We start from the raw sequence: 55216 nt of genomic DNA, 5'->3' as shown, positions 1-55216 counted from the left end.
GATCACCTCAACATCATCAGCAACGCCTCGCTGCTGCCACAGAAGGTCGCGGCCCTGCACCAGCGCTGCGCCGAGGCCGACCGCGACCCGGCCACCCTGGAGACCAGCTTCCTCGCCTTCGTCATCGCCGACGAAGACGGCGACCGCGCCCGTAAACTCCAGTCCGACATGCTCGCCCGTGCCGGCATCGACCTGTCCGCCCTGTCCCCGGCGGAAATCCGCAACTCCCCCGCCGACCGTCAGTTCGTCGGCACTCCCGACGAGGTCGCCGAGCAGATCCAGACCCGCGTCCTCGACCACGGCATCGACGGCGTCATCGTCAACATGATCACCAACGGACACGAGCCGGGTGTCATCGAGGCGGCGGGGCGGGCGCTCAAGCCCCTGGTCGGCTGACCACCTCTTTTCTCGTTCGGAAGCATGAGCCCGCCCCGCGGCGCCGACAGCGGCACCGCGGGGCGGCTATGTTGGCAGACCGGAACACGCGTTCGTCGCACTCCGAAATCCGGGGGAACCGAATCGACAGTTCGTGCGTCCAACAAACAGAACGAGAGAATCGGGGAGGGTAGATGACTGGAATTCTCCAGGTCGACATCGATGTCCTTGGCAAAACCGTCCAGTTGCTGCGCGGAACGGAGCAGGTGCTCACCGACGCCATGAACGCGCTGTCCAAGGACGGGAATTCCGACATCGGCACCGCCAAGCTGAACGACGCCGCCGACAACTTCCAGAGCAAGTGGAAGTACGGCATCGAACGGATCTGTGAGTCCACGACCGTCACCGCCGACGGCATCGCGCAGTGCCACACCGCCTATCAGCAACTCGATGCGGCGGTCGCGCAGGCGCTCGCCCAGGCGGGCGCGCAGACCGATCCACAGGCGGTCGCTCCGGGGACCACGCAGTGACCGACAACCCCTACCCGAATCTCGGTTTCAACCCCACCCCGGGCGACGCAGGCGAGGTCGCCACCCTCGGTACGAAGCTCAAGACCGCGGCCGACGCCGTCACCGAGACCAACACGCTGCTCACCAGCATTCGCAACAGCAACGACCAGGTGTGGAAAGGCGAGGCGGGCGACGCCTTCCGCGCCAGCTTCGACGCCACGCTCGCCCAGGACCTCGGTCTCGCCCAAACCTCACTGCAGCAGGCCAACACCGCGATCGCCGCGTGGCACACCGATCTCGTGGCCTTCCAGGACACCGCGAAAGGTCTGGAGACCGAGGCCGCCACCGCCAGGGCCAACCACGCCCAGGCGGTCACCGCGCTCCAGCAGGCCAAGGCGGATCCCGACCTCGGCCTGGCAGGCAAGACCTTCTCCGACGCGTCCGAACTGGCCGATGCCCAGTCCCGCCTGAACGCCGCCAACGCCAAGGTGACCTCGGCGTCGACCGCGGTCGACAACTGCCAGGGCGCGATCGACGCGATCATCGCCCGCGCGAAAGACCTCGAGATCGCGCACAACGCCAAGGCCACCACGACAGCGAGCGAGCTGGAGGCCGCGGCGAACTTCGCGCCGAGCGAGCCGGACAAGAGCTGGTGGGAGAGTTTCACCGACTGGATCGATGAGAACCGCGACGCGATCCACGAGGTGCTGTCGACCGTCTCCGCGATCGGCGGCATTCTGGCGCTGGTCACCCCACCCCCGATCAGCGCTATCGCGTTGGGTATCTCGCTGGCCGCCGGCGCGGGCGCGCTGGCCCTGACCACCACCGACGCCGAATGGCGCGACGACCTGGTCAACGGCAGCTGGACCGAGAAGCTCAGTGCCGCCGGGACTCTCGGCGGTGACGTGCTGAGCGTGGTTCCCGGCGCCTCCGGCGTGTTCAAGGCGGGCAAGGTGGGCCTCTTGGGTGGCGGCGCCGACGATCTCGGCCGGTTCGGAATGATGGCCCAGACCTGGGGTCAGGCGGCGCACGATCCGGGTCTGGTCGCCCGGGTATTCACCGACAAGAACACGTTCGGTATCTCCGACAAACTCACCTCCTCCGGCGCGACCACCGGTGTGCATTCGCTGCTGCAGCTCACCGGAGCCGGGGGCAAGGAATTCATGCAGGAGAGCCCGGCCACCGCGCTGGCGGTGTTGCAGCGGATGACCGGTGCCTCCTACAAATCGATCGATCTGACCCAGGGAGTTGGAGATTGACCGCGCACACCACATCCAACGGGTCGACGACCTCGCTGTCGGTCCTCCTGCCGCGCGGCTATTACGAATTGCCGCTGGACTCGATTCACGAAGCGGTCGAGTCGGCCGGAAGCATCGTCGAGTTCCTGCCCGCCGAGGTCGCCGGTGATTTTCCCGAGGTCGCGGCAGCCATCGCCGATCTGCTGACCGCCCTGCGCGCCAACAACGCCTGCTACTGCGCGATCGGTCAACACGCGTCCGCGGACGGCACCCCGGTGACCTCGTGGCTGACCCTCTCGCAGCTCGATCGCGGCCGCGCCCAGAACCCCCGGGTGACCATCGCCGAACTGGCCGAGGAGAAGGCGAGCGACGGCCGCGGCGCGCACATCGAAACGGTCGAACTCGGTGGGCGCACGGTCCTGTTCGTCGAATCGTCGACAACCTATGCGGTCGTGGATGATTCGGCACCGGAGCCGCCGGGCCGCGCCGTCCATCAGATCGAGGCGATCGTCGTCTCCGACGACGGCGCCCGGATCGCCGTCGCCGTGCTGTCGACCGCCGATGTGGCGCACGGGTCCGACTTCGGGGCGATGATGGTGCTGCTGGCCCGCTCGATCACCTTCGAGACCGTCGTCCATCCACAATTCACGCTCGCGCTGTGAACGGAACGGACACCCGCGCGTGGAGCACACCACGGACCTGCTGGACTCTCCTCTGGACCACCCTGCGCGCGCTGGTCGTGCTCGGGCTCGGCGTGGGGTGCGCGGTGGCGTTCCTCCACTTCGTCGACGTGTCGCAGACGAAGACGGGCCGGACGGCGGAGGATGCCGACCGGATGGCCCTGCTGTGTTTCTTCGCGGTCTTACCGCTCACCGTGACGGGAATCGTCATGACCCGGACCGCGATTCGGCGATGGCTGTCGGCGCGGCATCGGTGGCAGGTGTGGCATATCGAGACGCTTCGAACCGGAATTCAGGAATGGGTCCATCTGATAGATGACCGGGGAACCATCGCAGGCACCCTGGTGCTGCGGAAGTGGACCTCGCGCACGTTCAGCGACGACGACCGGCTGGTGTGGTTCGCCGGAGTGCCGAACAAGGCGGGCCTCATCGCGAAACCGGGCGGAGCCGGCCCACAGCTGGCCTACCGTTCGCTCTTCTCCACGCCGCCGCGCTTCGGCACCTCGCTGTTCGTCGAGAACCAGCCGTCTGCTCCGGCTCCGCAGCCGGACCGCGCTGCTCCGGCGACAACCCCCGAACCACCCGGCAAGCACGGCGGATTGGACGATGCCGCGTTCCCCTCACCACGAAAGCTCCGTCGAGCACTGGCCTACCCGCTCGATGTCGCCCTGCATCTGGCGATCGGGTTCGGTGTCGTGTTCTGCACCGACGAGGCGACGCGGCTTGCTGTGACGCACCAGGATTGGAACAGTCCCCAGATCAAGTGGTGGACGATGGTCGGATACTTCCTGCTCGCGTCGTTCGTCGACCGGGTCGTTCTCCAGTCCGTGACGAGGACAACGCTCGGCAAAGCCGTGTTCGGGCTGGTCGTCATCGACCGCGACACGGGCCGCTATCCCCGTGCGCGTCGGCTGCTCGCGGCCTGGCTGATCGGGGTGATCATGCCGCTGTTGGTCCTCGGGGACAGCTCCGTCCCGGAACGCCCCGAGCGCTACCTGCTCCCGGCGGTGCGGCGCACCGATGCGCGCCAGGTGATCCGGCAGACTGGCTGAGACGACGAAAGGCCCTCGCCTGCTGGATGATTCAGCGGGGCGAGGGCCTTCGGTGAGATGTCGGCTCAGCCGAGCAGGCGCCAGTCCTCCAGGCCCTGGTAGAGCGGGACGCTCTGGGCCAGCTTGGCGACGCGGGCGCGCAGCGACTCGGTGTCGGAGGTGCCCGCCAGGGCGGCGGCGATGATGTCGGCGACCTCGGTGAACTCGGCGTCGCCGAAGCCACGGGTGGCCAGGGCGGCGGTGCCGATGCGCAGGCCGGAGGTGACCATCGGCGGGCGCGGGTCGAACGGGACCGCGTTGCGGTTGACCGTGATGCCGACCTCGTGCAGGAGGTCCTCGGCCTGCTGGCCGTCGAGCTCGGAGTTGCGCAGGTCGACCAGGACCAGGTGCACATCGGTGCCGCCGGTCAGCACCGAGACGCCCTTGTCCTTGACGTCGGCGCCGGTCAGGCGCTCGGCGAGGATGCGCGAACCCGAGAGGGTGCGCACCTGACGGTCCTTGAACTCCTCGGTCGCGGCGATCTTGAACGCGGCGGCCTTGGCGGCGATGACGTGCATCAGCGGGCCACCCTGCTGACCCGGGAACACCGCCGAGTTCAGCTTCTTGGCGAATTCCTGCTTGGCCAGGATCAGGCCGGAGCGGGGGCCGCCGAGGGTCTTGTGCACGGTGGAGGACACCACGTCGGCATACGGCACCGGGGAGGGGTGCAGGCCTGCGGCGACCAGACCCGCGAAGTGCGCCATGTCGACCCACAGGTAGGCGCCGACCTCGTCGGCGATCTCGCGGAACTTCGCGAAGTCCTGGTGGCGCGGGTAGGCCGACCAGCCTGCGACGATCACCTTCGGCTTCGAGGCCTTGGCGATGTCACGCACCTCGTCCATGTCGATGCGGTGGTCTTCCTTCGACACACCGTAGGAGTGGACGTCGTAGAGCTTGCCGGAGAAGTTCAGGCGCATGCCGTGGGTGAGGTGACCGCCGTGCGCCAGGTCCAGGCCCAGCAGGGTCTCGCCCGGGTTCATCAGCGCCATCAGCACGGCGGCGTTGGCCTGCGCGCCCGAGTGGGGCTGCACGTTGGCGAACTCGGCGCCGAAGAGCTCCTTGGCGCGGTCGCGCGCCAGGGTCTCCACCACGTCGACGGCCTCGCAGCCACCGTAGTAGCGGCGGCCCGGGTAGCCCTCGGCGTACTTGTTGGTGAGCACGGAGCCCTGCGCCTGCAGGACCGCGCGCGGCACGAAGTTCTCCGAGGCGATCATCTCGAGGGTGTCGCGCTCGCGGGCGAGCTCGCCCGCCATCGCGGCGGCCAACTCGGGATCGAGCTCACCGAGAGACTGGGTATTCACCGAAGCGGTCGTCTGCGTCACGACCCTCAGTCTATGGGCCGCGCGCGGACGCCCGAGCACGGGGATAGCGCAACCGGGCCGCGGCCGCCACCCGGGAGACCCAGGTCACAGGCCTACGGCCGGACCGTCGACCGGCCCGACAGGGCGAAACGCGGTAACGGCGGCGGACGCGGTGACCGATGACACAGGTATGAACCCCCTACCCGTGACCCCGGCCATCGCGCCGGCCAACCCGATCGAGGCGCTGCTGATGCAGCTGAGCTATCTCGTCTGCTCGCTGTTCAGCCCCGGCGGTTGCGCCGTCGTCCTGTAGCTCAGACCGGCATCCGCCGGATCGCGCCCGGCGTGAGCGGCTCGTCGAGCAGACGGCCGAATCGCTCGACCCGGTCCTGCGCGTCGACGGCGTTGTCCAGCCAGCCGCCGAGCAGGCGGTAGCCCTCCACGTAGGTGCTGATGTAGGCCCGCCACAGCGGCGAGGACAGGAATCGCAGCGACTGCCGCGCCCGCTCCGGCGTGGCCAGGCTCCACCGCTGCAGGAACGCCGCGACCTCGTCTTCGCCCCGATGCTGGTCGTGCAGCAGCAGCGCCGCGTCCTGACGCACGCTCAGCAGTTTCGCCGACGCGGTCGAGAAGCGCTCGGCCCGCTCACCGTCGAACCGCAGCCCGAGATCGGCGTAGATCTCCTGCGCCCACAGCCCCCAGCCCGGCCCGACGATCGACTGCAGCGCCAGGTCGGCCAGTCCCTCGGCCATCAGGCACTGCGGGGTGTTGACCAGGAACAGCGTCTGCTCGTCCTCGCCCGCGGCGACCAGCCCGGCCTCCTTGCGGCAGTGCTCGGTGTGGTGACCCGGGTAGGCCTCGTGCGCGATGAGCGCGGGCAGGTGCGCCATGTGCTGCTTGAGGTCGGAGTTGATCGCGACCTTGGAGTGGAAATTGCCCAGGTAGTAGTTGAATCCGGACCACGGCTTGTCGCCGACCACCTCGTAGGTGACGGTCTCGTGGTCGGGCAGCGGGTAGCGCTCGCGGACCCGCTCGCGCAGCGCGCTGGAGAAGGCCTCGACGCAGGTCGCGAGCTTGTCCGGCGGGATCTCGTCGCCGCGCCGGTAGGCGGCGGCCCGCTCGGCCAGCGGGCCGTCCCCGCCGAGCACCTCGTCCATCCGGCGGTGCGCCTCGCGGTAGTCGTCGGGGTCGCCGGGCGCGATGTCGACGTCGAAGTAGGCGCGGACCTCGTCGACGAACCCGATGTCCTCCCCGGCGAACTTGCGCGCCGAGCATTCCATCGCCACCAGGTGGGCGTCGAGGAATTCGGTGCGCCGCGCCGAGAGCCCGGCGTCGGCCAGGGCCGCGCGCAGGTCGACGGCCCGGTGCACCAGCTCCGCCGGGTCGGGGACCGGCGCGTTCTCGCTGTCGCGGCGCAGCTGCGGGTCGCCGGTGTAGGCGTCGACGAAGCCTTCTTCGAGCCGGTCGAAAGCCAGTCCGAGCCGCAGGTATTCAGTGACGAGTGGATGAGACCCCATGCCGCCCGACCTTACGGGGTAATTCGGAAAAGCGGGCCCTACCTCGGTGTTGTTGCTCGTTACCGACGGGTAGCCAAACCCCCTGTTGCGCGCGGATGGCCGGGACGGAGCACAATCGCGACATGCGGTCAGAGTTATCCCGGATCTCACTGGACGGGCAGCCCAGCTGTGCGTGTGCGCCCGAACGGAGCGTCGGGTAGGTGGCACGGATGAGCGAGCCCAGCCCGTATGTGGAGTTCGACCGGAAGCAGTGGCGCACCCTGCGCAAGTCGACTCCGCTGGTCCTGACCGAGGAGGAACTGACCGGCCTCCGTGGTCTCGGCGAGCAGATCGATCTCGAGGAAGTCGCCGAGGTCTACCTGCCGCTCGCCCGTCTCATCCACCTGCAGGTCGCGGCCCGCCAGCGGCTGTTCGCCGCCACCGCGACCTTCCTCGGGGAGAAGCATCCCGACAAGCAGGTGCCGTTCGTGATCGGCGTCGCGGGCAGTGTCGCGGTCGGCAAGTCGACCACCGCGCGCGTGCTGCAGGCGCTGCTGGCCCGCTGGGATCACCATCCCCGGGTCGACCTGGTGACCACCGACGGATTCCTCTACCCCACCGCCGAACTCACCCGCCGCGGCATCATGCACCGCAAGGGATTCCCGGAGAGCTACGACCGGCGCAAGCTGCTGCGCTTCGTCACCGAGGTGAAGTCGGGCGCCGAAGAGGTGTGCGCGCCGGTCTACTCGCACATCTCCTACGACATCGTGCCCGACGAGAAGCACTGCGTGCGCCAGCCCGACATCCTCATCGTCGAGGGCCTGAACGTGCTGCAGACCGGGCCGCGGCTGATGGTCTCGGACCTGTTCGACTTCTCCATCTACGTCGACGCCAGGATCGAGGACATCGAGAACTGGTACGTGCAGCGCTTTCTCGCGCTGCGCAAGACCGGCTTCGCCGACCCCGACGCGCACTTCCACCATTACTCCGCGCTGAACGACGAGCAGGCCACCGCGGCCGCGCGCGACATCTGGAACTCCACCAACCGGCCCAATCTGGTGGAGAACATCCTGCCGACCCGCCCGCGCGCGACCCTGGTGCTGCGCAAGGACTCCGACCACACCATCAACCGGCTGCGGCTGCGCAAGCTCTGATCAGCGGTGCGTGGCCCGCACCTCGATCACGTTGCGCAGCACCGGCTTCCCGTCGACGACCAGGTCACCGTCGATGGTGCCGAACGGGGAAGCCGCGCCGGTGTGCCGGAGTTCGACGGCGATCGGGTCGGTGAGGACGCGCACGGCGGGGTCGGCGCCGACCTGGGTCCAGCCGTCGCGGTAGCGCCAGACCGTCGAGGACACCAGCCGCTTCGGTTCGTCGCGGTCCCAGACCAGGCGGGTCAGCACGACATCGCTGCCGTCACCGCGGATGTCGGCGATCGAGCTGCACGACGGGAACGGCGGGCCGACGGAATCGACTGTCCCGGTGACGAGATCGAGCCGGTGCGCCGAGGCGGTGCCGCAGGCGACATTGTCTCGACTGTAGCCCGCAACGACGACCGACCGGCCGCCGGGAGCGATCGCCGCCTGCCGGAAGGGCATGTTCACGTCGGCGATGCGACCGAACTGTTGCACCGCACCGGAATTCAGATCGACCACGTAGAGGTGGTTGATGCCCCAGATCGCGCCGGGGATGGTCTCGATGCGGGTGAGCACGGCCCGGTCGCGGTCGAGGGCGATCAGCTCGGTGCCGGTGAGGGCTGCCCCATCGCCCAGCGGATCACGGGGTGCGGGCAGCGAAATCGACCGCAGCACCGTGGGATCGGGCGTGCGCAGGTCGGCCTGCATGATCACGCCGTCGCGCCACCAGCCGACCACCGCGTCGCGCAGCGGGAACACCCGGGTGCAGTGGCAGTCGATGCGGCCCGAGGCGACGAGCAGCTCGGCGACCTCCATCGCGGTCACCACGCCCGCGCCGTCGACCGTGTAGGCCAGCGAATTGTCCTGGCTGAACCCGATATCGCGATAGTCGCCGACCCGGTCGCCGCGCATCCCCGAGGCGTCGGCCACCCCCATCCCGGTCGTCGTGCGCACCGCGAACAGCGGCGCCGACTGCGGCGCCGTCGTCACGATCTGCGGTCCCTGCGGCGTGGCGGTCGCACAGCCCGCCCCCAGCATCGCGACGGCCGCCGCGGCGACCGCCATCCGTAATCCACTGATCCGCATCGGTACCTCCGGCGCTCCCCCGCCTCGGCGTCGCCCGTGCGGCGCCGATCGGCCGGGCACTGTGCCCGGCGCGCGGGTATACGGACTCGGCACCGGATCGGTTCGATGGGCCGAACTCGCCCCCCGGTGGCGCACCGCTTCGTGGCCCGCTCGCCGCCAGGACCGTGCGAATCACCGGACGCGCGTGGGCGGGCCCGGGACGTGCTGCGGTCGATCGTCGCGCCGGCGCGGGCACACGGCGGGCGCCGACCCCGCTACCGCTGCACGGCGGACGGCGCGCCCAGCGAGACGACCTGGGTGGCGAGTTCGGTTCGCGTACCGCCCTTCTCGACGACCAGCACCCCGCGCGGAGTGTCGCGCGCGGCCGTCGGATCACCGGCGACCACCTGGATCACCGACTCCTGCGGGCGCGGCAGCAGCATGTCGACCACCGGCTGCTCGCCGACCGGTGCCCAGCCCTGGGCCGCCGACTGCAACCGGTCGACGGTGCTCGGCGCGCCCGCCACGTCGGCCCACTTCCTGGTGGCGACGGTGATCGTGCCGTCACCGCCCCAGCGTGGGCGGTAGGCCGACGAGCACTCGCCCGGCAGCTCGGGCAGTTCCTGCACCGCGTTGGAGCGGGCGTCGATGGTCGCCACGTGGCCGGTGCCGCAGGACGCGCTGCGGGCGGTCGTGCCCGCCAGCACGAAGGTGTGGCCGTCGGGTCCGGCGGCGGCCGACAGGTCGGCGTCGATGCCGGGCACCCGGCCCAGCGGCAGGATCGCCTCGGTGCCGATCGCGTACAGGTGGTTCTTCTCCCACCACAGTCCGCGCGACTCGACCCTGGCCAGCAGCAGGAACTCGTCGGTCGCCGCGACCAGCCTGGCCCCGTCCCAGGTGCCACCGGAGAGCGGGCTCGGCGAATCCGGCAGTGTCACATCCTGTTCCGGCGCCGCGGGCGCGGTGCCCGACAGATCCATGGTCATGATCTGGCCCGGCTCCCGCCACCAGGCCAGCACCGACCCGCGCAGGGCCACCGCGTCGGTGCAGTCGCACTCGATCCGCGATACCGCACCGTCGGCGACCCGCAACGCCACCAGTGTCTTCGACCCCGACTCCACCGCGAACGCGAACTTGCCGTCCCTGGTGAAATTCACCGCGGCCGACGAATACCCGAAGCTCCCCGGCGCGCGCAGGGTGTCGGCCCCGCGCACCACCGCCAGCTCCCCCTCGGTGCGATAGGCGAACACCGCGCCCGCCGCCTGCGGCTGATCCTCGGGCGTGATCCGGGGCGGCGCCGGCTGATCGGCGCCGCAGCCCGCGACCAGCAGCACGGCACTCGACACCGCACCGAGCGCCGCGATCCGCGCGCGCCGACTCGGTCCTGGCTTGGTCACAACTCCCACAACTCACCCCTGCATGTGTCGTCGGGCCTGGTCTCGCGCAGCAGCGTAGCCCGCGCCCGCCCGGGATCGGGGCGACTCTCCTACAACTTCCAGGCCGCGTCGAGCCTGGTCGCCACGTCGATATTGCGGACCGCCGCGATCTCCGGCTTCCGGATCTCCTGGGCCACATACCGGGCGACGAACCGGCGGATCTCGTGATCGACACTGGCCAGCACCCGCAGCAACTCCCCCCGCTTGGTCGCGCTCGCCACGTTCACCCGCACATCACTGGCCCGCGGCTCCGCGATGTCGATGACCACCCGCAGCGGGTCGGCGGTGCGCGCCGTCAGATGCAGATGCACCGTGCCGTCCACCCGGAACCGCGACCGATCCACCGCCAGATCGACGACCAGATCCACATGCAGCGGAATGGTGAGTTCGAAGGAGATGTAGGCGTCGATGTAGCGCAGGATGCGCGGCCGCCCCAGCTCGACCTGCGCCGTCACCTTCGCCAGGCGACCCGGCCCCACCCCGATCGGCCCGAAATCGAAAGCCGCGCCGGTGAGTTCACCGAACGCCGCGGCGATTCGCTGCTCGGAGACGGCGTATTCCAGGAAACGCCTGCCGAATTCCTCATAGCTGATGTAGGAAGACTGTTCGGGGTCCACTGCCCGCAGAGTACGCGAGCCGAGTCATCTCACACGCCGAAACGGCGGTGCCGCGCGGCGTAATCCCGCAGCGCGCGCAAGAAGTCGACCCGCCGGAACTCCGGCCAGTACGCCTCGGTGAACCAGATCTCCGAATAGGCGCTCTGCCACAGCAGGAAACCCGAAAGCCGCTGCTCACCAGAGGTTCTGATGACCAGATCCGGATCCGGCTGACCCGAGGTGTAGAGATGCTGGCCGATCGCGTCGACCGTGATCGACTGCACCAGATCCTCGCCCGACTCACCCGCGGCGATCTCCTGGCGCACCAGCGAACGCACCGCGTCGGTGATCTCCTGGCGCCCGCCGTACCCCACCGCCACATTCACATGCACACCGTCGCGGCCGCTCGTGCGCTCCGCCGCCACCCGCAGCCGCTTCGCGATCAGCTCCGGGAAACCCGCCAGCGAGCCGACGATCCGCACGCTCCAGTTCTGCTCCGGCGCCGACAGCTCCTCCACCACGTCGGTGATGACCTCGAACAGCGTCTCCAGCTCGTCCGGATCGCGGCGCAGGTTCTCCGTCGACAGCAGATAGACGGTCACCATCTCGATGCCCTCGTCGGAACACCAGCCGACCAGCTCGGCGATCTTCAGCGCACCGACCCGATGACCGTGGCTGACATCGGTGAACCCGTTCTCGCGCGCCCAGCGGCGATTGCCGTCGCACATCACGGCGACATGGCGAGGATGCTGCTTGTCGGCCAGCTGCTTGGACAGTCTGGCTTCGTAGATGCGGTACGGCAGACCACGCACCCGACCGAGAAACTCCACGCCCGCACCCTACGCTCCCCCGCCTCCCCGCGTTTTTTGCCGGTCGTGGGGAGGGCACGGCGGTGTGGGGGTGGGCACGTTTGTGGTGGTGGAGGTGGGTGCTGACGTACCGTTGGCGGTAACCTACGGTACCGTAGGTTTGGACTTGGGAGGATTCGTGGAGGCTGTGCGGGCCGAGGTGCCGGAGCCGGTGGTGCTCGGCAAGCCGCTGCTGCGGGGGTGGATTCATACCTGGGCGGTGGGGGTCGCCGCGGTCGCGGTGGCGGTGCTCGTGGTGTTCGGGTTCCGGGAGTCGGCGACCGCCGGGTGGTCGACGCTGCTCTACGGGGTCTCGGTGATCGCGCTGTTCGGGATCAGCGCGGTGTATCACCGGGTGACCTGGCGCAGCGCGCGGGCCCGGGTGCGGATGAAGCGGGCCGATCATTCGATGATCTTCCTGTTCATCGCGGGCAGCTACACGCCGTTCGCGTTGCTCGGGCTGCCGGGGACGACCGGGCGGACATTGCTGATCGTCGTCTGGGCGGGCGCGCTCGCCGGGGTGGCGTTGAAGCTGTGGTGGCCGACCGCGCCGCGCTGGGTGGGGGTGCCGCTGTATCTGCTGCTCGGCTGGGCGATCGTGCCGGTGGCGCCCGAACTGCTGCACAACGTGGGCGTCTGGCCGCTGGTGCTGCTCGCGGTCGGCGGCGTGATCTACAGCGTCGGCGCGATCCTCTACGCGACGAAATGGCCGAACCCGTGGCCGACGCACTTCGGGCACCACGAGTTCTTCCACGCCGCGACCGTGGTCGCCGCGCTGTGCCACTACATCGCGATCTGGCTGGTCGTCCTCGGCTGATCGGCGCGTGCGCGTCGTGGGCGCGACCGGGCCTTCTATGCTCGATATTCGTGTCATCCGTCAGCGCAGCTCGTGACCGCCGGGCGCCTCGGCGCGCCGGACCCGGGCGTGCGCGATGAACCGGCTGGTCCGCTGGGCGCTGCGCAGCTACTGGGGCCTGGCGCTGGTCGTCATCACCGCCAATATCGTCGGCCTCGCGGCCATCTTCCTCATCGCCTGGGCGGACGGCGTCTTCAGCCGCGTCGGGCCGAACTGGCGGGAAGCGGCCTGGCTGCTGGCCATCTATCCCGTCTTCGCGGTGGCCGTCGGCATCGCGATGGCCATCTACGACCGGCGCCGCTATCTGCGCTGGCTCGACGACGGCCGCAAGCCGACACCGGAGGAAGCGCGGCGGCTGATCGCGCTGCCCGCCGCGATCACGGTGCGCGCGGTGGTGCTGTGGATCCCTGGCATCGCGCTGACGGTCTGGCTGGTCGACCGGTTCACCGACTACGACAACAAAGCGGTCGTGATCGCCGGCTTCACGCTCGGCGCCCTGGAATCGGCGGGCGCGACCTACCTGATCCTCGACCGGCTGATCCGGCCCGCGGTCCCGATCATCACCTCGGTGCTCGGACCCACCGTGCACCCGAGCGCCACCGTGCTCGTGCGCGTGCTCGTCACCTGGGCGGTGTCGAGCGCGCTGCCCGGGCTGATCATCATCACGGTGCTCAACGATCCGGCCACCCCGGCCGAGGACCGGGTGCGCGCGGCCTGGATCTTCACCCTCGTCGCCCTCGCCGTCGGCGCCCTGGCCACCGCGCTGCTGGCCCGTTCGGTCGCCACCCCGATGCGCACGATGTACCGGGCGCTGGACCGGATCACCCGCGGCGAACTCGACGTGCGGGTGCCGGTGGGCAGCGCCAGTGAGATCGGGCGGCTGGAACACTCCGTCAACGAACTGGCCTCGACGCTGCAGGATCAGCAGCACACCGAGGACGTGTTCGGCAGGCACGTGGGCTCGACCGTCGCCGAACGCGCGCTCTCCGGCAGCACCGACCTGACCGGTGACGTGCGGATCGTGTCGGCGCTGTTCGTCGACGTCACCGGATCGGTGCAGCTGTCGGCCGAGATGGCGCCGGAACAGTTCGTGCACAAGCTCAACCGGCTGCTGGCCACCGTCGTGGCCGCCACCGAGGACAACGGCGGCCTGGTCAACAAGTTCGCCGGCGACGCCGCCCTGTGCATCTTCGGCGCCCCCTCCGCCCTCGACGACAACGCCACCCCCGCGCTGCGCGCCGCCCGCCGCATCCGCGACGAGGTGGTCGCCACCGGCGAACTCGACGTCGGCATCGGCGTCGCCCGCGGCCAGGTCTTCGCCGGTGACGTCGGCGCCGACACCCGCCTCGAATTCACCGTCATCGGCGACGCGGTCAACGAAGCCGCCCGCCTCACCGCCATGGCCAAGGAGGTCGACCGCCGCGTCCTCGTCAGCGACGCCGTCCTCCAGGCCGCGACCGCCACCGAACGCGCCCACTGGAAGCGCTACAAGGACCTGCGCCTCCGCGGCATCCCCGGCCGCACCCGCACCTGGACCGACATCCCACCGGGACGCGGGTGAACCGCGCTAGGCGCGCAGCGCGGTGGTGAGGGCGGCCGGGTCGGTGACCGGGAGGTCGCAGACCGAGCCGCGGCAGACGTAGGCGGCGGGGGCGTCGTCGACCAGGGGGCGGTCGGCCAGGAGTGGGGCGGAGTCGGGTGGGCCCGCGAGGACGACCGCGCCGCCGGGGGCCCAGGTGCGGGCGGCGGCGAGGAGTTCGGTGGCGGCCGAGGACTTCTCGGTGGCGGTGACGGCCACCTGGAGGGGGCCGCGCAGCGACGCTTCGGCGACCGACAGCCAGTGGCCCGCGGTGCGGGGGGCGCGGGCCAGCAGGACCGCGCCGCGCGCCAGGGTGTGGTCGGCGAGTTCGCGGTAGCGCACGGCGCGTTCGGGGTCGGTGACGGCGGACGCGGTCAGCAGGGCTTCGGCGAGGGCGGAGGAGCCCGCCGGGGTGGCGCCGTCGACCGGGTCGCGTGGGCGGGCGACGAGGGTCTCGGCGTCGTCGGCGGTGTCGAACCAGCTGCCGGGGCGGTCGGGATCGGCGAAGTGGTCGATCGCGCTGTCCAGCAACACCTGTGCGGCGGCGAGCCAGTCGGGTTCGCCGGTGGCCTGGTAGAGGGCCAGCAGGCCGGTGGTGAGCCAGGCGTAGTCCTCGAGGACACCGGGCGGGGTCCCGACGACGCCGTCGAGCGAGGCGCGACGCAGCCTGCCGTCGACCAGGTGGACGTCGAGCAGGAAGCGCGCGCAACGGACAGCGGCCGCCACCCACGACGGTTCCTCCAGTGCCGCACCGGCTTCGGCGAGAGCGGTGATCACCATGCCGTTCCAGGCGGTGACCACCTTGTCGTCGCGGTCGGGCTGCGGGCGTTCGGCGCGCAGTTCCAGCAGCCGGGCGCGCAGCCGGTCGAAACGGGCCGACTGCTCGGCGTCGACGGGATCGCTGCGCCGGGTGAGCACCGAGGTGCCCTGTTCGAAGTTGCCCGCCGTGCTGACGCCGAAAGCCTCCGCGGCCCAGACGCCGTCGAGCGGGCCCAGGTCGCCGATCAGTTCCGACGGCGTCCACACATAGGTGGCACCCTCGACCCCGGGACCACCCGGTTCCAGGTGGGTGTCGGCGTCGAGCGCGGAGGCGAACGCGCCCTCGGCGGTGCCGAGGTCGGCGAGCAGGAATTCGACGGTCTCGCGAGTCACCCGGTGCGGCAACGACTCCAGCGGGGTCGCGGGCGCGCGGCGGGCGAGATGGGCGTAGGCGCGCAGCAGCAGGGCGTTGTCGTAGAGCATCTTCTCGAAGTGCGGGATGAGCCAGCCCGCGTCGACCGAGTAGCGGGAGAAGCCACCGCGCAGCTGGTCGTAGATGCCGCCGCGCGCCATCGCCTCGGCGGTCCGCTCGACGAGGTCGAACACGGCCTGGTCGCCGGTGCGTTCCCAGTGCCGCAGCAGACCTTCCAGCAGCGCCGACGGCGGAAACTTCGGCGCCCCACCGAAACCGCCGCGCTCGCGGTCCTCGTCGGCGGCGATCGCGAGCACCGCCTTGTCGAGCAGGTCGGGGACGACGGCGAATTCGGCATCGGGCAACCCGGTCGCCTGCGCGCGCAGCGCGTCGGTGACCTGCTCGGCCGCCTTGTCGACATCCTCGCGACGGTTGCGCCAGGTGTCGGTGATGGCGCTGAGCAACTGGGTGAACGACGGCATCCCGCCGCGCGGCGCCTTCGGGTAGTAGGTGCCGCAGTAGAACGGCGCGCCGTCGGGTGTCAGGAAGCAGGTCATCGGCCACCCGCCCTGCCCGGTCATGGCGACGGTCGCGTTCATGTACACCGCGTCCAGGTCGGGCCGTTCCTCCCGGTCCACCTTCACACACACGAACCCGGCGTTCATCTGCTCGGCGGTGGCCGCGTCCTCGAACGACTCGTGCGCCATCACATGGCACCAGTGACACGACGCGTACCCGATCGACAACAGGATCGGCACGTCCCGCTCGGCCGCCTCGGCGAGCGCGTCGGCGTCCCACTCCCGCCAATGCACCGGATTGTCGGCGTGCTGACGCAGATACGGCGAAGTCGCGTTACCCAACCGGTTCACAGTGCCAGCCTCCCAGATCGGTGTGACCTCAGCCTAGTGCGCGGCCGTTTCCCGGCGAGTGACCCATGCCACGCGGAGCCGCTGTCAGGAAATCCGGGGCTGCCTCGTTCAAGGAGCACGCGAAGCAGACAGGAGCCAATCATGAAGCACCGCATCGTCGTCCTCGGCGCCGGATACGCCGGGGCCTTCACCGCCGGATATCTGGCCCGCCGACTCCACGCCGACGACATCGAGATCACCGTCGTCAACGCCGCGCCCGATTTCGTCGAACGGTTGCGCCTGCACCAGCTCGCCGCCGGGCACGAACTCCCGCACCGGCCGCTGACCGAGATCTTCGCCGGCACCGGCATCCGGCTCCGCGTGGCCAGGGTGACCGGCCTCGACGTCGACGGCAGGACGGTGACGGTCAGCGACGACAACGGCACCGACCAGCTCGGTTACGACACCCTGCTCTACACGCTCGGCAGCACCGCCGCCGACCACGGCGTTCCCGGCGTCGCCGAGCACGCCTTCCATGTCGCGGAGCGGTCGTCCGCGCTGCGCCTGCGGGCCCGCCTGGACGAGCTGGCCGAGGGTGGGCGGGTGCTGGTGGTCGGCGGCAACCTGACCGCGATCGAGACCGCCACCGAGATCGCCGAAGCCCATCCGGGGCTGCGCGTCAGTCTGGCCACCGGCGGTGAGCTGGGCGGCTGGCTGGGCCCGAAGGCGCGCGCGCACCTCCTGCGCGCCTTCGACCGCTTCGGCATCACGGTGCACGAGCACAGCGAGATCGAGCGGGTCGAGCGGACCGGTGCCGTCGTCGTCGACGGGACCGTCCTCGCCGCCGACGTGACCGTGTGGGCCGCCGGGTTCGCCGTCCCGCCGATCGCCGCCGCCAGTGCGCTCGCGGTGGAACCCGACGGCCGGATCACCGTCGACCGGCAGATGCGGTCGATCTCGCATCCCGAGGTGTACGTGGCCGGGGACAGCGTTTACGTGCTCGGCGAGAACGGTCTGCCGCTGCCGATGTCGTGCGCGTCGGCGGGGTTCACCGGCTCGCAGGCGGCAGCGGCGATCATCGGGGACCTGACCGGGCGCGCGATCAAGACGACGGCGCTGTCGTATGTCGGCAACCACATCAGCCTGGGTCGCAAGGACGGGCTGTTCCAGCTGGTCGACCGCCGCGCGCGGGCCAGGGCCGGTGCCCTGCGCGGGCGACCGGCGGCGCGGGTCAAGGCGGCGATCGTGGCGACCAGCGCCTGGGCGATCAGCCGCCCGACCTTCGGGCAGCGCAACCGCCGATACCGCCTGGCCACCGCTCGCGCGGTCTCGTCCCGGGTGGTTCCCGCCTAGGGTCGTGCGCATGGACCTCGCCGCTGTGGCGCACTTCGAGGCCAGCCGGAACCGGCTGGCCTCGCTGGCGTATCGCCTGCTCGGTTCGGCCGCCGACGCCGAGGACACGGTGCAGGACGCGTTCCTGCGGTGGCACGCCGCCGACCGGGAGTACGTCGAGGTGCCGGAGGCCTGGTTGACCAAGATCGTCACCAACCTGGCGATCGACCGCCTCCGTTCGGCGCAGGTCCGCCGCGAACGCGCGGTCGGCGCGTGGCTGCCCGAGCCGCTGCTCGACGGCGATCCCCTGCTCGGCCCGGCCGAGACCGCCGTGCAGCGCGAATCGGTGACGCTGGCGGTGCTGTTGCTGATGGAGCGGCTCTCCCCGGTCGAACGGGCCGTCTACGTACTGCGCGAAGCCTTTTCGCACAGCCATGCCGAGATCGCCGAGATGCTCGGCATCACCGAATCGGCGAGTCAGCAGCACGCGCACCGGGCCCGGCGCCGAATCGCCGCCGCGGGCACCGAGACCCGCACCGACGAGGTGTCCGCGCGGCGGATCGTCGAGGCGTTCGTCGCGGCCGCGACGTCGGGCCGGACCGAGCGCCTGGTCGCCCTGCTGACCGACGACGCGACCGGCGTCTCCGACGGCGCACTCGGCCTGGCCACCACCCTGATCCGGTACGCGACCCCGGCGCAGCTCGCCACGGCGGTGCGGGTCGGCTTCACGCCGACACCCGCCAAGCGCAAGCTCGTCGGCGGCTCGCCCGCGATCCACGCGGCCGTCGTCAACGGCTGCCCGGCCATGCTGTTCACCCTCGACGATCGTGTCCTCGGTGTGTCGATCCTGGCGATCCGGGACGGCAGGATCGCGAGCATCGGCAGTGTCTCCGCCCCGGCCCGGCTCGGTCGCCTCACCGAGTCGTGGCGACAGCGCGCCCACGATGCCCCGCTGGTCGAATCCTGGTGAGCCCGCCCGCCGACCGATCACCCGATGGCGTCGGCGCGTGATTCCTTGTCGCCCACCGCGACACCGGCGGCGAGAGCACCGACGACCAGGCTGAACGGCGAATACACCGCCAGGTCCCAGCGGGTGAACAGGCTGCGCTTGCTCACGAATCCCGAATAGACCAGGCCCAGCGCCCCGCGCAGCAGGAGCCCACCGGCGACGGTGGCGACGGCCGCGCGGCCGAGCCGGGCGGGGAGTGCGCGCGGCGCCAGTCCCGCCTGCGCCGACACCGTGTAGGCGGCCGCGGCGAACGTCGCGGCGGCCGCGGCGGTGGCGACGGGGCCGGGCGCGTCGTCGACGGAGTCACCGCTGGTCGCGCCGGCGAATACCGCGCGATCGGCGAACGGCCACGGGGAGAAGACCCAGACGACGTGCATGGCCGCGGCGATGCCGAGACCGGTCGTGGCGAGCCTCGCGGCCGGCTTCCTGAACCTCATGATCGCTTGTCCTTTGTCCAGCTCGAATTACGAAACCATTGGTATCGAAACCAACCGCTCGAATAGTGCCACGCGAGCCGGGACGCGGCAAGGGTCAACCGACCGGCGCCGCCCGCAGGCCGGGCCTGCGCCCGATGGTGATCCAGCGCAACAGCCATTCGGCGGGCCCATACCGGTACCGGCGCAACCAGATCGCGCTCACCCACAGCTGGAGCGCGAAGATCGCCAGCGCCAGCGTCATCGTCGCAGGCGGCGACAACCGGCCTGCCAGGCCGAACCCGACACCGGTGAAGAGGATCAGCCCGATCGCGGACTGGCCGAGGTAGTTGGTCAGGGCGATCCGCCCCGCCGGTGCCAGCGCCGAGCGGATCCACGTGGTGCGCGGGGCGTGCATCAGCCGCAGCAGCGTCGCGACATAGGCGGCGGCGAGCAGCGGCGCGGTGGCGACGCTCGCGGCGACGGCGAGCGTGTGCCCATTGCCCCCGCCGAAGGCGTACAGCAGCCCACCGGCCACGCCCACTGGAAAGCCGATCCACTGGATGCGCCGCAGGATCGGCTCGTCGCCGCGCACCCGCGCGAGCAGTTGCCTGCGACCGGCGACCAGGCCGAGCAGGAACATCGCGAGCGCGGTCGGGCCCTGCATGGTGAGGGCCTGCAGGATCAGCAGCGGCAGGCCGTCGAGATGGTGGCCGATGATGTCACCCCAGCCACCCAGCATGGCCGCGGTCGATCGCTCCGCGTTCACGCGAGCCTCCTCGGCCGACGGCAGCACGGTCGACGCGTCGAGGAACAGCCCGCTCGCCACCAGGCTCACCAGCACCACGCCGTACAGCGCGGCGGCGACCCGCAGCGCCGTCCGGTCCGCGCACCGCCGCATCCAGAACAGGACCAGGCAGGCCACCGCGTAGGTCGTCAGCACGTCACCGCCGTACAGGAACACGATGTGCAGGACGCCGAGGACGAACAGCCCCGCGATCCGGCGCAGCATGCGCGGCTCGAAGGCGGCCCCGGCGGCGGCCGCCGAATCCATCTGGAGGGTGAAGCTGTAGCCGAACAGGAACGAGAACAGCACGTAGAACTTCATGTCGACGAACACCGACGACACCCCGCGCACGACCTCGTCGAGGGTCGAGGTGAACTGCGGGTCGACGACCAGGTTTCCCGGATACCCCGAGGCCATGAAGGTGATGTTGACGATGAAGATCCCCAGCAGCGCGAAGCCGCGCAGCGCGTCGACATCGTGCACCCGGGATCCGGGAACAACCAGCTGATCGGTCATGCGATCGCCCACTCTCGCCGAGCTCCTGAATAATTTCCCTGGGATACTATCCTATAGATACTAAGTCGGGCGATAGTATTCGGGAGCGGCCGCGCCGACGCCGCCGAACTCCGAGGAGGTAGTTGCCGTGACGCCCGACGAGGCGATGCCCGCCGACCTGGGCAGGCTCTGGCGACTGCCCGCCCCGGCGCGACTCGGACGACCGGCCGAACTCGACGTCGACACGGTCGTGCGCACGGCGGTCGACCTGGCCGACCGCGGCGGCCTGGACGAGGTGACGCTGGCGAAAGTCGCGTCCGCCCTCGGCTTCACGAAGATGGCGCTCTATCGCCACGTAGGTTCGAAGGACGAGTTGTTCGAGCTGATGTCCGACCACGCGCTCGGCCCCGCACCGGACCCGACGGCCGCGCCCGGCCGATGGCGCGACGGCCTGCGGCAGTGGGCGCACGCCCTGCTCGCGGCCTACGCCGCGCACCCGTGGGTGCCGCAACTGCCGATCGCCGGACCGCCCCGTGGCCCCAACGCGGTCGGCTGGCTCGACGCCGCGCTGCGCCCCCTCGCCGCGACCGGGCTCGACTGGGGGACCAAGGTGGGCATCGTGATGCTGGTGAGCATGCACGTCCGGCAGGCGAGCCTGCTCACCCAGCAATTGTCCGACGGCAGAGCGGGAACGGGCCTGAGCGAGGCGCAGGTCAATCAGAACTACGGCAGCGCGCTCGCCCGCCTGGTCGACGCGCAACGGTACCCGGAGGCGGCGCGACTGTTCGCCGCACCGCTGTTCCGGTCGCCGCCGAACGCACCGGACGACAGCGACTTCACCTTCGGTCTCGAACTCATCCTCAACGGCGTTGCCGCGGAGATCGCCGCGCCGCAAGCCGATCGGTGAGGAACTCGGTCATCTGGGCCAGCGCGGTCTTCGCCTGCGGGACCAGGCCGGGCAGGGCGATGAAGGCGTGTGGTGCGCCGGGGTGCTCGAAAAGCCGGACCGGCGTACCGGATTCGCGCAGCCGCTCGGCGTAGCGGCGGCCGTGATCGGCGATCGGGTCGACGGTCGGGACCAGGATCAGGGCCGGTGCCAGGTCGTGCAGGTCGGCGTGGATCGGCGAGACGGCGCCCGCGTCCGCGCCCGCCAGCCGCTGGAAGAAACGCAGGCGCGCGACCGGCAGCATCGGGCTGTCGCCCGGGTCGGTCATCGAGGGGTAGTCGAGCATCGTGGCCGTCGGGTCGACGGCCGGGTTGACCAGGACCTGCGCCTGCACCGGGAGATCGGCGTCGCGGGCCCGGATCGCGGCCATGGCCGCGATGAGGCCACCGCAGCTCTCCCCGGCGACGGCGACGCGAGCCGGGTCGATCCCCCAGTCGGCGGCCTCGGCCACCACGTGCCGCAGCACGTCCCACCCGTCGTCGACCGCCGCCGCCAGCGGCGTGCCGGGCGCCAGCAGCCGGTGCTCGACCGAGACGACGACGGCGGGCAGCCGGGCGGCGAGACGACTGTTGGCCCAATCGCATTGGGCCGCGGTTCCGACATAGGCACCGCCGTGGATGTGCACGACGAGCGGCAGGGCCGCCGCCGTCGTGCGCGTCGGCCGGTAGACCCGGACCGGGATCACCCGATCCGGCAGCGACACGTCCTGCCAGGTGATCGCGGCGCCCCGGTCCGGGAATCCGGTGATCACCCGGGAGAACCGCGACGACGCCGTGCGATTCGCCGCGTCACGGACGGTGATCAATTCCGCCGGCGTCAGCGACTCCCACTCCGGTTCCTTGCGCAGCGCGTGCAGCAACCGAACGCGGTAGGACACCTGGGCCCTCCGGGTCGCGTCGTTCATGGTCGTTCCTCCTCGATCACACCGCGCCGGATGTCGCCGGTCTCGCGGTAGCGGACACGACACTCAGCATCGGCCGCCGACGAATCGAGGTATTGGACAAATGTTCCCGTCGCGGATCACCGGCGCGGGTCACTCCCGGCGGACCGGGCGCGACCCACCCCGATGCGCCGTCAGGATCCGCTGGTGAGCAGGCACCACGCGGTCAGCAGCGGGTGGGCGGTGCACGGGCTCGGCGGGACGGGCGACGGGCCGATGGGAGCGGGGTCGGCCAGGGCGGTGCCGCCGCCGGCCAGGGTCGCGGTGCCGATCACGGCGGCGACGACGATGCCACGCAGTGTGTTCATGGTGAAACCTTTGCTGTCGAGGGGGTGCCGGGTCAGAGGGCGACGCAGGCGGATCCGAGATCGATGCCGGTGCCGACGTCGACGACCTGCCTGGTCTCGGGCCACGCGTCGGGCTGGACGGCGTAGATGTAGGTGATGCCCGGCTTGGACGGGGTCCAGGTCGTCTCGGCCACGCCATCGACCGGCATCGCGTCGGCGAAACCGCTGGGGCCCTGGCCTTCTTCGAAGAAGTAGACGCGCTTGGTGTTGTCGTCGACGGTCACGCTCACGTCGTAGGTGCAGGTCGTGCCGTAGCGGTGGGCGCCGAGGGTGACCGAGGGCGCGATGCCGATGCTGGTCACGGTCGCCGAGGCGGCAGGCGCGAGCACGGCGGTCACGCCCGCGACGACGCCGACCGCGACCGTCGCGGTGGCGCCGCGAATCAGGGTGGGTAAGTGGCTATTTCGAGCCATAGGACGATCCTCCAGCGGCTTGTTGCGATCGGATGACGGCTCAGAGTTTTGCATATTTGACTGATCGGTCGCAATAAGTGACCGGAGGTGAAAATTGCTGTAACACAATGCTCTTCGACCTCGATATCGCCACGTAGGACCATTCTTGTCCCGCTGGAACGACCGGTCTGGAATATCGCTGTGCGCGAGTCAGACGACGGTCGCGTAGGGCCGACCGGCCCACGCCACCTCGTCGACGGACAACCACGGCGCGCTCGCCAGCCCAGCGGGCGTCAGCCCGGCGAAAGTCGCTGCCGCGCGGCTCAGGTGGGACTGGTCGACGTACCCGCTCTCCGCCGACACCAGCGCCACGCTGTCCCCGGCGGCCAGCCGGTGCGCGGCGTAGTCGAAGCGCACCAGCTGCGCCGCCTGCTTCGGCGTCACCCCGAGCTGCGCCCGGAACCGCGCCCACAGCCGCTTCCGGCTCCACCCGAGCTCGTCCGCCAGCGCCGCGACCCGAATCCGGCCCCGGGACACCACGATCCGGTGCCACGCGGCGGCGACCTCGGGATCCACCCGGCTGCCCGACGCGACGCGCCTGCCGAGCTCCGCGCGCACGATCGCGAACCGCTCGTCCCACCCGGCGGCGTCGCGCATCCGCTCACGCAGGCGCTCGGCCGCCCGGCCCCACACCTCGTCGAGCGCGACCACCGGCGCCCCCGTCATCGGCCCGAGGACCGCGTGCGCCACCACCGGTGACAACCGCACCTGCATCAGCTCCACTTCGCGGGCCCGCCCGCGCACCCGCGCGGCCCCGAGCCCAACCACCGCGCTCCCCCGCTGCCCCGCCCCGCCGCCCGCGTCGACCAGCAGGCCGTCCCCGAAGTCGAGAAAGACCGTCAAGGCCGGATACGGCACCACCCGCAACTCGACGTCCGCCGGAGCCCGCCCGGCGAACCCCGCCATACCCACCCCCGCCATCGACCACCCCGGGACCGCGACGTCCACCTCGGCCCCGGCGATCCGAACCGGCTCGACAGGCACACCGCCATGGTACGAGCGGCCCGCGACCACGGCCGCACAGCGTGACGACCGCGTGCAGGCCGGCCGAACGCTGGATGCCCGCCGCGTTCCCGGTGCACAGCAGGTGGTCCGCATCCCCGGCAACGACCGCGGCGCGCCCCGAAACCGCTGCTCAGTGCCAGATACTGAGGCATGATGAGGGGTGACCGACCCGATTCGCGATCGCACAGGAAGACGCCGATGGCCTCGCAGCTGACACTCTCGGCGCAGCGCGCTGCGCTGGAACGAGAGTGGGAGCAGTGGGTGCCCGCGGGCGGGTCCGCGCCGGGAACGGGGAGTTCGGCGGTGCGGACAGAGGTCGCGCAGTCGTGGTTGCGGTCGCTGCGGACGGTGGATCCGGGGCGCGACTGCGCGCCGGAGAGCGAGCTCGACGACATCGGGCCGCGGTGGGCGGAGTCGCCGCTGCGGGGGCCGGTCACCGAGTTGAGCGAGCAACTGCGCGGCGCCGCCGAGGCCGGATTCGTGGCCGCGGTCACCGACGCCTCGGGCACCATCCTGTGGACCGACGGTGGACCGGTCATGCGCAGACGGGCCGAACAGGTGAATTTCGCGCCCGGCGGGCGCTGGGACGAGGCGCACATGGGCACCAACGCCCTCTCGCTCGCGCTGCGCACCGATCAGCCGCACACCGTGTTCTCCGCCGAACATCTCGTCGCCGCCCTGCACGGCTGGGTCTGCTACTGCGCGCCGATCCGGGGCGCCGACGGCACCCTGCTCGGCGTGCTCGACCTGTCGACCACCTGGAAGCGCTCGCACCCGCTGGCCATGGCGACCGTGCGCACCATGACCAGCGCGATCGAGTCGAAACTGCACGCCGCCACGCCCGCGCCCGCCGGGATGCGGCTCACCTGCCTCGGCACCGGTCGGCTGCTCCGCGATGGCACCCCGATCCGGCTGCGCCCGCGCCAGCTCGAGATCCTCACCCTGCTCGCCCTCGACGACGACGGCTACAGCCACGAACGCCTGCACTACGCCGTCTACGGCGATCGCGCGGTCGGGGCGAGCACCCTGAAATCGGAGATGTCCTACCTGCGCCGCGCCACCGGCGGCGACATCACCAGCCGCGTCTACCGCTTCACCACGGCCCTGTCCTGCGACGCCGTCGACGTACTGCGCGCGCTGGAATCCGGCGACCTCGACAGCGCCGTCCGGCTGTATCACGGTCCGCTGCTGCCGGATTCGGACACCCCGGGCATCAGCGAATGGCGCGACTACCTCGCGGTCGCCATGCGCAACGCCGTGCTGGCCAGCCCCGACGCCGACCACGCGCTGACCTACGGTGAGGCCGCCCCCGACGACATCGCCGTCCACGAACACGCGCTGGCCCTGCTGCCCCCGCGCGACGCGCGACGCGCGGTCGCCGCGGCCCGCCTGCACAGCGCTCTTCGCGCCTGATCGGTCCGGCTTCAACGTTTCATCAACCCTCGCGGCGGATAGTGATGGGCGTCACGCTTCACCGGAATCAGCGAGGAGCCTCCGCACATGATCTACGCCAAGCCGGGCACCGAGGGCAGTATCGTCAGCTACGCGCCGCGGTACGACAATTTCATCGACGGCAAGTGGGTTCCGCCCGTCGAGGGCCGGTACTTCGAGAACACCTCGCCGGTGGACGGCCAGCCGTTCTGCGAGATCGCCCGCTCCACCGCCGCCGACATCGAGCTGGCGCTGGACGCCGCGCACCGGGCCGCCGACGCCTGGGGTGAGACCTCCGCGGCCGAGCGCGCCAACATCCTGAACAAGATCGCCGACCGGATCGAGGCCAACCTCGAGGCCCTCGCCGTCGCCGAGACCTGGGACAACGGCAAGCCGGTCCGCGAGACCCTGGCCGCCGACCTGCCGCTGGCGGTCGACCACTTCCGCTACTTCGCCGGTGTGCTGCGCGCGCAGGAGGGCGGGATCAGCGAGGTCGACAAGGACACCATCGCCTACCACTTCCACGAGCCGCTCGGCGTCGTCGCGCAGATCATCCCGTGGAACTTCCCCATCCTGATGGCCACCTGGAAGCTGGCGCCCGCGCTCGCGGCCGGTAACGCCGTGGTGCTCAAGCCCGCCGAGCAGACGCCCGCCTCGATCATGAAGGTGGTCGAGCTGGTCGCGGATCTGCTGCCGCCGGGTGTGCTCAACGTCGTCAACGGTTTCGGCGTCGAGGCGGGCAAGCCGCTGGCGTCGAGCCCGCGCGTGGCCAAGGTCGCCTTCACCGGCGAGACCACCACCGGCAGGCTGATCATGCAGTACGCCAGCGAGAACATCATCCCGGTGACGCTGGAACTGGGCGGCAAGAGCCCCAACATCTTCCTGCCCGACGTGATGGCCGCCGACGACGATTTCCTGGACAAGGCGATCGAGGGCTTCGTGATGTTCGCGCTCAACCAGGGCGAGGTCTGCACCTGTCCCTCGCGCGCGCTGATCGCGTCCTCGATCTACGACGAGTTCATGGCCCGCTGCGTGGAGCGCACCAAGGCGATCGTCAGCGGTAACCCGCTCGACGAGGCCACCATGATCGGCGCGCAGGCCAGCAACGATCAGTTCGAGAAGATCCTGTCCTACATCGACATCGGCAAGAAGGAAGGCGCCGAGGTGCTCACCGGCGGCGCGGTCCGCGCGGTCGACGGGCTGGCGGACGGCTTCTACATCGAGCCGACGATCTTCAAGGGCAGCAACGACATGCGCGTGTTCCAGGAGGAGATCTTCGGCCCGGTCGTCGCGGTGACCACCTTCGACTCCACCGACGAGGCGCTGAAGATCGCCAACGACACCCTCTACGGCCTCGGCGCCGGCGTGTGGACGCGCGACATGAACACCGCCTACCGGCTCGGCCGCGGCATCAAGGCGGGCCGGGTGTGGACCAACTGCTACCACGCCTACCCGGCGCACGCGGCCTTCGGCGGCTACAAGAAGTCCGGCATCGGCCGCGAGAACCACAAGATGATGCTCGAGCACTACCAGCAGACCAAGAACCTGCTGGTCAGCTACTCGCCGCAGAAGCTCGGCTTCTTCTGATGGTGCGGCGCGTCGACCTCACCGAACAGGCGGCGACGCTGCTGCGGGAACTGACCGGGCAGCACGGCCCGGTCATGTTCCACCAATCCGGCGGTTGCTGCGACGGCAGCTCCCCGATGTGCTACCCACGCGGTGAATTCCGCGTCGGCGCCTCGGACGTGCTGCTGGGATATCTGCCGGGCGACACCCCGTTCTGGATGAGTGCCGACCAGTTCGAGTACTGGAAGCACACCCATCTCACCGTCGACGTGGTGCCCGGCCGGGGCAGCGGTTTCTCGCTGGAGGCCCCCGAGGGCGTGCGGTTCCTGATCCGCTCGCGCCTGCTCACCGACGCCGAGGTGGCCGAGCTGGACGCCCAGCCGCCGCCACCCACCGGTGACACCGTTCCACAGTGATGTGAAACACGCGTTGTCACATCGTTTCCGCAGGTCGGCGGCGCTCGATACGCGCCGCTGACCTGTGGGATCCACGGCCGTAACAGTCGTCAACCATTCTTCAACCCTCGACGATCACCGTTGCCGTCGCTACGCGCTTGTTTGTTGATGAGGAGCTTTCCTGTGAGTACCGACGCGATTCCCGGCACGGGTGCGGAGACGCCCGCCGACGACTATCTCGCCAAACGCACCCTGCGCTCCGGCTCGGCCGGCTGGGTGCTGCTGGCCGGTCTCGGCGTGAGCTACGTGATCTCCGGTGACTACTCCGGCTGGAACTTCGGCCTCGCCGAGGGCGGTTTCGGTGGTCTGCTGATCGCCGCGATCGTCATCGCCGCCATGTATCTGGCCATGGTGCTCGGCATGGCCGAGCTGTCCTCGGCCCTGCCCGCGGCGGGCGGTGGCTACACCTTCGCCCGGCGCGCCCTCGGCCCGTGGGGCGGATTCGCCACCGGCACCGCGGTGCTCATCGAGTACGCGATCGCGCCCGCCGCCATCGCCACCTTCATCGGCGCCTACGTGGAATCGCTGAACCTGTTCGGGATCACCGACGGCTGGTGGGTGTATCTGGCGGTGTACGCGCTGTTCATCGGCATCCACCTGGGTGGCGCGGGTGAAGCGCTCAAGGCGATGTTCGTGATCACCGCGATCGCGCTGGTCGGCCTGGTGATCTTCGCGGTGGCGGCGCTCGGCGAGTTCGACGTGGCCAACCTGACGAATATCGCGCCCGACCCCGACGCCACCGGTTCCTCGTCCTTCCTGCCGTTCGGCTACCTGGGCATCTGGGCCGCGATCCCGTTCGCCATCTGGTTCTTCCTGGCCGTCGAGGGCGTGCCGCTGGCGGCCGAGGAGGCCACCGAGCCGGAGAAGAACGTGCCCAAGGGCATCATCGTCGCGATGCTGCTGCTGGTCGTCACCGGCGCGGTGGTGCTGGTCCTGGTGACCGGCGCGCTCGGCGCGCAGGGCGCGTCGACCTCGGGCAACCCGCTGGTGGAGGCGCTCGGTGACGGCGCGGCGGCCAAGGTGGTCAACTACATCGGCCTGGCCGGTCTGATCGCCAGCTTCTTCTCCATCGTCTACGCCTACTCCCGGCAGACCTTCGCGCTCTCGCGGGCCGGCTACCTGCCCACCAGCCTGTCGGTGACCAACTCCCGCAAGGCGCCGGTGCTCGCGCTGATCGTGCCCGGCCTGATCGGCTTCGCCCTCTCGCTCACCGGCGAGGGCGCGATGCTGCTGAACATGGCCGTGTTCGGCGCCGCGGTGAGCTACGTGCTGATGATGGTGAGCCACATCGTGCTGCGGGTCCGCGAGCCGAACATGCCGCGCCCCTACCGCACCCCGGGCGGCATCGCGACCACCGCGTTCGCGCTGGTCATCGCGGCGGCCTCGGTGGCGGCGACCTTCCTGGTCGACCCGAAGGCGGCGCTGTTCACCCTCGGTGTGTTCTGCGCCTTCATGGCCTACTTCGGCCTCTACAGTCGCAAACACCTGGTCGCCAAGTCCCCCGACGAGGAATTCGCGGCATTGGCCAAGGCCGAACAAGAACTCGAGTAACCCGCACCACGAACCCCGCGAAAGGAGGCGGCACCCGATGACCGTGTACCGCAGCTCTGTCGGCGTCACGACCTACACGTTCGACGGCCTGGTCGATCTCCTCGCCAAGGCGACGCCCGAACGCAGCGGCGACCAGCTGGCCGGTTGCGCCGCCGCGACCGATGCCGAACGGGCGGCCGCGCAGTGGGCCCTGGCCGACGTGCCGCTGACCACCTTCCTCGACGAGGTGGTCGTGCCGTACGAGACCGACGAGGTCACCCGGCTGATCATCGACAGCCACGACCGGACCGCGTTCGGCCCGATCGCGCATCTCACCGTCGGCGGGCTGCGGGACTGGCTGCTCGCGGTCGCCGCCACCGACGACGCGGCGGCCACCCTGGCCGCGGTCGCGCCGGGACTGACGCCGGAGATGGTGGCGGCGGTCAGCAAGATCATGCGCAATCAGGATCTGATCGCCGTCGCCAAGGCGACCGTGGTGACCGCGGGCTTCCGCACCACCATCGGTCTGCCGGGGCGGTTGAGCACCCGCCTGCAGCCCAACCATCCGACCGACGACCCGCGCGGGATCGCCGCCGCCACCCTCGACGGGCTGCTGCTCGGCTGCGGCGACGCGGTGATCGGCATCAACCCGGCCACCGACTCGCCCCAGGCCACCGCCGACCTGCTGCACCTGCTCGACGAGGTCCGGCTGCGCTTCGACATCCCGACCCAGTCGTGCGTGCTCTCCCACGTCACCACGACCATCGGCCTGATCGAGGCCGGTGCGCCGGTGGATCTGGTGTTCCAGTCGGTGGCGGGCACCGAGGGCGCCAATGCCGGTTTCGGCGTGAACCTGGCGCTGCTGCGCGAGGGCAACGAGGCCGGGCGCTCGCTCGGGCGCGGCACCGTCGGCGACAACGTGATGTATCTGGAGACCGGACAGGGGTCGGCGCTGAGCGCGAACGCCCATCTGGGCGTGGGTGATCGGCCGGTGGACCAGCAGACCCTGGAGGCGCGCGCCTACGCCGTCGCCAGGGAGCTGCGACCGCTGCTGGTGAACACCGTCGTCGGGTTCATCGGGCCCGAGTATCTCTACGACGGCAAACAGATCATCCGGGCCGGGCTGGAGGACCACTTCTGCGGCAAGCTGCTCGGCCTGCCGATGGGCGTCGACGTCTGCTACACCAACCACGCCGAGGCCGACCAGGACGACATGGACACCCTGCTCACCCTGCTGGGCGCGGCCGGATGTGCCTTCGTCATCGCGGTGCCGGGCGCCGACGACGTGATGCTCGGCTACCAGAGCCTGAGCTTCCACGACGCGCTCTACGCGCGGCAGGTGCTGAACCTGCGCCCCGCACCGGAATTCGAGGCGTGGCTGTCCGGGCTCGGCATGCTCGACGCCAACGGCCGGATCCGTCAGGTGGCGCCGCTGTCGTCGCCGCTGCGCGCCCTGGCGGCGAACCGATGAAACCCACTGCGACGAAACCAGTTCTGCGCATCGTGCGATCGAACACCGAGCCGAGAGGACACGTCGTGGGCGAGCCGACACCGGACGAACGGGCCGAAGCCGCGGTGGCCCAGGAGTTCTGGCGCGATCTGCGGCGCAACACCCAGGCCAGGATCGGTCTCGGCCGCACCGGCGACGCCCTGCCCACCACCGAGGTCCTGACCCTGCGGGCCGCGCACGCCGCCGCCCGCGACGCGGTGCACGTCCCGCTCGACGTGGACATCTTCACCGAGCAGATCGCGAGCATGGGCCTGGGCGACCCGGTGACCGTGACCAGCAAGGCCGCCGACCGCTCGGAATACCTGCGCCGCCCCGACCTCGGCAGGCTGCCCGCCGACCTGTCCGGCCTCGGCGACCACGGGGCCGACATCGGTTTCGTGCTCGCCGACGGGCTGTCCCCGCGCGCGCTCACCGACCACGGCGCGGGCCTGCTCGCGGCACTGGCCGACGAACTCGCCGACCGCTACACCCTCGCCCCGCCGGTGATCGCCACCCAGGCGCGCGTCGCCCTGGGCGACCACATCGCCGAGGCCATGGGCGTGCGGACGGTGCTGGTGATCATCGGGGAACGCCCCGGCCTCTCGGTCGCCGACAGCCTGGGCATCTATCTCACCCATGCCCCGCGCCCTGGTCGCGCCGACGCCGAACGCAACTGCATCTCCAACATCCATCCGCCCGACGGCCTCACCTACGCCGACGCCGCCCGCGTCGTGGCGGGCCTGGTGGCGGGCGCGCGCGAGCTAGGCCGCTCGGGCGTCGACCTCAAGGACACCTCGCGCACCGGCGCGCTCACCGCCTCCGACCCGCTGACCATCGACGGGGCTTGACTCTCCCCACGCGGGAGAGTCCACGCTGGGTGCCATGAAATTGGACCTGGCCAAGACCGACCGCCCCTACTACACCGCCCCGGCCGACCCTGTCCTGCGCACCTTCCCGACCTACTCCTACCTCACCGCGCCCGGCCGGGGCGCCCCCGGCGGAGCCGCCTACAGCGCGGCCGTCGAATCGCTGTACCGCGCCGCCTACGGCGCGAAGAAGCAGGCCAAGGCCGCTGGCACCGATTTCGTCGTGCCCAAGCTGGAGGGCCTGTGGTGGGTGGAATCGGACCTGCCGCCGCTCACCGTCCCGCGCGACGAATGGCACTGGAAGCTGCTGATCCGCATGCCCGAGCCGGTCACCGCGGACATGGTCGACGGTGTCGGATTCGAGCAGCTCACCGAGGGCGAGGCGATCCAGGTGCTGCACGTGGGACCGTTCGCCGACGAGCCGGCGACCCTGGCCCGGATGGACGCGTACATGGCCGAGCACGACCTGACGATGAACGGCCTGCACCACGAGATCTACCTGTCCGACCTGCGCCGCACCCCACCGGAAGCGACACGGACGATCCTGCGCCACCCGGTTCGCCGCGAGCGGGAGCCGATCGCTCCCTAGAGTGATCTCCATGATCCGCACCGCCGCCCTCGCCCATGTCCGCGACCGCAGGCTGATCCAGACGCGCCCGGAGGGCAAGGACGTCTTCTACATGGCGGGCGGCAAGATCGATCCGGGCGAAACCCCCTTAGAGGCGCTACATCGCGAAATCGAGGAAGAACTCGGCGTCGGGCTGTCCGGCGTCGCCGAACTCGGCATCTTCGAGGCCGAGGCCTTCGGCCACGGCCGCAACACCGGCCTGCACATGACCTGTTTCCTCGCCGACTTCACCGGCGAACCCCACGCCACCGGCGAGATCGCCGAATTCCGCTACTTCACCGTCAGCGAATACGCCGCCATGGACCACGTGGCCCCCGGCTCCATGATGGTCTTCCGCCGCCTCCACGAACTCGACCTCATCGATTGGTGACCACCCGAGCGGTGCGCTGGCTAGATTCGACCCCGGCGGAGGAGGAATGGCGATGCGGATCCGGCATGTGAAGCTGCCAGTGAGCGACTTGCGGCGCAGCGCCGCCTGGTACCGGGAGCTGCTCGGGCTCTCGCTCGCGGGAGAATTCGCGGAGGCGGGCGTGGTGCGCGGCGTGCAGCTGATGCACCCGTCCGGATTCGGGATCGCGCTGCGGGAGCGAGCCTTCTGCGCGGGCACGCCGGATCTGGGTGGATTCGATGTGTTCGCGCTCGAGGTCGATACGGTCGACGAGCTGCATCGGATCGCCGCGGTGGCCACCGGGATGGGCGCCGAGATCTCCGGAGTGGGTGACCGCGGCGAGTACGGCGCGGCGCTCGACGTGATCGATCCGGACGGGCATGTCGTCCGGTTCCTCGCCAACAACCCGTTCCGGGCCGACCGCTTCCTCGGCGTCGATTTCGACGACGCGGGCGGGTTCGCGGTGTACACCGAGCCGACCCTGCCCGCGCAGGGTTGACCACGCCCGTTTCGGCGAAACGTTGTGTCCCGGTGCGACGATCACACTCTCGTGACGGGGACAGAGATATTAGGCAGCACCGAATTGTCCGCGGCCGAGCGCAGGGCGGCCCTGCGCAGGCTCGTGGTCATCTTCGGGTTGATGAACAAGATGATCGAGCTCAGCGCGACCGGCGCGCCACGGCAGCTGGCCGAGCACGCGGCCGCCGCCAGGGATCTGGTCGGCGAGCTGGTGACCGATATCGCGCAGCTGCCCTAGCTCAGTCGGTTTTCGGGGTCTGCGGAGCGCCGTCGCCGGTGTCCGGCTCGATGGCGCCCGGTTCCGTGCCCTCGTCGGCCTTCTGGTCCGGTTCCGGGTGCTCGGGCTCGAACGTCTCGGGCAGGCCCTTGAGATGCTTGTTCATCGAGCGCACGAGCAGCACGGTGCCCGCCAGCAGGATCAGGATGACCAGCAGGCCGAGCGGCGACGCCTTGCCGAACTCGGGTCCGGTCGGGGTGTTCTGAGCGAGGTAGACCAACATCACCGGTCGGCGTCCTCGATGCCGGCGAACAGGTCGGTCTCCGGGATGGCGGTGCTCACCCTCGTCTTGGCCAATTCGAACTCCTCGGTCGGCCAGAGCCGCTGCTGCATCTCCAACGGGATCGCGAAGAACGCCCCGTTCGGATCGATCTGGGTCGCGTGCGCGCGCAGGGCGTCGTCACGCTGGGGGAAATATTTGGAGCATTCGATCTGGGTGGTGACCCGGCCCCAGGAATCGCCGCGCTTGAACTGCTTCATCCGGTCCAGCCACTCCTGCAGCGGGAACGGTTCGCCGATGCGCTCGTACTCCTCGGCGAAGGCCTCCAGGCGCTTCATGCTGAAGCCGTGGTCGTAGTAGAGCTTGAGCGGCGTCCACGGCTCGCCCGCCGCGGGGAACTTCGCCGGATCGCCCGCCGCCTCGTACGCGGCCATCGACACCTCGTGGCACCGGATGTGGTCCGGATGCGGGTAGCCGCCGTTCTCGTCGTAGGTGGTGATCACGTGCGGCTGGAACTCGCGCACGACGCGCACCAGCGCCTCGGTCGACTCCTCGAGCGGCACCAGCGCGAAGCAGCCCTCGGGCAGCGGCGGCAGCGGGTCGCCCTCGGGCAGGCCGGAGTCGACGAAGCCGAGCCAGTGCTGGCGCACACCGAGCGCGTGCGCGGCCGCGGCCATCTCCTCGCGCCGGACCTCCTCGATCCGGTCCAGGACGCCGGGGGTGTCCATCGCGGGGTTGAGAATGCTGCCGCGCTCGCCACCGGTCAACGTCACGACCAGGACGTCCACGCCCTCGGCCGCGTACCTGGCCATGGTCGCGGCGCCCTTGCTCGATTCGTCGTCGGGGTGTGCGTGCACCGCCATGAGGCGAAGGCCACTCACGTCTCGTTCACCATCGCTCTCGCTCGCGGGTGTCAGAACTTCGTTCCCTATAGTTCCATCCGACCCCCCGTTTGTTCCGACCACCCCCGGGAGCGAGAAACCGATGACCGAGCCCGCACCGGACTCCGCGGCGACCTCGGCCGCCGCCGCAGCCCGACACGCCGACCGTTACGGCACCAAACCACCGGCGCGTCGGACATGGCTGCTGGTCGTGCTCGGGATCGGTGTGCTGGTCGCCGGGGTCGGCGTCGCCTTTCTGGGGTTCCAGAAGTACGGCCCGAAGGCGATCGAGACCGAGCAGCTCGGCTACGTGGTCGTCGACGACTCGACGCTGACCGTGCGGATGAAGGTCACCCGCGACAACCCGGAGCAGGCCGTCGTCTGCTTCGTGCGGGCCATGGACCGCGACAGCGCCGAGGTCGGCAGGCGCGAGGTATTGGTGCCCGGATCGGACTCCACCAGCGTCCAGGTGACCACCACGGTCAAGTCCTCCGCGCGTCCGTCGGCGGGCGACATCTACGGCTGCACCGAGCAAGTACCGGGCTATCTGCGCGTGGAATAGCAGCCTCGCCTAGCCTGACCTGCATATTTATGAGACATGCTAAAATGGCCTGATACACGGTTCCGGGGCTCGGAGCCGTGTTTGCTGCATTGGCGGCCAGCGGTGCTGTTTCCGGGTTACGGGTTCACCCCCCAGGATCGCTCCAGCCGTCGGGCTGGTGCATGCCCTCCTCCGGAGGGTATCGCGCTGGTTTCAGGGAATCCCGGTGCGCCGGGAACAACTACTAGGGAGTGATCGAGATGACCGAGAATGTGACCTGGCTTACCCAGGAGTCGCACGACAGGCTCAAGGGCGAGCTGGACTCGCTCATTGCCAATCGTCCGGTCATTGCCGCCGAGATCAACGAGCGCCGCGAAGAGGGCGACCTCAAGGAGAACGGCGGCTACCACGCCGCGCGTGAGGAGCAGGGCCAGCAGGAGGCGCGAATCCGCCAGCTGCAGGAACTGCTGAACAACGCCAAGGTCGGCGTCGCCCCCACCAAGTCCGGTGTGGCTCTGCCGGGTTCGGTCGTCACCGTGTACTACGACGGCGACTCCGACGACACCGAGACCTTCCTGATCGCGACCCGCGAAGAGGGCCTCGGCGCCACCAACCTGGAGACCTACTCGCCGAACTCCCCGCTGGGCGGCGCGCTGATCGACGCCAAGGTGGGCGAGACCCGCGAGTACACGCTGCCCAACGGCAACACCATGAAGGTGACGCTGGTCAGCGCCGAGCCGTACCACGGCTGATCCTGGCCTGACCGAGCCCGCACCGACCGAACCCGAACGCGAACGGCCGCATCCGAACATCGGATGCGGCCGTTTCGTCATCTGGGGGTCCCGGTCAGCTCAGTGCCTGCTCGACATCGGCGAGGAGATCGCTGATGTCCTCGATACCGACCGAGAGCCGCACCAGGTCGGCGGGGACCTCCAGCGCCGAACCCTCGGTGCTGGCGTGGGTCATCGCGCCCGGGTGCTCGATGAGCGACTCGATGCCGCCCAGCGACTCGGCCAGGGTGAAGATCTCGGTGCGCGAGCAGAACTTCAGCGCCGCCTCGCGGCCGCCGGCCAGCCGCACCGAGATCATGCCGCCGCTGCGGCGCATCTGCTTCTGCGCGATCTCGTAGCCGGGGTGGGTCGGCAGGCCGGGGTAGATCACCTGCGAGATGGCCGGGTGGTTGGTCAGGAACTCCGCGATCACCTCGGCGTTGTCGCAGTGCTTCTCCATCCGCACGGCCAGCGTCTTGATGCCGCGCAGGGTGAGGAAGGCGTCGAACGGGCCGGGCACGGCGCCCGCGCCGTTCTGCAGGAACGCGAACGCGGTGTCGAGTTCCTTGCTGTTGGTGATCAGCGCGCCGCCGACGACGTCGGAGTGGCCGCCCAGGTACTTGGTGGTCGAGTGCACGACGATGTCGGCGCCGAGCAGCAGCGGCTGCTGCAGGTACGGGGTGGCGAAGGTGTTGTCGACGACCAGCTTGGCGTCGGCCTCGTGCGCGATATCGGCCAGCGCGGGAATGTCACCGATGCTCAGCAGCGGGTTGGTCGGCGTCTCGATCCACACCAGCTTGGTGTTCGGGCGGATGGCCGCGCGCACCTCGTCGAGGTTCGCGATGTGGGCGGGCGAGTGCTCGATGCCCCACTGGCTGAAGACCTTGTCGATGAGCCGGAAGGTGCCGCCGTAGGCGTCGTCGGGGATCACGATGTGATCGCCGGGGCGCAGCGTGGCGCGCAGCGCGCAGTCGGTGGCCGCCATGCCGGAGGCGAAGGCCCGCGCGAAGATGCCCGATTCGAGGGCGGCGAGGTTGCCTTCCAGCGCGGTGCGCGTCGGATTGCCGGTGCGCGCGTATTCGTAGCCGCCGCGCATGCCGCCGACGCCGTCCTGGGCGAAGGTGGAGCTCGCGTAGATGGGCACGTTGACCGCACCGGTCTGAGGATCGGGTTCATATCCGGCGTGGATGGCCCTGGTCGAGAATCCCAGCTCACTCATGGCCCCAGACTAGTTGGCCGGTTTCGGGGCCGTGCGCAGGGGTATTCGCGGTGTACCAAGTGCCGGATTCGCCGAAGACCGTGCGGCTACGCTGGCGCCATGGTGACTGTCGAAGAGTTGTTCGCGATCGACCCGTTGCTCTCCCCGGAGGAGCGCGAGATCCGCGACACGGTGGCCCGTTTCGGCGAGCGCAGGCTGCGCCCGCACATTGCCGAGTGGTTCGAGGCAGGCACCTTCCCGGCCAGGGAGATCGCCCCCGAACTCGGCAAGCTCGGCCTGCTCGGCATGCACCTGGACGGCTACGGCTGTGCCGGGGCGTCGGCGACCGCCTACGGGCTGGCGTGCCAGGAACTCGAGGCGGTCGACTCGGGCGTGCGCAGCATGGTCTCGGTGCAGGGCTCGCTGGCGATGACCGCGATCCATTTCTTCGGCTCCGAGGAGCAGAAGCAGCAGTACCTGCCCGCGATGGCGGCGGGCGAGGTGATCGGCTGCTTCGGTCTCACCGAGCCCGACTACGGCTCCAACCCGGGCGGGATGCGCACCAGGGCCAAGCGCGACGGTGACGACTGGGTGCTCAACGGGTCCAAGATGTGGATCACCAACGGCTCGGTGGCCGATATCGCCGTCGTCTGGGCCTACGCCGAGGATCCGGGCCGGGACAAGCCGCGGGTGCGTGGCTTCCTTGTGCCCGCGGGGACGCCCGGCTTCACCACCCGCGAGATCCACCGCAAGCTGTCGCTGCGCGCTTCCCTCACCGCCGCACTGGATTTCGACGACGTCCGGCTGCCCGCCGACACGGTGCTGCCCGAGTCGGGTGGCCTGAGCTCGCCGCTGGCGTGCCTGAGCGAGGCGCGCTTCGGCATCGTCTTCGGCGCGCTGGGCGCGGCCCGGGACTGCCTGGCCTCGGCGATCGACTACGCGCGCACCCGCGAGGTGTTCGACAAGCCGCTGGCCGCCTACCAGCTCACCCAGGCCAAGCTCGCCGACATGGCCCTGGAACTCGGCAAGGGCCAGTTGCTGGCGCTGCACCTTGGCCGGTTGAAGGACCGGCACGAGATCACCGGCGAGCAGATCAGCGCGGGCAAGCTCAACAGCACCCGCGAGGCCATCGCGATCGCCCGCGAGTGCCGAACCATCCTGGGCGCCAACGGGATCACGCTGGACTACCCGGTGCTGCGGCACGCGAACAACCTGGAGTCGGTGCTCACCTACGAGGGCACCGCCGAGGTGCATCAGCTCGTGCTCGGCAAGGCGCTCACCGACGCCAACGCCTTCCGCTAGCCGGATCCGGACCGGTCGGGATCAACGCCCGGCCGGCACTCCCGGCCCGCGCCCGGCGACCGGCGCGGGCCGAATCAGGCCGCCCGCGAAGGCGATCGCCAGTATCGCGAGCACGACGGTCAGGACCGTGAGCGCGATCGGCACGGTGATCGCTGCCGGGATGCCGAGCACCGTCAACGACGCCAACCCGCCGCAACCCCACGCGAACGCGGCGACGAGACGGCCGAGCAGCGGGGCGTACGGCGACCGGCGCAGCGACCGGACGACGCCCTCACGCGCCAAATACCCTGCGACAGCAGGAAATATCGGGGTCATGCCGAGCAGCTGGATGGCCGGTTCGGTGACGTCCACTACAGGCCCCTTCGCTCGCCGTGTCGGTTAGCCGAAAGTTGTCTCGAGTCGGTGCTACCCGCTCAGAATCCCCCCGGCGCCCCGTTGACGCAACTCCGCCGCACCCCGCGACCAGCGATAGACCCTTGACGACGACAGTGATCTGCGCCACAATTCTAACTGTGTTAGGTGAAACTACTCGCGATAGGCAGGCCGAACGCCGTGAGGCGACGCGGCGGGAGATCCTGCAGGTCGCGTGGGAACTCGCCAGGGAGAACGGGCTGGCGCAGATCACCCTGCGCGATGTCGCCGCCAGGGTCGGCATGCGCGCACCCTCCCTCTACACCCATTTCGCGGCCAAGCACGCGATCTACGACGCGATGTTCGAGCAGGCGTGGGCCGAATACGAGGCGCACGCGGCCCGGGTCACCGCCACGTTGCCCACCGCGCCGCGGCCCCGGCTGCTCGCGCTCGCCTACAGCTTCTTCGATTTCGCGGTGGCGGACCTGGCCCGCTACCAGCTGATGAATCAGCGCACGGTGCCCGGATTCGAGCCGTCGCCCGCGGCGTTCGCGCCGTCGGTGCGGGTGGTCCGCGAAGCCGTCGCCATGTTCGCCGAGGCAGGTGTCACCGATCGGGGTGACATCGAGATCTGGTTCAGCCTGATCGGCGGCCTCATCGACCAGCAACTCGCCAACGATCCGGCCGGCGACAGCCGACGCAGGCTGATCGAACGCGCGATGACCATGTGGGCCGACAGCGTCGGCCTGCCCCCGGAACCGAGGGACCCGCCATGACCACCACGACCCCGGCGCCGACCACTCCGCGCCGCAGCGCCCTGCCCCGCCCCGACTCGATGACGCTGGCCGCGACCGAATACACCCGCGTCGGCGCCGCCCTCGCGGCGCTCGACCCCGCCGACTGGGACCGGCCCACCGATTGCCCGGAATGGACTGTGCACCAGCTGATCGCCCACGTGGTCGGCATGGCCGCGATGACCGCGTCGCTCCCCGAGATGATCCGGCAGAACCGGGTCGCCGATCGGCGGCCGAACGGCGAGGAACAGCGCATCGACGCGCTGACCGCCTTCCAGGTCGCCCGCTACGGCACGCACTCCCCCGCCGAGCTCACCGCCCTGCTCGCCCGCCTCGGCCCGCGCGCCGCGGCCGCCCGGCGCAGGCTGCCCGGCTTCCTGCGCAAGCTGACGATGCCCGGGTCCGAGCGGGTCAACGGGGCCGACGAGCGCTGGACGGTCGGCTACCTGACCGAGGTGATCCTCACCCGCGACCCGTGGATGCACCGGATCGACCTGAGCCGGGCGACCGGGCGACCACTCGAGCTCACCGCCGAGCACGACGGACGCCTCGTCGACGATGTCGTCCGCGAGTGGGCCCAGCGCCACGGCGCCTCCTACCGGCTCACCCTGCACGGCCCGGCGGGCGGCACCTGGGCGAGCGGCCCGACCGCGGCACCGGCCATCGAGCTGGACGCGATCGAGTTCTGCCGCATCGTGTCCCGGCGCGCCGACGGCACCGGTCTGCTGAGCACCGAGGTGCCGTTCTGACCCGCTAGCCGACCGCGGGCAGTTCCAGGTTCTCCCGGTAGGTGCCCGCCAGGTAGTCGGTGTCGACGAGCCCGCGCCTGCGCAGTTCCGGCAGCAGCCCGTTGACGACGAAGTCGCGGGTGCGCTCCTCGGCCAGGCCGCCGAGGGAGATCACGTCGAGCACGTTCGCCCGGTAGCGCTCCTCGATGGCATCGGCGAGCTGTTCCGGGGTACCCGCGGCGGCCCAGTGGCCGGTGTCCTTGGCGGCGACGATCAGCTCGCGCAGGGTGGCGCCGGTGGCGGCGAGCTTGCTGAAGATCTCCACCCGGCCCCGGCGCCGACGCACCGTATCGAGTTGCGGGAGCAGGCTTTCCGGGAGCGGCTTGTCCAGCGGCAGCTCGGACAGGTCGATGCCGCCGCCGAGCATGTCGGCCAGCTGACGGCGGCCCGCGTCGAAGTCGGTGGCCTCGGCCGCCTCGCGGACCAGCCGGGCGGCCTCGGCCTCGGTGGCGCCGTAGGTGGCGTGGAAGGAACTGAAGATGAGCGGAAGTCCGTCGGGCCTGCCGAGTTCCGCGGCGCGGGTGCGGATCTTCTTCGTGTAGGTGACCGCGTCCTCGAGCGTCGGCAGCGAGGTGAACACCACCTCGGCGAACCGCGCGCCGAGCTCGATGCCGCCCGCCGACTGCCCGGCCTGGAACTGCACCGGCCTGCCCTGCGGCAGCGGCGGGATGTTCAGCGGGCCACGGACCGAGAAGTACTGTCCCGCATGGTCGATCGGCCGGACGAGCGCATCGTCGAGCACCGCGCCACCGTGCCCGTCAGGCCGCAGCGCGCCGGGCCGCCAGCTGTCGAACAGCGCGTTGGTCACGGTCAGCACCTCGCTCGCGCGGGCATAGCGCTGCTCCGGGCTCGGCAGGTCACCGTCGCCGTAGTTCTCCTCGCCGAGCGAGGAGGTCACCGCGTTCCACGCCGCGCGGCCGTTGCTGACGTGATCGAGGGTGCCGAACAGCCGGGCCAGATTGTAGGGGTGGTGGAAGGTCGTGGTGACCGTCGCGATGAGGCCGACGTGGGAGGTCACCGCGCTCAGCGCGGCCAGCTGGATCAGCGGTTCCTGCGCCCCGATCGCCCCCTGGGCCCCGAAGGCGAGCAGGTCGGCCGCGAACACCGCGCCGATCTTGTTGTCCTCGGCGATCCTGGCGATCCGCTGCGCCTCGTCGAGGGTGGAGCGGGTCGGATCGAGTGCGGCCGCGTAGACATCACGCGACCCGCTCACGCCCGTGACGGTCTTCAACTTGCGGCGTTCGGTGCCCATACCCGCCAGTCCAGCAGGGCGGTGGCGGGCCCGACCATGGTTGCGCTCAACACAATTCGAGCGGAATGCGCGGTAGCGCCCGGTTAGCCACCGGCCGATATTTCGAGATTGTTACCATTTGGTGGTGTTTGCGCCCGGCCCCGCGTTGCTCGAATTATCGGCACGTCGAAATCTGCGACAACTGAATACCGTGTACGGAATTCCCGCGGCGGCCGCTGCCGCGCGAGCGCCCGGATTGTCCGCGCAGCTCGATCAGCACGCCGCGGCGGTGCGTGACATTCTCACGTTCGGCGTCGACGGGTCGGCGCGTATCCCGATCGCCATTCTGCTGTCCGGTTACGCGCGCGGACTGCTCGATCACGTCGCCGAAGCGCTGCTGCCCACCGCCCCGCACTCCTGGCACACCGCCGATTGGTGGCAGCTGCGCCTGGCCGCGGTCTGCCTGCACGCCGAACCCGCCTGACACCGGAATCGGCGCTCCGCCACCGGGCACGGTGACGGAGCGCCGGCGCCGGTCGGTTCATCGAGCCGTTTCGCCGCCCCAGTCCGGTCGGCCCTGCTCCGGGTAGCCCGCGCCAGGGGCGACCCATTCCTGCGCGCCTTCGGTGCGCGCGGGCTGCCCGCTCGCCCGCGCCGCGTCCTCACGCCCGCGCTGGTAGGCCTCGGCATGGCCCTTCATCGCGGGCATCTCCGCCTCGAGATTGCCGAGCCAGCTGTTCCAGCGCTGCTCCATGGGCCTGACCAGGCCACCACCGACACCGACCACCAGGATGCCGCCGATGGTGGCGAGCACGGCGATCAGGATCGGCGTGGTCACCGAGGTCGCGACACCGATCTGGTTCAGCGCGGCGATGATGCCGATACCCCAGATGAACACCGCGGCGATCCGGCCGAGCATCCGGCCGTAGGACAGCCCGCCGAGCACCGAGGTGACCAACTCGCTCACCGCGTGCGCGATGGCGGCCGCGATCACCACGATCACGATCGCCACCGCGGCCTTCGGCAGCCAGGCCACGATGCCGGTGAGCAGATCGCTGACCGGATTGGGCCCGAAGACCCCGAAACCGATCTGCAGCGCGATCAGCAGAATCGCGTAGTAGGCGATCTTCGCCAGCAGATCGGAGGCGTCGTATCTACTGCGGGACATCATCTTCTGGAGCTGCCCGCGCTCCACCAGCCGATCGAAGCCGACGCGTTCGAGCACCGCGTCGACGATCTTGGCGACTACTTTCGCGATGATCCAGCCGATCACCAGGATGGCGACGAACGCGGCCAGTTTGGGAAGGAATTGCGCGACCGAACTCCAGGCATCGGTGAAACCCTGCTGGAAATCGATCGCGATCACGGAGTTGTCCACAACACGTCCTTTCGCTCGTCCCGCCCCGGATGCCGTCTTTCGGTGGATACCCGGTGCACCGGAACCGAATCGTCAATTTGCGAGAAATTTGCTATCTGCCTTCGAGCGGGCCGCCGACCGGTCGACGACGGGGCTTGCGCCCGGCCACGATCTGGGTCATCGTGTAAGTAAGTGGTTACTTACTACGGAGGCGACGTGACCCCGACATCGCGAGAGCGGATCATGACCGAGGCCTTGCGGCTGTTCGGCGAGCAGGGGTTCGCCAAGACCTCGATCGCTCAGATCGAGCAGGCGGCGGGCCTGTCCGGCGGGTCGGGAGCGCTGTACCGACACTTCGAATCCAAGGACCAACTGCTCGTACGCGCCGTGGCGACCCGGCTCGAGGACCGGGGCGAGTGGGAGCGGTTCATGGCGCCGGAGTTCTCCGTCGCCGCGGCGCTGGACTCGGCCACCGACGGGGGTGATCTCGTCGACAAGCTCGTCGCGCTGTGCCGGATCGGCCTGGCCCGCCTCGACCACGACCGCGATGTCACGAGGATCTTGTTGCGGGACAACTCGATCCCCGCCGAGCTGCTGGAGGTTTTCCGGCAGCGGGAGTACGCGGTCGTGATGTCGGCGGTGACTCGCGGGCTGATCGAACTCGCCGGTCCCGGTGCGCACGTTGCGGATTGGGACGCCACCGCCGCCGTCCTGGTCGGCGCGCTCGCGCACTTCTGGATGATTCGCGACATCTTCGGTGGTGGCCACCCGGCGAACGTCGATGCCGACCGCTATCTGCGCGCCACCGCGGAACTGATCGCCGCCCGGCTCGACCGGGCGGGAACCGAGGGAGAGGACAGCTGATGACCACACCCATCACCGTTGTCGGAGGCGGCCTGGCCGGGCTCACGGCCGCGATCGCCTGCGCCGAAGCCGGCACGCCGGTGCGACTGTACGAGGCGCACCACACGCTCGGCGGCCGCGGGCGGGCGACCCCGGCACCGCACGTCGCCCACGACGGCGCGCACGTCTTCTACGCCGACGGTCCGCACTACACCTGGCTGAAGCAGCGCGGCCTCGTCGCCGGGCTCGGCTGGCCCGGCCTCGCCGACGCGACGAAGGTCGGCTTCCGGATCGACGGCCGGGTCCGGCAACTGCCCTCGCCGGGAATGCTGCGCGCCCAGTCGCGCAAGTGGCTGCAAGCGCCGGTCGACGTCGACTTCCACAGCTGGGCGACCGAGCGCTGGAACGAACGCACCGCGAGGCAGGTCGCCAACGCGATCAGCGTGGTCACCTATGACGCGGACACCGGCCGCCTGTCGGCCGCGTTCGTCTGGGACCTGTTCCAGCGCGCGCTCGGCGCGAACATCCCCGGCGTCCGGTGGGTGCGCGGCGGCTGGCAACGAGTACTCGATCGGATGATCGCGCGGGCCACCGCACTCGGCGTCGTCATCGAGACCGGCGCACGGGTGGACGCGCTGCCCGACGGCGGGCCGGTCATCGTGGCCACCGATCTCGACTCCGCGCGCCGCCTGCTCGGTGACGAGACACTCACCGGCACCGGCGGTTTCGCGGTGCTGCTCGATCTCGCGGTGACGCGGGACCGGCGCGACCGGTTCGTCGTCTTCGACCTGGACGAAGGCGGCTTCCACGAGTGCTACAGCGCGCAGGACGACAGCGTCGCGCCCGCGGGCGAGTCACTGTTCCAGCTCCAGATGCCGGTGCGCGACACCGAGTCCCGTGCGGCTGCGCACCGCAGACTGGCCGCCTTCGCCGATGCCACCATCCCCCAGTGGCGTTCCCGCACCACCTTTCAGCGGACGGCGACCGCGAAGGGGCGCACCGGCGCGTTGGATCTGCCCGGCACCACCTGGCGCGACCGGCACGCCATCGATCGTGGCGACGGGGTGTACCTGGTGGGCGACATGGTCGCGGCGCCGGGGATGCGCGGCGAGATCTCCATCAACAGCGCGCTGACCGCCGCCGCCGCGGCGGTCGCGGCGGCCGGGACCGGCACGCGGCGCCGCGTGGGCACCGTCTGAGCGCGGCCCCGCCACGGCCGCCGGTCAGCGGGAGAGACCTTCGAGGGTGAGGCCGAGCAGGCGGCGGGCCTGTTCGGCGTCCCCATCGCCCGCGTGGGCGATCGCGGCGACCAGGGTCATCAGCTCGGTCACCGTCAGATCGGGTCGGATCCGGCCCGCCTCCTGCGCGTCCCGCAGCAGGGGCGCGGCGGCGGCGTCGGTCCTGCGGTGCCACTCGGCGACCTCGGGGGATTCGTCGCCGTCGCGGAGGCGGTAGGCCGCCATGAACGCCTCACGCAGGCCACGACTTTCGGTGATGTGGTCGATCACCGCGTGCAGCCAGCCGAGCAGGGCGGCACCGGCCGGATCGCTCGCGCGTGCCTCGGCGGCGGCGGTGCACAGCCCGTCGATCCGTTCCACGTACACCGCGGAGATCAGCTGCTCGCGGGTGGGGAAATGCCGGTAGAGGGTCGCGTTGGCGACGCCGGCGGCGCGGGCGATGTCGTCGAGCGAGGCGGCACCGCCCCACCGATTGAACGCCACCTCCGCGGCGGCGAGCAGCTGTCCACGGTTGCGCTGGGCGTCGGCGCGTGGTCGGGGCGTGGTCCCTGGGGTTCTCGGCACGGCATCCTTGTCTATCCGGGGACTTTCCCCGTATCGTACGGCACAGCTAAGCGAGGAGAGTCCCCGTTTAGCTGACGGGAGGTACGACCATGACCGAAGCACTGGGACCAGCCGCTGTCACCGCGGCGATCATCCAGGCCAGGGCCGCAGGCGATCTCGACGCCGCGCTCGGCTACATCGCCGCCGAATCCTGGGACCAGGGCAAGAAGGTGACCCACGACGACTGGCGCGCGAAATGGCAGTCGATGTTCGCCGGCGCACCGGATCTGGACGTCACCACCGAGACGACCGTCGAGCACGGGGACTGGGTCGCGCACCGCTACACGGTGCGCGGCACCCACACCGGCGAGTTCCTTGGGCTGTCGGCGACCGGCCTGCCGTTCGAGACCGTCGGCATGGACATGATCCGGACCGACAACGGCAAGCTGGTCGAGCACTGGATGGTCGCCGAACCCTTCCCGGAGCCGGGCGAATCGCGGTAGCCGAAATTCGGTTGCGCGGGCGGCCGCCCCGTTCCTAAGGTGTGCCGCATGTCGTGCCACGTGTTCATTCGCATCCGCTACGTCCGGGCTCTGGCCCGCTAGCGGACGCGGATACCTCATCGGCGTCCACCGGCGCGCCCAGGGCCCATCGAGCTCTCATTCACTCGATGACCCGAAGGGGCAACTGCCGTGGCGCAGGATTTTGCACATCGAAACTACTCACACACTCAGCGCAAGGTCACCGGGCACAGTGGTGGCCGGACGTCGCGTGACCTGGCGAGACGGACGCTCTCGCAGAACTTCCTGGTGGATCGGACCGCCGTCGACACGATGCTGACGGTCGCCGATCCGGCGGGCGAGGTCCTCGAGCCCGGCGCGGGCGAAGGCGTTCTGACGCGGGCGCTGGCAGGTCGTGGCGCGCGGGTCACGGCCTACGAGATCGATCCACTGCTGGCGGCGAAGCTCTCGGCGCAGACCAGGGCCGAGCGCGGAATCCGGGTGGTGCGTGGCGATTTCACCAAGGCCAAGGCGCCGCGCACGCCGTTCGCGGTGGTGGGGAACATCCCGTTCTCGGTCACCGCCGAGATTGTCGACTGGTGCCTGGCCGCACCGGCGCTCACTTCGGCGACCCTGCTCACCCAGCGGGAGTACGCACGCAAACGCACCGGCGACTACGGACGCTGGAGTCTGCTGACCGCGACGAGCTGGCCGTGGTTCGACTGGCGGCTGCACGGACAGGTGCACCGCACCAGCTTCCGTCCGGTCCCCGCCGTCGACTCCGCCATCCTGCGGATCGATCGCCGACCGGAACCGCTTGTCGCCCACCGGGATTCCTACACCGACCTGGTGCGCACCGGATTCTCCGGCATCGGCGGCACGGTGCGCGCCTCGCTGCGCACCCGCTATCAGGGCGTGGACGCGGCCCTGGCCGAGGCGGGCATCGCCCACGACACCGTGGTCGCCTACGTCCACCCGGAACAGTGGGTGGCATTGCACGCCGCGCTCACCCGCTAGCCGGACCCCGTTGCCGCCCCTTCACCACGGGGCGGCAACGGGATGCAGCTTCAGGTTCATTTACCTAAACGAAAAGCACTCTGCGCCCACCGCATCGCGAAACCCCGAACCACTTCAGCGATTCCGGTGTAGTCGTCCCTGGCTCAGTGGCCGATGGAGCCGGTGCTGAGGAAGCCGAGGAGGTCGTGGCGGGTGATGACGCCGACCGGCTTGCCGTCCTCGACGACCATCAGGGCGTCGGTGTCGGACAGGGCCTTGGTGGCCGTCGACAGCGGCTCGCCGGAGCCGATCAGTGGGAAGGACGGGCTCATGTGCTGGGCGACGGAATCGGTGAGCTGCGCGCGGCCCTCGAAGACGGCCGAGAGCAAGTCGCGCTCGGTGACGCTGCCCGCGACCTCGCCCGCCATCACCGGCGGCTCGGCGCCGACGACCGGCATCTGCGAGACGCCGTACTCGCGCAGGATCTCGATGGCGTCGCGCAGGGTCTCCGACGGGTGGGTGTGCACCAGGTCGGGCAGCTCGCCGGACTTGCCGCGCAGCACGTCACCGACGAGCGGTTCCGGACCGGCCTCCAGCGGGGTGGTGAGGAAGCCGTAGGAGCTCATCCACTTGTCGTTGAAGATCTTCGACAGGTAGCCGCGGCCGCCGTCGGGCAGCAGCACCACGACCACGGCGTCGGGATCGCGGCGGGCGACCTCGATCGCGGCGACCACGGCCATGCCGCAGGAGCCACCGACCAGCAGGCCCTCCTCGCGGGCCAGACGGCGGGTCATCTCGAAGGAGTCGGCGTCGGAGACGGCGATGATCTCGTCCGGGATGGTCGGGTCGTAGGCGGAGGGCCAGAAGTCCTCGCCGACCCCCTCGACCAGGTACGGGCGACCGGTGCCGCCCGAGTACACCGAACCCTCGGGATCGGCGCCGACGATCTTCACCTTGCCGCCCGAGACCTCCTTGAGGTAGCGGCCGGTGCCGGTGATGGTGCCGCCGGTACCGACACCGGCGACGAAGTGGGTGACCTTGCCTTCGGTATCGCGCCAGATCTCGGGACCGGTGGTCTCGTAGTGGCTGTCCGGGCCGCCCGGGTTGGCGTACTGGTTGGGCTTCCAGGCGCCCTCGATCTCGCGGACCAGGCGATCGGAGACGTTGTAGTAGCTGTCCGGGTGCTCCGGCGGCACGGCGGTCGGGCAGACCACGACCTCGGCGCCGTAGGCACGCAGCACGTTGCGCTTGTCCTCGCTGACCTTGTCCGGGCAGACGAACACGCACTTGTAGCCGCGCTGCTGGGCGACCAGCGCGAGGCCGACACCGGTGTTCCCCGAGGTGGGCTCGACGATGGTGCCGCCCGGCTTCAGCAGCCCTTCCTCTTCGGCGGCATCGATCATCTTGACCGCGATCCGGTCCTTGGAACTGCCGCCCGGGTTGAGGTATTCGATCTTGGCGGCGACCAGGCCCGCGTTCGGGCCGACCACAGAGTTCAGCCGAACCAGAGGGGTGTTCCCGATGAGGTCGACGACATGATCCGCGATACGCATACCCCCATCGTTGCAGAGCCGTAGCTCGGCGTCGCGACCTGGTCGGATCCTGTGAGCAGTGGCACCACCGGCGACGCCGCGCTGGGCCGGTTCGGGATCTGCTGCCCGGCCGATGCACACCGTAGAATTTTCGGATGTGAGCGCACCTCGAATCAGCTGGCGGACGGCGGTCGTCACCGGCGCCACCACCGTGCTCGCCGGATCGAGCGCGGGCACCGTCTCGTGGGCGACCTACCGGCTGCTGATGACCCAGGCCGGGGCGGCGCGGGCGGTCATCGGGCGCGACACCTCCAAGCCGCCGGAGGCCGACGGCGTCTACGCCCCGGGGGCACAACTCCCCGAACCGTGGCGCAAGGGCGTGCCGAGCGACCTGCACCTGATGATCTTCGGCGACTCCACCGCCGCCGGGCTCGGCTGCCTCGGGGCCGCCGATGTGCCCGGGGTGCGGCTGGCGCGCGGGCTGGCCGAGGCGACCGGGCTGCGGATCCGGCTCAGCACCAAGGCGATCTCCGGCGCCACCTCCAAGGGGCTCGCCGGACAGGTGGACGCGATGTTCGTCGCGGGGCCGCCGCCGGACGCTGCGGTCATCCTGGTCGGCGCCAACGACATCACCAAGAAGCACTCCATCCGGGCCTCGGCGCGCAGGCTGGCCGCGGCGGTGTCGCGGCTGCGCGAGGCCGACGCGCTGGTCGTCGTCGGCACCTGCCCGAACCTGGGCACCGTCACCGCGATCCAGCAGCCGCTGCGCACGGTGGTCGCGAACTGGAGTGTGCGCCTGGCCAAGGCGCAGACCGTCGCGACCACGCTGGCGGGCGGGATCGCGGTGCCGATGGGTTCCCCGCTGGTCGCCTCGGAGTTCCGCGCGGCCCCGGAGATCCTGTTCGCGACCGATGGATTCCATCCCTCCGCGGCGGGGTACGAATTGGCGGCGGCTCAGCTGTTGCCCGTCCTCGTCGAAGCGGTGCAGACCCGCCCTGGTCTTCCCGTCGCGCACGGCGAGACGTAGATTCCAGAAAGACCGGCTTGTAAACGCCGTTCACTGAACCACCCGAAAAGGAGTCCTCATGCCCGAGGCCGTAATCGTCTCCGTCGCCCGTTCCCCCATCGGCCGTGCCGTCAAGGGTTCCCTGGCGGGTATGCGTCCGGACGACCTGACCGCCCAGATGGTGCGGGCCGCGCTGGCCAAGGTCCCCGCGCTCGACGCGAGCTCGATCAACGACATCATGCTGGGCACCGGCTCCCCCGCGGGTGAGGGTGGCTTCGGCATGGCTCGCAACGTCGCCGTGCAGCTCGGCCTCGACACCGTGCCGGGCACCACCGTGCAGCGCTACTGTGCGTCGTCGCTGCAGACCACCCGGATGGCCTTCCACGCGATCAAGGCGGGCGAGGGCGACGTGTTCGTCTCCGCCGGTGTGGAGACCGTCTCCCGCTACGCCCGGGGTTCGGCCGACAGCTGGCCCGACACCAAGAACCCCGAGTTCGCGCAGGCGATGGCCCGCACCGCCAAGACCGCCGAGGGCGGCGCCGGCGTGTGGCACGACCCGCGTGAGGACGGCCTGCTCCCCGACACCTACATCGCGATGGGCCAGACCGCCGAGAACGTGGCGTCGCTGACCGGCATCTCCCGCGAGGACCAGGACCACTGGGGCGTGCGTTCGCAGAACCGCGCCGAGGAGGCCATCAAGAACGGCTTCTTCGAGCGCGAGATCACCCCGGTGACCCTGCCCGACGGCTCGGTCGTCAGCAAGGACGACGGCCCGCGCGCCGGCGTCACCTACGAGGCGGTCAGCCAGCTCAAGCCGGTCTTCCGTCCCGACGGCACCGTCACCGCCGGTAACTGCTGCCCGCTCAACGACGGCGCGGCCGCGCTGGTCATCATGAGCGACACCAAGGCCAAGGAGCTGGGCCTGACCCCGCTGGCCCGGATCGTCTCCACCGGTGTCTCCGGCCTGTCCCCCGAGATCATGGGCCTCGGCCCGGTCGAGGCCGTCAAGCGCGCGCTCGCGCTGGCGGGCAAGTCGGTCTCCGACATCGACCTGTTCGAGATCAACGAGGCCTTCGCGGTGCAGGTGCTCGGCTCGGCGCGCGAGCTGAAGATCGACGAGGACAAGCTCAACGTCTCCGGTGGCGCCATCGCGCTCGGCCACCCGTTCGGCATGACCGGTGCCCGCATCACCGCCACCCTGCTGAACAACCTGCAGACCCACGACAAGCAGTTCGGCGTCGAGACCATGTGCGTCGGCGGCGGGCAAGGAATGGCCCTGGTGATCGAGCGCTTGAGCTAGGACCTCCGACAAACACGAAAAGCGGCCCCGAGCAGATGGCGATTTGCTCGGGGCCGCTTTGTTGATCTCGTGAGCACATGGGTAACTCGCCGGGTACCGGCTAACCCAACTCCCGGTCCGCCGCCGGCCGCCCAGGCAGCTGATACGCACCTAGGTCTGGCCAGAATCGCGGGGAGGCGGGTCAGTCGCGCTGGAAGTAGCTCAGCAGGCGGAGGATCTCGATGTAGAGCCAGACCAGGGTGACGGTCAGGCCGAGGGCAACGCCCCAGGCGGCCTTCTCGGGGGCCTGGGCGCGGATCAGCTGATCGGCGGCGTCGAAGTCCAGCAGGAAGCTGAACGCGGCGATGGCGATGCAGACCAGGCTGAACACGATCGCCAGGACGCCACCGTCGCGCAGGCCGAAGCCGCCGTCGGTGAAGAAGCTCGCGATCAGGTTGCCGACCATCAGGACCAGCACGCCGACCATGGCGCCGAGCAGCATGCGGGTGAAGCGCGGGGTGACCCGGATCGCGCCCGTCTTGTAGACGACCAGCATGCCGAAGAACACGCCGAAGGTGCCGAGCACCGCCTGGCCGATCAGGGCGCTACCGCCGACGCCGCCGAAGGTGACATCGGTGAACATCAGCGAGATCGCGCCGAGGAACAGGCCCTCGAACGCCGCGTAGGACAGCACGATGGCGGGGTTGTCCATCTTGTTGCCGAAGCTCGCCACCAGGACCAGCACCAGGCCGATCAGGCCGCCGCCGATGACGAACAGCGGAGCCAGCGCGGGGTTCGCCGAGGACAGCGCGAACGAGGCGATCGCCGCGACGGTCAGCACCGCGAGGGTGATGCCGGTCTTGGTGACCACGTCGTCGATGGTCATCGCACGGGTGGCGGGGGCCTGCTGGAACTGCTGGCCGTACTGCTGCCCGTACTCGCCGTACTGCTGCTGGCCGTACTGCTGGTTGCCCAGCTGGCCCGCGCCGGCGACGCCCGAACCGAAGTTCGCGTAACCGCCGACTCCCTCCTGGCGAGGTAAGTTCTTGAACACCGGATTCGATGAGGTACGCACCGTGCGCCTTTCTTGGAGTGATTAGTCGCTGTTCGCCTGTCGGCGGGCAACAGCTCCAACTGCCCTGTTCAACGCCTCGTGATCGGACAAAGTTCCCGGCGGACCGGTCGCCCGCCGAACGGACAAATCGGACTCTACCCGGTTCGACCGGCTCTATCGTTGTACGTCGCGCAGACCACGAACGGACCGCGTCACCGTGAACTTCTGGTTCCGGCCGATCACATCGGTGCGCCCGACCATCCGCTCGACCACCCCGCGATAGTTCAGATGCGAGTTGTAGACCGTCCACAGCTCGCCGCCCGGCCGCAGCACCCGGCCGGTCTCGGCGAACATCTTGATCGCCGAACCGGTGTGCACGGCCGCGCCGACGTGGAACGGCGGATTGCACAGCACCAGGTCGGCGCTGTTGTCCGCGGCCGAGGACATCGCGTCGTCGCGCACCACCGTCACCCGGTCGGCCACACCATTGGCGGCCGCGGTGGCCCGCGCCGAGGCGACCGCCGCGGCGGACTGATCGGTGCCGACGACCCGCAGGTGCGGCCGCGACTTGGCCAGCGCCACCGCGAGGATGCCTGTCCCGCAGCCGAGGTCGATGGCCTCGCGCGCGTCGGGCTTCATCCGGTCCAGGTGCTCGAGCAGGAACCGGGTGCCGATATCGAGGCGGGCCCCGGAGAAGGCGGCGCCGTAGGCGAGGACGTCGCCGTCGATCTCGGCGATGTGCTCGGCCACCGGGAACCGCGACTCGCCGACCGGCAGCGGCTCGCCGACGACCAGCACCCGGGACTTCTGCCTGCCCCGCCCCGCGCGCACCTGCCCGAAGGACTCGGCGAGCACCTCGTTCATGGCCGGGGTGAGGTACTTGTCGCGCCCGCCGGCGAACACGACGACGTCCGGCGCGGCGTACCTGGCGACGGCCTCGGCGATCTCGGCCAGCCCCGACAGCATCCGCGGCAGGCGCATCAGCACCACCCGGGCGCCGGTCAGCAACCCGGCGTCGAGGCCGTGCGCGGTGTAGCGGTCGGTCAGGCCGAGATTCTTGGCGTTGCCCGCGAGCGCGAGTTCGCCGGTGAGCAGGTCCTGATGCACGCGCAGGCCGGTGAGATCGTGGCGGGTGGCCGCGCCGATGGTGAGCGCGCCGTAGGCGTCGCCGATCACCGCAACTTCGCCGCTACCCGCCGCCGAGAGGGCATCGGCCGCGGTATCGAGGAGTAACCGGTCGGCGGCGTCGACGGCATAGAGGTTCGGCGCCTCCACGTCCGGATACCGGCGCAGCCGGGTGAATACGTCCTCGACTCTGTCCACGCGACAAGTGTGCTAGATCGTTGCCCCACCGTCACATCCGACCCTGATATCCGCCGGTGGCCTTGCTCACAGTGGGTAGTCGGAGCACGTATTCCGATGGGCACGAACAGCTTCCACCGATTTGCGACACCCTTGCAGGTCGGCGCGGATCGGCCGATCTCACGAATCCCCTTGTTCCCCAATGTTTCGGCCAGGTGAACCGGCGGCCACCGGCCCCGAACATCGCGGTGACGGCGGTTCACCGGGCGGGCGAATCCGTCGCCACCACGGGCCGATCGGGGCACCAGCGCCGATCCGAGCGCCCCGCGCAGGGTCGAGCGCCCCAGCAAACTCACCGTAGCCCGAACACGCCCCGCGCCGGTTCGCCCGCCGGACCGCCGACGCTGAGTACCATCAGCCCCATGCGTAACGCTCTCGTGTTCGGATTGGTCGCCGTCGCCGCGCTGACACTGCCCGGCTGCGGCACCGAGGACGCGCCGGCGGCCACGCCACCCCCGACGAGCACCACCAGCACCTTCGCCGACGCCACCGGCGCGGCCCCCAGCGACAACGCCCCCAAGTCCGGCGCGGCGTCCCCGGGCGCGGCGCTGACCGTCACCGACATCAGGATCGGCCACCAGCCCGGCTTCGACCGGGTGGTCTTCGCGCTCGGCGGCACCGGGACCCCCGGCTGGCAGGTCGGCTACACCGATCGCGCGGTGCAGGACGGCAGCGGCAAGACCGTCGATGTGGCCGGTCGCTCGATCCTCGAGGTGCGCATCCTCGGGTCGATCTATCCGTTCGACTCGCCGGTGCCGTCCTTCAGCGGGCCCGATCCGGTGACCGACCCGAGCGTCCCGGAGATCACCGGCGTCTACAAGAAGACCGTGTACGAGGGCACCACCCAGTCCTTCATCGGCGTCGACGCCGACGCGCCCGCCTTCGCCGTCACAGCACTGTCCGACCCGCCGCGCCTGGTCGTCGACATCGCGCACCCGTAGCCACTACCCCTACCGTGTGCGGGTATTGCGGGTCACTCGATCGCGCTGGTTAGACTGGGCGCCGTGACCGACCAGCATTCGCGCGTGCGCGCACCCGGCATCGCCAGGGTGCTCGCGCTGCTGGCGCTGCTGGCCGGGATCCTCGCCATGCACTCGGCGGTCTTCGGCACCGCCCACGCCGCGCACCCGGGTGGCGCCGAGTCGTCCCATCTCGGCACGGCACCCGGTCAGGAGCGCCCCGGCGGCCACACGGCCGACGAGCTGCTCACGGCCGACCACCTCGCCGCCGCCCACGTCGCCCTCCCCGGCGAGGACAAGCACGCCATGGGATCCGGCTGCGGGGCCTCGGGGTGCGACGAGCGCGCGGGCATCCACGGCTGCGTCTTCGTCCTCGCGGCACTGGCCGCCGCGCTCACCCTGGTCCTGCTCTACCGGCTATCCGACGACGGCACGGCGGGCGGCACCACCGCCACCCGGCCCTGGCGTGGCAGGCGCGAGCGCCCGCCGCCGTGGACCGTGCTCTCCCTCTCCCAACTGGCGATTCTGCGGATCTGACAGGTCCGCCGCCCCGGCATGCCCGGCGGCGGGACCGAATCACATCCACCCGAATCCCCAGGAGGATCACCCATGTCCATCAGCCGTACCCGCGCCACCCTGCTCGCCGTCACCGCCGCGAGCGCCCTGCTGCTCGCCGCTGGCTGTAGCGACGACAACGACCAGGCCGCGCACGACACCCACGCCGCGACGAGCACCACCAGCTCGGCCGCACCCTCGGCGGCGGCCCGCACCGACTTCAACGACGTCGACGTCACCTTCCTGCAGATGATGTACCCGCATCACGCGCAGGCCGTCGACATGGCGAAGATGGTGCCGACGCACACCCAGAACGCGCAGCTGATCGCGCTGGCCGCGCAGGTGGAGAAGGCCCAGGCGCCGGAGATGCAGCAGATCACCACCCTGCTGACCAGCTTCGGCAAGCCGGCGCCGAGCGCGAGCGGCGGCCACGACGGGCACGCCATGCCCGGCATGATGACCGACGCGCAGATGACCGCGCTGCAGGCCGCCCAGGGCGCCGATTTCGACCGGCAGTGGCTGGAGATGATGATCGCCCACCACGAGGGCGCGGTCGACATGGCCCAGACCGAGCTGAACGGCGGCGTGAACCCGGAATCCCGGCAGCTGGCGACGGCGATCGTGGCCGATCAGCAGGCCGAGATCGCCACCATGCGCGGCATGCTCGGCCAGAGCTGAGCGGGAGCGGGGCCGGGGCAGGCCGGGCCCGCGCCCCCCCCCGCCCCCGGGGCGGGTGGGGCAAGGAACACCCCCCCCCCGCAGGCGGGACCCGCCCACCACCCCGAACGGGGGGTATTTGGGGGGCGGGGCCAAACC

At 70.2% G+C, this 55216-nt stretch carries 60 protein-coding genes (1 of these 60 running past the window's edge); 37 read left to right on the top strand and 23 right to left on the bottom strand.

Annotated features, from left to right (window positions below; translation table 11 throughout):
- From ACFVW6_RS05525 to ACFVW6_RS05505, 5 genes are all read left to right on the top strand, one after another.
- On the top strand, positions 1 to 396 hold the 3' portion of the coding sequence (locus ACFVW6_RS05525; protein ID WP_378823425.1) for an LLM class F420-dependent oxidoreductase. 588 nt of this gene lie to the left of the window's left edge; 396 of the gene's 984 nt are visible here — the last part of the coding sequence; its start codon lies off the left edge, out of view; the stop codon is at positions 394 to 396.
- A gap of 173 nt (positions 397 to 569) precedes the next feature.
- The gene (locus tag ACFVW6_RS05520) at positions 570 to 905 is read left to right on the top strand and encodes a hypothetical protein (RefSeq protein WP_355276530.1); all 336 of its coding nucleotides are present in this window, start codon (positions 570 to 572) and stop codon (positions 903 to 905) included.
- Complete coding sequence (locus ACFVW6_RS05515; protein WP_378823426.1) at positions 902 to 2143, top strand: hypothetical protein; 1242 nt, start codon at positions 902 to 904, stop codon at positions 2141 to 2143. The genes ACFVW6_RS05520 and ACFVW6_RS05515 overlap by 4 nt, the downstream gene beginning before the upstream one ends.
- The gene (locus ACFVW6_RS05510) at positions 2140 to 2784 is read left to right on the top strand and encodes a hypothetical protein (protein ID WP_378823428.1); all 645 of its coding nucleotides are present in this window, start codon (positions 2140 to 2142) and stop codon (positions 2782 to 2784) included. Before ACFVW6_RS05515 ends, ACFVW6_RS05510 begins: the two co-directional genes overlap by 4 nt.
- A gap of 77 nt (positions 2785 to 2861) precedes the next feature.
- On the top strand, positions 2862 to 3854 hold the full coding sequence (locus ACFVW6_RS05505) for an RDD family protein (RefSeq protein WP_378823430.1): 993 nt from the start codon (positions 2862 to 2864) through the stop codon (positions 3852 to 3854).
- Positions 3855 to 3919: 65 nt separating this feature from the next.
- Here ACFVW6_RS05505 and glyA read toward each other — a convergent pair whose 3' ends face one another.
- Positions 3920 to 5215, bottom strand: a complete 1296-nt coding sequence (gene glyA, locus ACFVW6_RS05500) for a serine hydroxymethyltransferase (protein ID WP_357343028.1) — start codon at positions 5213 to 5215, stop codon at positions 3920 to 3922.
- Positions 5216 to 5384: 169 nt separating this feature from the next.
- Here glyA and ACFVW6_RS05495 point away from each other — a divergent pair, with 169 nt between their 5' ends.
- A complete protein-coding gene (locus ACFVW6_RS05495; protein ID WP_019048990.1) occupies positions 5385 to 5507 on the top strand; it encodes a hypothetical protein in 123 nt (40 codons plus the stop codon).
- 1 nt (position 5508) lies between these two features.
- Here ACFVW6_RS05495 and ACFVW6_RS05490 read toward each other — a convergent pair whose 3' ends face one another.
- The gene (locus tag ACFVW6_RS05490; RefSeq protein WP_378823432.1) at positions 5509 to 6711 is read right to left on the bottom strand and encodes a DUF885 domain-containing protein; all 1203 of its coding nucleotides are present in this window, start codon (positions 6709 to 6711) and stop codon (positions 5509 to 5511) included.
- 200 nt (positions 6712 to 6911) lie between these two features.
- Here ACFVW6_RS05490 and coaA point away from each other — a divergent pair, with 200 nt between their 5' ends.
- Positions 6912 to 7844 carry a type I pantothenate kinase gene (gene coaA, locus ACFVW6_RS05485; protein ID WP_355273097.1) on the top strand — a complete coding sequence of 311 codons (933 nt, stop codon included), beginning with the start codon at positions 6912 to 6914 and terminating at the stop codon, positions 7842 to 7844.
- Here the strand turns inward: coaA and ACFVW6_RS05480 are convergent, their stop codons facing one another.
- The 4 genes from ACFVW6_RS05480 to ACFVW6_RS05465 form a co-directional block, all read right to left on the bottom strand.
- Positions 7845 to 8912: a hypothetical protein gene (locus ACFVW6_RS05480; RefSeq protein ID WP_378823435.1), complete on the bottom strand. Its 1068-nt coding sequence runs from the start codon at positions 8910 to 8912 to the stop codon at positions 7845 to 7847.
- Positions 8913 to 9166: 254 nt separating this feature from the next.
- On the bottom strand, positions 9167 to 10288 hold the full coding sequence (locus ACFVW6_RS05475; RefSeq protein ID WP_378823437.1) for a hypothetical protein: 1122 nt from the start codon (positions 10286 to 10288) through the stop codon (positions 9167 to 9169).
- 89 nt (positions 10289 to 10377) lie between these two features.
- Positions 10378 to 10944 carry a hypothetical protein gene (locus tag ACFVW6_RS05470; RefSeq protein ID WP_355273106.1) on the bottom strand — a complete coding sequence of 189 codons (567 nt, stop codon included), beginning with the start codon at positions 10942 to 10944 and terminating at the stop codon, positions 10378 to 10380.
- A gap of 29 nt (positions 10945 to 10973) precedes the next feature.
- A complete protein-coding gene (locus ACFVW6_RS05465; RefSeq protein WP_218719531.1) occupies positions 10974 to 11753 on the bottom strand; it encodes an isoprenyl transferase in 780 nt (259 codons plus the stop codon).
- Positions 11754 to 11919: 166 nt separating this feature from the next.
- Between ACFVW6_RS05465 and ACFVW6_RS05460 the strand changes: the two genes are divergently transcribed.
- Both ACFVW6_RS05460 and ACFVW6_RS05455 read left to right on the top strand, forming a co-directional pair.
- Positions 11920 to 12588: a hemolysin III family protein gene (locus ACFVW6_RS05460; protein ID WP_378825561.1), complete on the top strand. Its 669-nt coding sequence runs from the start codon at positions 11920 to 11922 to the stop codon at positions 12586 to 12588.
- 115 nt (positions 12589 to 12703) lie between these two features.
- Positions 12704 to 14188: an adenylate/guanylate cyclase domain-containing protein gene (locus tag ACFVW6_RS05455; protein ID WP_378823439.1), complete on the top strand. Its 1485-nt coding sequence runs from the start codon at positions 12704 to 12706 to the stop codon at positions 14186 to 14188.
- Between the two features lie 6 nt (positions 14189 to 14194).
- On the opposite strand, the gene ACFVW6_RS05450 is transcribed toward ACFVW6_RS05455, so the two are convergent.
- Positions 14195 to 16246, bottom strand: coding sequence for a thioredoxin domain-containing protein (locus ACFVW6_RS05450; protein ID WP_378823440.1), 2052 nt, complete (start codon positions 16244 to 16246; stop codon positions 14195 to 14197).
- 141 nt (positions 16247 to 16387) lie between these two features.
- Here ACFVW6_RS05450 and ACFVW6_RS05445 point away from each other — a divergent pair, with 141 nt between their 5' ends.
- Entirely contained in the window at positions 16388 to 17578 is a 1191-nt protein-coding gene (locus tag ACFVW6_RS05445; RefSeq protein WP_378823441.1) for an NAD(P)/FAD-dependent oxidoreductase, read from the top strand.
- A gap of 10 nt (positions 17579 to 17588) precedes the next feature.
- Positions 17589 to 18527 carry a sigma-70 family RNA polymerase sigma factor gene (locus ACFVW6_RS05440; RefSeq protein WP_378823443.1) on the top strand — a complete coding sequence of 313 codons (939 nt, stop codon included), beginning with the start codon at positions 17589 to 17591 and terminating at the stop codon, positions 18525 to 18527.
- Between the two features lie 17 nt (positions 18528 to 18544).
- On the opposite strand, the gene ACFVW6_RS05435 is transcribed toward ACFVW6_RS05440, so the two are convergent.
- Together ACFVW6_RS05435 and ACFVW6_RS05430 are read right to left on the bottom strand one after the other, a co-directional pair.
- Positions 18545 to 19003: a DUF3995 domain-containing protein gene (locus tag ACFVW6_RS05435; protein ID WP_378823445.1), complete on the bottom strand. Its 459-nt coding sequence runs from the start codon at positions 19001 to 19003 to the stop codon at positions 18545 to 18547.
- A 94-nt stretch (positions 19004 to 19097) separates the two neighbouring features.
- Entirely contained in the window at positions 19098 to 20282 is a 1185-nt protein-coding gene (locus tag ACFVW6_RS05430) for a DUF418 domain-containing protein (RefSeq protein ID WP_378823447.1), read from the bottom strand.
- A 127-nt stretch (positions 20283 to 20409) separates the two neighbouring features.
- Here ACFVW6_RS05430 and ACFVW6_RS05425 point away from each other — a divergent pair, with 127 nt between their 5' ends.
- Positions 20410 to 21168: a TetR/AcrR family transcriptional regulator gene (locus ACFVW6_RS05425; protein WP_378823449.1), complete on the top strand. Its 759-nt coding sequence runs from the start codon at positions 20410 to 20412 to the stop codon at positions 21166 to 21168.
- On the opposite strand, the gene ACFVW6_RS05420 is transcribed toward ACFVW6_RS05425, so the two are convergent.
- The 4 genes from ACFVW6_RS05420 to ACFVW6_RS05405 all read right to left on the bottom strand — a co-directional run bounded on the left by ACFVW6_RS05420 (position 21122) and on the right by ACFVW6_RS05405 (position 23930).
- Complete coding sequence (locus ACFVW6_RS05420; protein ID WP_378823450.1) at positions 21122 to 22111, bottom strand: alpha/beta hydrolase; 990 nt, start codon at positions 22109 to 22111, stop codon at positions 21122 to 21124. The genes ACFVW6_RS05425 and ACFVW6_RS05420 overlap by 47 nt on opposite strands.
- Positions 22112 to 22281: 170 nt before the next feature.
- Entirely contained in the window at positions 22282 to 22455 is a 174-nt protein-coding gene (locus ACFVW6_RS05415) for a hypothetical protein (RefSeq protein ID WP_378823452.1), read from the bottom strand.
- Positions 22456 to 22487: 32 nt separating this feature from the next.
- Complete coding sequence (locus ACFVW6_RS05410) at positions 22488 to 22907, bottom strand: hypothetical protein (protein WP_378823454.1); 420 nt, start codon at positions 22905 to 22907, stop codon at positions 22488 to 22490.
- Positions 22908 to 23096: 189 nt separating this feature from the next.
- Entirely contained in the window at positions 23097 to 23930 is an 834-nt protein-coding gene (locus tag ACFVW6_RS05405; protein WP_378823456.1) for a helix-turn-helix domain-containing protein, read from the bottom strand.
- A 219-nt stretch (positions 23931 to 24149) separates the two neighbouring features.
- On the opposite strand from ACFVW6_RS05405, the gene ACFVW6_RS05400 reads away from it, so the two are divergent.
- The 10 genes from ACFVW6_RS05400 to ACFVW6_RS05355 all read left to right on the top strand — a co-directional run bounded on the left by ACFVW6_RS05400 (position 24150) and on the right by ACFVW6_RS05355 (position 33061).
- The gene (locus tag ACFVW6_RS05400; RefSeq protein ID WP_378823458.1) at positions 24150 to 25364 is read left to right on the top strand and encodes a transcriptional regulator; all 1215 of its coding nucleotides are present in this window, start codon (positions 24150 to 24152) and stop codon (positions 25362 to 25364) included.
- An 87-nt stretch (positions 25365 to 25451) separates the two neighbouring features.
- Complete coding sequence (gene adh / locus ACFVW6_RS05395) at positions 25452 to 26969, top strand: aldehyde dehydrogenase (RefSeq protein WP_357342999.1); 1518 nt, start codon at positions 25452 to 25454, stop codon at positions 26967 to 26969.
- Positions 26969 to 27364 (top strand): DUF779 domain-containing protein, encoded by a 396-nt coding sequence (locus ACFVW6_RS05390; RefSeq protein ID WP_378823460.1) that lies wholly within the window; start codon positions 26969 to 26971, stop codon positions 27362 to 27364. Before adh ends, ACFVW6_RS05390 begins: the two co-directional genes overlap by 1 nt.
- 162 nt (positions 27365 to 27526) lie before the next feature.
- On the top strand, positions 27527 to 28954 hold the full coding sequence (gene eat, locus ACFVW6_RS05385) for an ethanolamine permease (protein WP_387790819.1): 1428 nt from the start codon (positions 27527 to 27529) through the stop codon (positions 28952 to 28954).
- Between the two features lie 37 nt (positions 28955 to 28991).
- Entirely contained in the window at positions 28992 to 30404 is a 1413-nt protein-coding gene (locus tag ACFVW6_RS05380) for an ethanolamine ammonia-lyase subunit EutB (protein ID WP_357342993.1), read from the top strand.
- A gap of 65 nt (positions 30405 to 30469) precedes the next feature.
- Positions 30470 to 31270 (top strand): ethanolamine ammonia-lyase subunit EutC, encoded by an 801-nt coding sequence (gene eutC / locus ACFVW6_RS05375; RefSeq protein ID WP_378823465.1) that lies wholly within the window; start codon positions 30470 to 30472, stop codon positions 31268 to 31270.
- A 34-nt stretch (positions 31271 to 31304) separates the two neighbouring features.
- A complete protein-coding gene (locus ACFVW6_RS05370) occupies positions 31305 to 31877 on the top strand; it encodes a GyrI-like domain-containing protein (RefSeq protein ID WP_378823467.1) in 573 nt (190 codons plus the stop codon).
- A gap of 10 nt (positions 31878 to 31887) precedes the next feature.
- Positions 31888 to 32286, top strand: coding sequence for an NUDIX domain-containing protein (locus tag ACFVW6_RS05365; protein ID WP_355273161.1), 399 nt, complete (start codon positions 31888 to 31890; stop codon positions 32284 to 32286).
- Positions 32287 to 32338: 52 nt separating this feature from the next.
- Positions 32339 to 32803: a VOC family protein gene (locus ACFVW6_RS05360; RefSeq protein WP_378823469.1), complete on the top strand. Its 465-nt coding sequence runs from the start codon at positions 32339 to 32341 to the stop codon at positions 32801 to 32803.
- A 51-nt stretch (positions 32804 to 32854) separates the two neighbouring features.
- Complete coding sequence (locus ACFVW6_RS05355) at positions 32855 to 33061, top strand: hypothetical protein (RefSeq protein WP_378823471.1); 207 nt, start codon at positions 32855 to 32857, stop codon at positions 33059 to 33061.
- Position 33062: 1 nt separating this feature from the next.
- On the opposite strand, the gene ACFVW6_RS05350 is transcribed toward ACFVW6_RS05355, so the two are convergent.
- The gene (locus ACFVW6_RS05350) at positions 33063 to 33323 is read right to left on the bottom strand and encodes a hypothetical protein (protein WP_355274601.1); all 261 of its coding nucleotides are present in this window, start codon (positions 33321 to 33323) and stop codon (positions 33063 to 33065) included.
- Positions 33323 to 34183, bottom strand: a complete 861-nt coding sequence (gene mca / locus ACFVW6_RS05345; protein ID WP_378825565.1) for a mycothiol conjugate amidase Mca — start codon at positions 34181 to 34183, stop codon at positions 33323 to 33325. The genes ACFVW6_RS05350 and mca overlap by 1 nt, the downstream gene beginning before the upstream one ends.
- A gap of 121 nt (positions 34184 to 34304) precedes the next feature.
- Between mca and ACFVW6_RS05340 the strand changes: the two genes are divergently transcribed.
- Both ACFVW6_RS05340 and greA read left to right on the top strand, forming a co-directional pair.
- Complete coding sequence (locus tag ACFVW6_RS05340) at positions 34305 to 34763, top strand: DUF4307 domain-containing protein (protein ID WP_355273171.1); 459 nt, start codon at positions 34305 to 34307, stop codon at positions 34761 to 34763.
- 239 nt (positions 34764 to 35002) lie between these two features.
- Positions 35003 to 35494, top strand: a complete 492-nt coding sequence (greA, locus tag ACFVW6_RS05335) for a transcription elongation factor GreA (RefSeq protein ID WP_110036717.1) — start codon at positions 35003 to 35005, stop codon at positions 35492 to 35494.
- A 94-nt stretch (positions 35495 to 35588) separates the two neighbouring features.
- Here the strand turns inward: greA and ACFVW6_RS05330 are convergent, their stop codons facing one another.
- Positions 35589 to 36731, bottom strand: coding sequence for a cystathionine gamma-synthase (locus tag ACFVW6_RS05330; RefSeq protein WP_378823474.1), 1143 nt, complete (start codon positions 36729 to 36731; stop codon positions 35589 to 35591).
- A 99-nt stretch (positions 36732 to 36830) separates the two neighbouring features.
- On the opposite strand from ACFVW6_RS05330, the gene ACFVW6_RS05325 reads away from it, so the two are divergent.
- Complete coding sequence (locus tag ACFVW6_RS05325) at positions 36831 to 38012, top strand: acyl-CoA dehydrogenase family protein (RefSeq protein ID WP_378823476.1); 1182 nt, start codon at positions 36831 to 36833, stop codon at positions 38010 to 38012.
- A 21-nt stretch (positions 38013 to 38033) separates the two neighbouring features.
- Here the strand turns inward: ACFVW6_RS05325 and ACFVW6_RS05320 are convergent, their stop codons facing one another.
- Positions 38034 to 38363, bottom strand: coding sequence for a hypothetical protein (locus ACFVW6_RS05320; RefSeq protein ID WP_378823478.1), 330 nt, complete (start codon positions 38361 to 38363; stop codon positions 38034 to 38036).
- A gap of 161 nt (positions 38364 to 38524) precedes the next feature.
- Here ACFVW6_RS05320 and ACFVW6_RS05315 point away from each other — a divergent pair, with 161 nt between their 5' ends.
- A complete protein-coding gene (locus tag ACFVW6_RS05315) occupies positions 38525 to 39139 on the top strand; it encodes a TetR/AcrR family transcriptional regulator (protein WP_378823480.1) in 615 nt (204 codons plus the stop codon).
- Positions 39136 to 39906, top strand: coding sequence for a maleylpyruvate isomerase family mycothiol-dependent enzyme (locus ACFVW6_RS05310; RefSeq protein ID WP_378823482.1), 771 nt, complete (start codon positions 39136 to 39138; stop codon positions 39904 to 39906). The genes ACFVW6_RS05315 and ACFVW6_RS05310 overlap by 4 nt, the downstream gene beginning before the upstream one ends.
- A 4-nt stretch (positions 39907 to 39910) precedes the next feature.
- Here the strand turns inward: ACFVW6_RS05310 and ACFVW6_RS05305 are convergent, their stop codons facing one another.
- Positions 39911 to 41197, bottom strand: coding sequence for an NtaA/DmoA family FMN-dependent monooxygenase (locus ACFVW6_RS05305; RefSeq protein WP_378823484.1), 1287 nt, complete (start codon positions 41195 to 41197; stop codon positions 39911 to 39913).
- Positions 41198 to 41387: 190 nt separating this feature from the next.
- On the opposite strand from ACFVW6_RS05305, the gene ACFVW6_RS05300 reads away from it, so the two are divergent.
- Positions 41388 to 41660: a DUF6401 family natural product biosynthesis protein gene (locus tag ACFVW6_RS05300; protein WP_378823487.1), complete on the top strand. Its 273-nt coding sequence runs from the start codon at positions 41388 to 41390 to the stop codon at positions 41658 to 41660.
- Positions 41661 to 41717: 57 nt separating this feature from the next.
- On the opposite strand, the gene ACFVW6_RS05295 is transcribed toward ACFVW6_RS05300, so the two are convergent.
- Complete coding sequence (locus ACFVW6_RS05295; RefSeq protein ID WP_378823488.1) at positions 41718 to 42554, bottom strand: hypothetical protein; 837 nt, start codon at positions 42552 to 42554, stop codon at positions 41718 to 41720.
- Positions 42555 to 42749: 195 nt separating this feature from the next.
- Between ACFVW6_RS05295 and ACFVW6_RS05290 the strand changes: the two genes are divergently transcribed.
- The gene (locus ACFVW6_RS05290) at positions 42750 to 43397 is read left to right on the top strand and encodes a TetR/AcrR family transcriptional regulator (RefSeq protein ID WP_378823490.1); all 648 of its coding nucleotides are present in this window, start codon (positions 42750 to 42752) and stop codon (positions 43395 to 43397) included.
- Positions 43397 to 44575, top strand: a complete 1179-nt coding sequence (locus ACFVW6_RS05285) for an NAD(P)-binding protein (RefSeq protein ID WP_378823492.1) — start codon at positions 43397 to 43399, stop codon at positions 44573 to 44575. Before ACFVW6_RS05290 ends, ACFVW6_RS05285 begins: the two co-directional genes overlap by 1 nt.
- 24 nt (positions 44576 to 44599) lie before the next feature.
- Here ACFVW6_RS05285 and ACFVW6_RS05280 read toward each other — a convergent pair whose 3' ends face one another.
- Positions 44600 to 45178, bottom strand: a complete 579-nt coding sequence (locus ACFVW6_RS05280) for a TetR/AcrR family transcriptional regulator (protein WP_378823494.1) — start codon at positions 45176 to 45178, stop codon at positions 44600 to 44602.
- Between the two features lie 89 nt (positions 45179 to 45267).
- Here ACFVW6_RS05280 and ACFVW6_RS05275 point away from each other — a divergent pair, with 89 nt between their 5' ends.
- Together ACFVW6_RS05275 and erm are read left to right on the top strand one after the other, a co-directional pair.
- Positions 45268 to 45660 carry an ester cyclase gene (locus ACFVW6_RS05275; RefSeq protein ID WP_378823496.1) on the top strand — a complete coding sequence of 131 codons (393 nt, stop codon included), beginning with the start codon at positions 45268 to 45270 and terminating at the stop codon, positions 45658 to 45660.
- A gap of 273 nt (positions 45661 to 45933) precedes the next feature.
- Positions 45934 to 46674 (top strand): ErmE/ErmH/ErmO/ErmR family 23S rRNA (adenine(2058)-N(6))-methyltransferase, encoded by a 741-nt coding sequence (gene erm / locus ACFVW6_RS05270; RefSeq protein WP_378825567.1) that lies wholly within the window; start codon positions 45934 to 45936, stop codon positions 46672 to 46674.
- Positions 46675 to 46817: 143 nt separating this feature from the next.
- Here the strand turns inward: erm and ACFVW6_RS05265 are convergent, their stop codons facing one another.
- Positions 46818 to 48206 carry a cystathionine beta-synthase gene (locus ACFVW6_RS05265; protein ID WP_355273193.1) on the bottom strand — a complete coding sequence of 463 codons (1389 nt, stop codon included), beginning with the start codon at positions 48204 to 48206 and terminating at the stop codon, positions 46818 to 46820.
- Between the two features lie 136 nt (positions 48207 to 48342).
- On the opposite strand from ACFVW6_RS05265, the gene ACFVW6_RS05260 reads away from it, so the two are divergent.
- Both ACFVW6_RS05260 and ACFVW6_RS05255 read left to right on the top strand, forming a co-directional pair.
- Positions 48343 to 49212 (top strand): SGNH/GDSL hydrolase family protein, encoded by an 870-nt coding sequence (locus tag ACFVW6_RS05260; protein ID WP_355273195.1) that lies wholly within the window; start codon positions 48343 to 48345, stop codon positions 49210 to 49212.
- Positions 49213 to 49270: 58 nt separating this feature from the next.
- Entirely contained in the window at positions 49271 to 50491 is a 1221-nt protein-coding gene (locus tag ACFVW6_RS05255; RefSeq protein WP_355273198.1) for an acetyl-CoA C-acetyltransferase, read from the top strand.
- A gap of 181 nt (positions 50492 to 50672) precedes the next feature.
- Here the strand turns inward: ACFVW6_RS05255 and ACFVW6_RS05250 are convergent, their stop codons facing one another.
- Together ACFVW6_RS05250 and ACFVW6_RS05245 are read right to left on the bottom strand one after the other, a co-directional pair.
- A complete protein-coding gene (locus ACFVW6_RS05250) occupies positions 50673 to 51545 on the bottom strand; it encodes a Bax inhibitor-1/YccA family protein (RefSeq protein ID WP_355273201.1) in 873 nt (290 codons plus the stop codon).
- A gap of 153 nt (positions 51546 to 51698) precedes the next feature.
- On the bottom strand, positions 51699 to 52847 hold the full coding sequence (locus ACFVW6_RS05245; protein ID WP_378823502.1) for a class I SAM-dependent methyltransferase: 1149 nt from the start codon (positions 52845 to 52847) through the stop codon (positions 51699 to 51701).
- Positions 52848 to 53248: 401 nt separating this feature from the next.
- On the opposite strand from ACFVW6_RS05245, the gene ACFVW6_RS05240 reads away from it, so the two are divergent.
- The 3 genes from ACFVW6_RS05240 (at position 53249) to ACFVW6_RS05230 (ending at position 55078) form a co-directional block, all read left to right on the top strand.
- Complete coding sequence (locus ACFVW6_RS05240) at positions 53249 to 53827, top strand: hypothetical protein (RefSeq protein WP_378823504.1); 579 nt, start codon at positions 53249 to 53251, stop codon at positions 53825 to 53827.
- 63 nt (positions 53828 to 53890) lie between these two features.
- Positions 53891 to 54382, top strand: coding sequence for a DUF6153 family protein (locus ACFVW6_RS05235; protein ID WP_378823506.1), 492 nt, complete (start codon positions 53891 to 53893; stop codon positions 54380 to 54382).
- A gap of 72 nt (positions 54383 to 54454) precedes the next feature.
- Positions 54455 to 55078 (top strand): DUF305 domain-containing protein, encoded by a 624-nt coding sequence (locus ACFVW6_RS05230; RefSeq protein ID WP_357342956.1) that lies wholly within the window; start codon positions 54455 to 54457, stop codon positions 55076 to 55078.
- The last annotated feature ends 138 nt before the right edge of the window (positions 55079 to 55216 follow it).

Origin of the sequence: Nocardia sp. NPDC058244, from assembly GCF_042882065.1 — a bacterium.
Taxonomy (GTDB): Bacteria; Actinomycetota; Actinomycetes; order Mycobacteriales; family Mycobacteriaceae; genus Nocardia.
The sequence above is the reverse complement of the archived record's forward strand: the minus strand, read 5'-3'. Positions and strand labels throughout refer to the sequence as shown.

Excerpts from the sequence above, each read along its gene's own strand:
- ACFVW6_RS05420 (WP_378823450.1), bottom strand. The coding sequence starts at position 22,111 with ATGAACGACGCGACCCGGAGGGCCCAGGTGTCCTACCGCGTTCGGTTG.
- ACFVW6_RS05340 (WP_355273171.1), top strand. The coding sequence starts at position 34,305 with ATGACCGAGCCCGCACCGGACTCCGCGGCGACCTCGGCCGCCGCCGCA.
- ACFVW6_RS05410 (WP_378823454.1), bottom strand. The coding sequence starts at position 22,907 with ATGGCTCGAAATAGCCACTTACCCACCCTGATTCGCGGCGCCACCGCG.
- ACFVW6_RS05520 (WP_355276530.1), top strand. The coding sequence starts at position 570 with ATGACTGGAATTCTCCAGGTCGACATCGATGTCCTTGGCAAAACCGTC.
- ACFVW6_RS05490 (WP_378823432.1), bottom strand. The coding sequence starts at position 6,711 with ATGGGGTCTCATCCACTCGTCACTGAATACCTGCGGCTCGGACTGGCT.
- ACFVW6_RS05305 (WP_378823484.1), bottom strand. The coding sequence starts at position 41,197 with ATGGGCACCGAACGCCGCAAGTTGAAGACCGTCACGGGCGTGAGCGGG.
- ACFVW6_RS05370 (WP_378823467.1), top strand. The coding sequence starts at position 31,305 with ATGAAATTGGACCTGGCCAAGACCGACCGCCCCTACTACACCGCCCCG.
- adh (WP_357342999.1), top strand. The coding sequence starts at position 25,452 with ATGATCTACGCCAAGCCGGGCACCGAGGGCAGTATCGTCAGCTACGCG.
- ACFVW6_RS05495 (WP_019048990.1), top strand. The coding sequence starts at position 5,385 with ATGAACCCCCTACCCGTGACCCCGGCCATCGCGCCGGCCAACCCGATC.
- ACFVW6_RS05285 (WP_378823492.1), top strand. The coding sequence starts at position 43,397 with ATGACCACACCCATCACCGTTGTCGGAGGCGGCCTGGCCGGGCTCACG.
- ACFVW6_RS05240 (WP_378823504.1), top strand. The coding sequence starts at position 53,249 with ATGCGTAACGCTCTCGTGTTCGGATTGGTCGCCGTCGCCGCGCTGACA.
- ACFVW6_RS05230 (WP_357342956.1), top strand. The coding sequence starts at position 54,455 with ATGTCCATCAGCCGTACCCGCGCCACCCTGCTCGCCGTCACCGCCGCG.
- ACFVW6_RS05400 (WP_378823458.1), top strand. The coding sequence starts at position 24,150 with ATGGCCTCGCAGCTGACACTCTCGGCGCAGCGCGCTGCGCTGGAACGA.
- ACFVW6_RS05275 (WP_378823496.1), top strand. The coding sequence starts at position 45,268 with ATGACCGAAGCACTGGGACCAGCCGCTGTCACCGCGGCGATCATCCAG.
- ACFVW6_RS05325 (WP_378823476.1), top strand. The coding sequence starts at position 36,831 with ATGGTGACTGTCGAAGAGTTGTTCGCGATCGACCCGTTGCTCTCCCCG.
- ACFVW6_RS05480 (WP_378823435.1), bottom strand. The coding sequence starts at position 8,912 with ATGCGGATCAGTGGATTACGGATGGCGGTCGCCGCGGCGGCCGTCGCG.
- ACFVW6_RS05265 (WP_355273193.1), bottom strand. The coding sequence starts at position 48,206 with ATGCGTATCGCGGATCATGTCGTCGACCTCATCGGGAACACCCCTCTG.
- ACFVW6_RS05255 (WP_355273198.1), top strand. The coding sequence starts at position 49,271 with ATGCCCGAGGCCGTAATCGTCTCCGTCGCCCGTTCCCCCATCGGCCGT.
- ACFVW6_RS05365 (WP_355273161.1), top strand. The coding sequence starts at position 31,888 with ATGATCCGCACCGCCGCCCTCGCCCATGTCCGCGACCGCAGGCTGATC.
- ACFVW6_RS05455 (WP_378823439.1), top strand. The coding sequence starts at position 12,704 with ATGAACCGGCTGGTCCGCTGGGCGCTGCGCAGCTACTGGGGCCTGGCG.
- ACFVW6_RS05440 (WP_378823443.1), top strand. The coding sequence starts at position 17,589 with ATGGACCTCGCCGCTGTGGCGCACTTCGAGGCCAGCCGGAACCGGCTG.
- ACFVW6_RS05310 (WP_378823482.1), top strand. The coding sequence starts at position 39,136 with ATGACCACCACGACCCCGGCGCCGACCACTCCGCGCCGCAGCGCCCTG.
- ACFVW6_RS05390 (WP_378823460.1), top strand. The coding sequence starts at position 26,969 with ATGGTGCGGCGCGTCGACCTCACCGAACAGGCGGCGACGCTGCTGCGG.
- ACFVW6_RS05330 (WP_378823474.1), bottom strand. The coding sequence starts at position 36,731 with ATGAGTGAGCTGGGATTCTCGACCAGGGCCATCCACGCCGGATATGAA.
- ACFVW6_RS05415 (WP_378823452.1), bottom strand. The coding sequence starts at position 22,455 with ATGAACACACTGCGTGGCATCGTCGTCGCCGCCGTGATCGGCACCGCG.
- ACFVW6_RS05350 (WP_355274601.1), bottom strand. The coding sequence starts at position 33,323 with ATGTTGGTCTACCTCGCTCAGAACACCCCGACCGGACCCGAGTTCGGC.
- ACFVW6_RS05430 (WP_378823447.1), bottom strand. The coding sequence starts at position 20,282 with ATGACCGATCAGCTGGTTGTTCCCGGATCCCGGGTGCACGATGTCGAC.
- greA (WP_110036717.1), top strand. The coding sequence starts at position 35,003 with ATGACCGAGAATGTGACCTGGCTTACCCAGGAGTCGCACGACAGGCTC.
- mca (WP_378825565.1), bottom strand. The coding sequence starts at position 34,183 with ATGGCGGTGCACGCACACCCCGACGACGAATCGAGCAAGGGCGCCGCG.
- ACFVW6_RS05360 (WP_378823469.1), top strand. The coding sequence starts at position 32,339 with ATGCGGATCCGGCATGTGAAGCTGCCAGTGAGCGACTTGCGGCGCAGC.
- ACFVW6_RS05435 (WP_378823445.1), bottom strand. The coding sequence starts at position 19,003 with ATGAGGTTCAGGAAGCCGGCCGCGAGGCTCGCCACGACCGGTCTCGGC.
- ACFVW6_RS05380 (WP_357342993.1), top strand. The coding sequence starts at position 28,992 with ATGACCGTGTACCGCAGCTCTGTCGGCGTCACGACCTACACGTTCGAC.
- ACFVW6_RS05445 (WP_378823441.1), top strand. The coding sequence starts at position 16,388 with ATGAAGCACCGCATCGTCGTCCTCGGCGCCGGATACGCCGGGGCCTTC.